We start from the raw sequence: 57,671 nt of genomic DNA, 5'->3' as shown, positions 1-57,671 counted from the left end.
ACCCTGGGTGTAAGGCCGGCGCCCGATGGCCACCAGCACGTAATCGGCTTCCAGCAGCTCGGCAGTGCCCCCCGCCGCGGGTTCAACGCTGAGTTGCACGCCATTGGCGGAGGTCGTGGCGCTGGTGACTTTCGAACTCAACTTGAAGCTGATGCCTTGTTTACTCAACGAACGTTGAAGGGTTTTGCCCGCCTCAGCGTCCACGCCGGGGCAGATCCGGTCGAGAAATTCGACGACGGTCACCTGTGCACCCAGACGTCGCCACACCGAACCCAATTCCAGGCCGATGACCCCGGCGCCAATGACCACCAGATGCTTGGGCACTTCGGATAAAGAAAGTGCACCGGTGGAATCGAGAATGCGTTGGTTGTCGATCTCTACGCCAGGCAGGGGAGTGGGTTCGGAGCCGGTGGCAATGATGATGTCCTTGGCGCTCAACTCGGTTTTGCCACCCTGGCTATCCGTTACCGTGACTTTGCCCGGGCCGTCGATGTGCCCCCAACCCTTGATCCAGTCGACCTTGTTTTTGCGAAACAAAAACTCGATGCCCTTGGTCAGCCCGGCCACGCTTTCATCCTTCTGCTTCATCATTTGCGCAAGGTTGAGCGTGGGTTTGACCTCGATTCCCAGGTTGGCGAATTCCGCGCCCATGGCGGCGTCGTACAGTTCGGACGCATGCAGCAGCGCCTTGGACGGCATGCAACCGACGTTCAGGCAGGTGCCGCCGAGGGTGGCGCGGCCTTCGACGCAAGCGGCTTTCAGGCCCAACTGGCCGGCGCGGATTGCTGCGTTGTAACCACCGGGGCCTCCGCCCAGAATCACGACGTCATAGCTGCTCATGGATTTGCTCCTGGATTGAATGGGAATCGGGCTGGATAAACGTAGTCCGTAGATAAAATTACGAGCGTAATATGTGCGCTTCCCGGTCTTTCGGTCAAGGCTTCAGCCAAGCGACAGGTGGAGCGCCTTTAGATAAAGCGATTTAATACAAAAATTTCACGACTTTCGTTATATCGTAACGAATTGCGACCTGAGCAAAGAACAACACTGGGGTGGTATGCAAGTCGATCTCGAAGTTGAGGGAGCAGCGGTAGCCGGGCTGCCGCGTTTTCAACAGGCAATCTTTCAAGGGCGACGCTTGCGGCAGTTGGCAATCGGCCTCGGCGCGCTCGCGTCGACTGGGCTGTTGCTGGCGTTTTTTGTCGGGCTGTTTGCGCCGCAATCGCTTTGGCCGGCGTTGCTGGTCAATCAGAGCGCCGCTCTGCTGGTGCTGGTCGCCGGGCTGCAATCAGCGTGGTGGGTGACGCAATGGCGCGCACGGGCGATGAATCCTGTAGCGCTGCCGGTGGAGATCGAAGTCGCTGAAGCTCCGGTGGGCTGGTATGAACAGTTGCTGGAGCGGATCAGCCAACGATGGACACGGACGTTGGTGCAGATCGGTGCGCCGACCCTGTGGCTCGGTGGCTGGGCGCTGTTGGTGCTGGTCAGCATCAATCAGGTCTGGAACCTGGCGCTACCCTCTGCCGCCCCGGATTTTTCGGCTAATGTCGGCGCTGCATTGTCGTTGCTGCTGGCGTTCGGTTTGCTGGTGCTGGAGCGGCAGCTTGCCCAGGAAAACGCGGCCCAGTGGCCTGAAGCAGGGCAGTTGGCCCAGCTGGCTCGCGTGGCAATCATCAGTCTTGTGTTGGGCGCGTTGTGTCTGTTGTTCGGCAGCGAGGTGTCAGTCTGGCCGGTGAGGCTGGCTGTGCTGATCGGGTTGCTGCCGGGGCTTGTCGCGGTGGAACTGCTGCTGCGCGCAGTGCTGTCACTGTTCAGTCCCCGGCGCGAACAACTGGAACCCGCATTGCTCGCGCGAAGCTTCGTCGCCGACATGCTGCGCTGGCCGCCACAGCCCCTGTTGGCGTTGCAGCATGAACTGCATAACCGCTTCGGCATCGATCTGCGGCAAATCTGGGCGTTCACCTACATGCGTCGCGCGCTTGTGCCGGTGCTGGCGGTGGTCGCCATCGTCGGTTGGTCGCTGACCGGCATTCACGAAATTCCCCTGCAAGGGCGGGGCATCTATGAGCGCTTCGGCAAACCGGTGGAGGTATTCGGTCCCGGTTTGCACGCGGGTTTGCCGTGGCCGCTGGGCCGGGTGTTGAGTGTCGAAAACGGCGTGGTCCATGAGTTGGCCACGAGCGTCGGTGAAGCGGCGGCGCCCATTGCGGCAGCGCCCGCTGAAGGTCCGGCGCCGACAGTTGCCAATCGCTTGTGGGATGCCAGCCATGTGAATGACAAATCCCAGGTCATCGCCAGCAGTCGTGCCGACAAGCAGAGCTTCCAGATCGTCAACATGGACGTGCGGTTCGTTTACCGCATCGGCCTGACAGATCAAGCGGCGCTCGCCGCGACCTACAACAATGCCGATGTACCGGCGCTGATCCGCAGCACCGCCAGCCGGATTCTGGTTCACGATTTCGCCTCACGAACCCTCGACGGTTTGCTCGGCGAAGACAGGGTAGGGCTCGCCGAAGAAATTGGCCGCGCGGTGCAGACGGACCTGCAAACACTCGGCAGCGGCGTTGAAATTCTCGCGACCGTGGTCGAGGCCATTCATCCACCGGCCGGCGCGGCCAACGCTTATCACGGCGTACAAGCGGCACAGATTGGTGCGCAGGCGCTGATCTCACGCGAGCGTGGCGCGGCAGCAGAGGCAACCAATCAGGCGCAATTGCAGGCCAGCATCGCTCGCGACCAGGCGACGGCCAACGCGCGTGAAATCAACGCGGCTGCGCAAGCAGCGGATCTGAAATTCAGCGCCGAGCAAAAAGCCTATGCCAGCGCCGGTCAGGCGTTCGTGCTGGAGCAGTATTTCAGCCAGCTTTCCCAGGGACTGGCCAACACCCGTTTGCTGGTGCTCGATCACCGCTTGGGCGGCAGCAACAACGCGCCGACCATCGACCTCCGTACGTTCACGCTGCCGGCTGATCCCGCGCCGGCGCGTCAAACCGCTCAGCCAGGAGCTGCCAAATGAGCCAGTCACACACTCACGATCATGCCGACCACGCCGGGCATGATCACGACCATGGCGGGCACCACCACGGGCATCACCATCATCACCACGGCGATCCACAGGAAGCCGGGCCCTTCCCGTGGCGGCGCATGGGTTGGGCGGCGTTGCTGGTGGCGTTTGCCATTGCGGCGGCGAGCCTGGTGCAAGTGCGTTCCGGCGAGGCCACGGTCATCACGCGCTTCGGCAATCCTTCGCGGGTGTTGCTGGAGCCGGGGCTGGGCTGGCGTTGGCCCGCCCCTTTTGAAGCGGCGATTCCTGTCGACTTGCGTCTGCGCACGACGTCCAGTGGTTTGCAGGATGTGGGCACGCGCGACGGTTTGCGCATCATCGTGCAGGCGTACGTGGCGTGGCAGGTTCAAGGTGATCCGGACAATGTGCAGCGCTTCATGCGTGCCGTGCAGAACCAGCCGGACGAAGCGGCGCGGCAGATTCGCACCTTCGTTGGCTCGGCGCTGGAAACTACGGCCAGCAGTTTTGACCTGGCCAATCTGGTAAACACCGATGCCAACCAAGTGCACATTGCTGACTTTGAAGCGCAACTGCGCCAGCAAATCGATCAGCAGTTGCTGACCACGTATGGTGTTCGTGTGCTGCAAGTCGGCATCGAACGTTTGACCTTGCCGTCGGTAACCCTGACCGCCACCGTCGATCGCATGCGTGCCGAGCGTGAAACAATCGCCACCGAACGCACAGCGATCGGCAAACGCGAAGCGGCGCAAATCCGCTCCGCCGCCGAGCGGGATGCGCGAATCGTGCAGGCCGATGCCACGGTTAAATCCGCCGACATTGAAGCCCAGTCCCGCGTTGAAGCCGCGCAGATTTATGGCCGAGCCTACGCCGGTTCACCACAGCTCTATAACTTGCTGCGCTCTCTCGACACCTTGGGCACCATCGTTACGGCCGGAACCAAACTGATTTTGCGCACTGACGCTGCGCCGTTTCGAGTACTGGTTGACGGTCCGCCGACGCTCGATAACAAATCCGGATCGCAACCATGAGTTTGGTTCCACGTGGAACAAATGAGTTAAGCAGCCCCTGGATTCAGGCCGGGAGATTGGCTTTTCTCGCCCTGTACGCAGTGACCGTGCTGGCTGCATTGGCCTGGGCCTTTTCCAATGTTCGGCAAATCGATCCGCAGAATCGCGCGGTGGTGTTGCACTTTGGCGCGCTGGATCGCATTCAGAATGCCGGTCTGCTGTTGGCGTGGCCGCGACCGTTCGAGCAGGTGATTCTGTTGCCAGCGGCCGATCGGGTGATTGAGCGTCGGGTCGATAATCTGCTGCGCAGCGATGTCGCGTTACAGGCCGACCGAGTCGCCACCTTCGCCACGCCGCTCAGTGATGCGCTCGCGGGATCCGGTTATTTGCTGACCGGAGACGCCGGCGTGGTGCAACTGGATGTGCGGGTCTTTTATAAAGTCACCGAACCCTATGCGTTCGTGCTTCAAGGTGAACATGTGCTGCCGGCACTCGATCGCCTTGTGACTCGCAGTGCGGTGGCGCTAACGGCCGCTCGTGATCTGGACACCATTCTGGTGGCGCGACCGGAACTGATTGGCGCGGGTAGCCAAGCGGCCGAAAGACGTGAGCGCCTGCGCGGTGATCTGGTGCAAGGCATCAATCAGCGACTCGCTGACCTCACGACCACCGGCCAGGGCCTGGGCATCGAAGTGGCGCGCGTCGATGTGCAATCGAGTCTGCCGGGGCCGGCGGTCAACGCTTTCAACGCGGTGCTGACGGCAAGTCAGCAAGCCGATAAAGCCGTGGCAAACGCACGCACCGAAGCCGAGAAACTGACGCAAACCGCCAATGAACAAGCCGACCGTACGTTGCAGGTCGCTCACGCTCAAGCGAGTGAACGGCTGGCCAAAGCTTCCGCTGACACGGCCACCGTGCTGAGTCTGGCCAAGGCACAACAGCAGGGCACCGACCCGCAAATGCTGCTGCGCCTCTACCGTGAACGCATGCCGAAAATTCTCGGTCAGGCCGGCTCGGTGACCACGGTCAATCCAAAAGACGATTCCCGCCTGATCATTCAGGGAGCTGCACAATGACCGCCCAAACCGCCGCCGCACCTAGCCTGTTGTCCTCGGCCGAACAACGCAGCGCCGCCCGCCAGTTGACCCTGGCCATGCTTGCATTGGGTTTGTTGGCGCTGGGTTTGATCTGGCGCTGGTGGTCGCCGGAGCAAACCGGTGTCAGTCAATTGCTGTTGGGTTTTGCCTCATTGCTGGTGGCCGTGCCGGTGATGCGTTCGGCCTGGTACAGCTTGCGTTATCCAAGCTTGCACGGGATCACGGACCAATTGATCGCCCTGGCCATGCTTGGCGCTTGGGCGACCGGCGATCTGCTGACCGCTGCGTTGCTGCCGATCATCATGATCTTCGGCCATGTGCTGGAAGAGCGCAGCGTGATCGGTTCACAGGAAGCGATTCACGCGCTCGGCAAACTGACGCGCAGCCATGCGCGCAAAGTTCAGGCAGACGGCTCCATCGTCGAAGTCGACAACGGCACACTCAAGGCCGGTGACCATGTGGAAGTTCGCGCCGGCGACCGAGTGCCGGCCGATGGCCGCGTGCTCTCCGGTCAGGCAAGTCTCGACACGGCTTCGATCACTGGTGAGTCGGTGCCCGTGGAGGCGGGTGTCGGCATGTCTGTGTTCGGTGGGGCGATCAACCTCGACGGCCTGCTGCGTATCGAAGTGACGCGTACGGGCAGCGAATCCACCCTCGGAAAAGTCATCGCGCTGATGCAAAGCGCCGAGCGCTCCAAACCGCCGATCACCCGACTGCTCGAACGCTACGCTGGCAGCTACATGGTGTTGGTGCTGTTGCTGGCCGCCGTCACCTGGTTCATCACCAACGATGCGCAGGCGATGCTCGCGGTGTTGGTGGCGGCCTGTCCGTGTGCGTTGGTGTTGTCGGCACCGGCCACGGCGATTGCCGGGGTGGCGGTTGCCGCTCGCCACGGGATTCTGATTCGCAGTTCGGCGTTTCTCGAAGAGCTGGCGGACCTCACGTCGCTGGTGGTCGACAAGACCGGGACGCTGACTTTCGGCACCTTGCGCCTGCAATCCATCGACAGTCCGCTGGAAGATCGCAGTCACGTATTGAAACTCGCTGCCAGCCTTGGTTCCGCCAGCAGTCACCCGGTCAGCCGCGCGCTCGCCGGGTTGGTCACTCAGGAACATTTTCTGTTGCTCTCGAACATTCACGAAAGGCAGGGGCTGGGCGTGGTAGCGATGACGGAGCAGGGCGAAGCGGCGCTCGGCCGTCCGGAGTTGTTTGCTCAATTGGGTATTCCCACGTCAGCCGTTCCTGAACACGATGGCCCGATTGCCGGTCTGGCGCTTGATGGTGAATTCCTCGCCTGGCTGTTGCTGGCCGACAGCGTCAAACCCGAAGCGCGGTTTGCCTTGAACGAGTTGCGAGAACTCGGATTGGGCCGGCAGCTATTGCTCACCGGTGATCGCCAGAGCGTCGCGAATACCTTGGCGGGGGACGTCGGGATCGTCGATGTCGAAGCCCAGGCGTTGCCCGAGGACAAACTCAATCGCGTGCTCAAGGAGATCGACAGCGGCTTCCGGCCGATGGTGGTCGGTGACGGCATCAATGATTCGCTGGCTCTGAAGGCAGGCGTAGTCGGCGTTGCCATGGGCGCGGGCGGTGCGGACATCGCGTTGGCGTCCGCCGACATCGTGCTGATCGGCAGTGATCTGCGTCGGCTCGGCACCTGTGTACGTTTGAGTCGTCAGTGCCGGAACACGTTGCAGGTCAACGTAATCATCGGTCTGGGCTGGACGCTGGCAATAGTGGCCTTCGCAGCATTCGGCTGGCTCGGCGCGGCGGGCGCGATGATCGCGGCGTTGCTGCATAACCTGAGTACGTTGCTGGTGCTGGGTAACGCGGGGCGGTTGCTGCGCTTTCAGGAGCCATTGCTCAAGCTGAAGGACGATATTTGAGGGGTTTCAACTTTTCAGAACTGTGCGCCTGATTCGCAGTCATCTAGGTTAAGGGCAATCACTTCTGTGAATTTGCGACGGGTTGGTTTGAACCCTGCGGTTTATAGAACAGGGCTATTAAATCGATAGCCTGCTTATTTTTCAGGGATGGTCTAACCTCACATCAGACGTCTGAAACAAGGGGGATATTCCATGCTCGCGCAACTTCCACCGGCCTTACAGAATCTGCAGCTACCGTTACGCCTGCGACTCTGGGACGGCCACGAGTTTAATCTGGGGCCGACGCCCAGTGTCACGATTGTGGTCAAGGACCCACAAATGGTTACCCAGTTCACTCATCCAAGCCTGGACGCGCTCGGAGCGGCGTTTGTCGAGGGCAAGCTCGAGCTCGAAGGCTCCATCAGCGACGTGATCCGCGTCTGCGATGAATGGAGCCAGGCGTTGCTGGGGGACCTGGACAGCCAGCCCGTGCGCACCGTCCACGACAAGGAAACCGACGCCAAGGCGATTTCCTATCACTACGACCTTTCCAACGCGTTTTATCAGCTGTGGCTCGACAGTGACATGGCGTATTCCTGCGCCTATTTCGAGACCGGCAGTGAAACGCTGGAACAGGCCCAGCAAGCCAAATTCCGTCATCTGTGTCGTAAGTTGCGCCTGCAACCCGGCGAATATCTGCTGGATGTCGGTTGCGGTTGGGGCGGATTGGCGCGTTATGCGGCCCGGGAGTTTGGCGCGAAAGTGTTCGGGATCACGCTCAGCAAAGAGCAACTGGCGCTGGCTCGGGAACGGGTGACCGCTGAAGGCCTGGACGATCAGGTTGAACTGCAACTGCTCGATTACCGCGATCTGCCTCAGGACGGGCGCTTCGACAAGGTGGTGAGTGTCGGCATGTTCGAACACGTCGGCCACGCGAATCTGGCCGAGTACTGCAAGACCTTGTTCGGCGCGGTGAAAGAGGGCGGTCTGGTGATGAACCACGGGATCACCGCCAAGCACACCGACGGCCGTCCGGTGGGGCGCGGTGCCGGGGATTTCATCGAGAAGTACGTGTTCCCCAATGGCGAGCTGCCGCACCTGTCGATGATTTCTGCCGAGATCAGCGAAGCAGGGCTGGAGATCGTCGATGTCGAGAGCCTGCGCCTGCATTACGCGCGCACCCTCGATCACTGGAGCGAACGTCTGGAGGACAACCTGGAAGCCGCCGGCAAGCTCGTGCCTGAGCAGGCGTTGCGCATCTGGCGGCTGTACCTGGCGGGATGTGCTTATGCGTTCGCCAAGGGCTGGATCAACCTGCACCAGATCCTCGCGGTGAAAGCGCACCCCGATGGCAGCCATGAACTGCCTTGGACCCGCGACGACATCTACAACCCTTAAAGTATCGGAGAAATAAGCCGGGCGATCCGCATGCCGACCTGTTGCAGGCGGTGGGTCTCCCGGCTTTCTTCTTTGGCGACTTCATGGGCCTGCGTGAAATCGGCGTTGAGCATCTGTTCCACTTCGCCGGCGAACACGCTGTCGACCGTCAGCAACATCACTTCGAAATTCAGCCGGAACGAACGGTTGTCCAGATTGGCGCTGCCGATGGCGCTGATTTCGCTGTCGATCAACACCACTTTCTGATGCAGGAAACCGGGTTCGTAGCGGAACACCCGCACGCCGGCGCGTACCGCTTCGAAGGCGTACAGGCTGGAGGCGGCATAGACGATTCGATGGTCGGGCCGCGACGGCAGCAGAATGCGCACATCGACACCCCGCAGCACTGCCAGCCGTAACGCCGCGAACACCGCTTCGTCAGGGATGAAATAGGGGCTGGTGATCCACACTCGTTCCGTGGCCGCGTGGATGGCTTCGACAAAGAATAGTGAACAGGTTTCGTAGGAATCGGCTGGGCCGCTGGCAAGCAATTGGCAGAGCACACCGTCTTCCGGATACACGTCCGGCAGTATCAACGGCGGCAACGACCGCGCCGCCCAGAACCAGTCTTCGGCGAAAGACTCCTGCATGCAGGCCACCACCGGCCCGCGCACGCGAACGTGGGTATCGCGCCACGGTGCCAGAGGGGGTTTCTCGCCCATGTATTCGTCGCCGACGTTGTGGCCGCCGACGAAGCCGAGCACACCGTCGACCACGACGATCTTGCGGTGGTTACGAAAGTTGACCTGGAAGCGATTGAGCCAGCCGCTACGCGTCGCGAATGCTTTGACCTCGACACCGGCATCGCGCAACGGTTGCACGTAACTGTGGGGCAGGGAGTGGCTGCCGATGCGGTCGTACAGCAGGAATACGGCGACGCCTTCCGCGGCTTTTTTCAACAGCAGGGTTTGCAGGCGCTGGCCGAGACGGTCGTCGTGGATGATAAAGAACTGGATCAGCACGGCTTCTTTGGCGTGGCTGATGGCTTCGAAAATCGCCTCGAAAGTGGCCGGGCCATTGATCAGCAGGCGGACCTCATTGTTTGCCAGGCACGGCATGCGTCCCAGCTTCGGCATTGCCCTCAATGAGGCGTAAGCGTTGGAGGCGCGTGCGGTCAGGGCTTCTTCGACCCACGGCCGCCAGTTCAGCTCGGAGATGGCCTTGCGCATTTCCTCGTTGGCCTGCCGCCGCGCCTTGATATAACCATCGAACGTACTGCGGCCGAAGACCAGGTACGGGATAAGCGTGAGGTAGGGAATGAACAGCAACGACAGGGCCCAGGCGATCGAGCCCTGGGCGGTCCGAACGGTCAATACGGCATGGATGGCGGCGATCAGCCCTAGCGAGTGCAACAGTGCGATCAGATAACCGAAAACATGCGGTCCAAAATAATCCATGGGGGCAGCCTTGCTCCTGAAGATTCAATGCTTAACAGACCATGTTCCGTGCAGAATGTCGCTATTTAATTGGCCCATGAACCGAAGCCTGTGGCCGACGTCTAACGGCCACTACTGATCAGGAGTTACACGATGAACGTTCGTCTGCTGGGTTTGGCCGTGGCTTTTGGTTTGGCTCTTCCTGTGGCCGCTCAGGCACAGATGCTGCAACCTGGCTTGTGGGAATTGACCTCGAGCAACATGAAGGTCGATGACCAGAACCTGCCGGATCTGCAATTGATCCTCGGTCAGATTCAGAGTCAGATCACCCCTGAACAGCGGGCGCAGCTGGAGAAGCAGGGCATCACGATGGGCGGCAAGGGGATTCGCGCCTGCCTGACGCCGGAGCAAGTGAAGAACGACAATATCCCGCTGACGGATCCGCAATCGGGTTGCAAACAGGAAATCACCGAGCGCACCGGCAACCAGTGGAAATTCCGCTTCAGCTGCCCGAAAGCGCAAGGGGCGGGTGTGGCAACGTTCTTGAGTGATCGCGAATTCACCACCAAGGTGAACGGCACATTCAACGCTACCGGCATTCAGCAGAAGGGTAGCCTTGATACTCGCGCGGTCTGGTTGGGGCAGGATTGCGGGACTGTTAAGCCAAGAGCCTAAAAGCTTCGCGGGCAAGCCTCGCTCCTACAGGATTACATCGTCTCTGTAGGAGCGAGGCTTGCCCGCGAAGGCGTCCATTCAGACGCCCGCAATCCCTATTGACCTCAGCCAATTACAAACCGCATCAACCGCCATCCGGCCAAAATCCTCCCCGGTGCGACTGCGCACACTGACAAACCCGCCTTCTTTTTCTTTCTCCCCGATCACCACCAGATACGGCACTTGCTGACTGTGCTCGCGAATCTTGTGGCGGACTTTCTCGTTTCGCAGATCGGCGCGAGCGCGTACACCGCTTCGGCGTAATGCTTCAGTCACCGACTGTGCGTATTCCGCCTGACGATCATCCATGCTGACGATCATCACGTGCGGCGGTGCCCGCCAGTTATCCAGCTCTTCCTGGCAAGACCAGCAGGTGCCGTAGATCCGCTGTGGTGAAGTGCCGCTGATGTGATCAAGCGCGAAGGCCTGCAACACTCGGGTAGCGGGAACATGCGGACCCGTCGACACACACTCGAAGTCCCCCAAAAGGTAAGACGACAACTGTCCTGCAGGCGCCGTTGGCCTGCGGCGGCGAATCGAATGATTGGTAGTCGCCAGAGTCTTCATGCGGGCTTCGATGGCGGCAAGGTCGACCAGGTCCAAATGACGCTCTAACTCGAACTCATGGAAGAAGCCATCACCCAACGCCGATCCCGCCTGCAAATGTGCTTTTGGATAAAGCTGCTTCACCGCCATCGCCAACACCAGCGCGCAGGACCGGCGAAGAATCTCCAGCCCGTCTGGCTCTTGCGGCGTGACGATGCTGACCCGGGCGTCCGCCTCGATCATGAATTCACAATCCACCAGAACGCCGTCAACCCGCCCCGCGACAGCCGCCTTGGCCAGCCCGGGACCGATGCTCGCGGCGAATTCATACACCGACAACGGCTGGTCGTATTCTCGCAATGAACCATCGCTCAGGCTGATGTGAATCATGTGGGTGCTCTCGAGTGCTAGCGCATAAACCGTAGAGGTAAACCCTGGCAGTTGTCATTAAGACATTTGTCGCGCCATGCGATTTGTCCGGACACCAGCGTGGTGCTGACGCTGTGGCGAAAGCGGCGTCGGGCAAAAGGCGTCCAGCCGCATTGAGACAGGATCGGCTGCTGGGAGACGGCAACGCCGTCGGGCTCGGGTTTGATCAGCACCAGGTCTGCCCAATAACCTTCGCGCAAATAGCCACGGTCGGGAAGAGCAAACAGATCAGCGACACGGTGGCTGGTCTTGGCCACGAGTACAGTGATCGGCAACACGTCGTCTGCCACCAACTCCAGCAACGCGGGGAGGGCGTGTTGCACCAGCGGCAGACCGGACGGCGCCTGACTGTAGGCACGTTGCTTTTCGGCCCAGGTGTGCGGCGCATGATCACTGCCGATGACGTCCAGTCGATCGCTCAGCAAGGCGTTGCGAAGGGCATCACGGTCAGCCTGAGTCTTGATCGCCGGGTTGCATTTGATCTGGTTGCCGAGGTCCGCGTAATCGCGATCATCGAAGAGCAAGTGGTGCAGGCAGACCTCGGCGCTGATGTGTTTCTGCGACAGCGGTTTGTCTTCGAACAATGCCAGTTCCCGTGCGGTGGTCAGGTGCAGAACGTGAAGTCGCGTGCCGTGACGCCTGGCCAGGTCCACCGCCATTGAGGACGAGCGAAAGCAGGCCTCGGCATTGCGGATGACCGGGTGTGCGGCGGCGCCAATGTGTTCGCCAAACAGTTCTCGCATGTTCGCGGCGTTGGCGTCGATGCTGGGCGTGTGTTCACAGTGGGCCAGCAGAATCGTCGGCACCTCGGCGAATAGCCGCTCGAGAACCCTTGGATCGTCCACCAGCATGTTGCCCGTGGACGCGCCCATGAACACTTTTACGCCGGCCACTTCGCAGGGATTGAGTGCGGCGACCGTGTCGAGATTGTCGTTGCTCACGCCGAAGTGAAAGCCGTAGTTGGCCACTGAATTGATTGCCGCTCGACGCTTCTTTTCGGCGAGCGTGGCGAGATTCAATGTCGCCGGATTTGTGTTGGGCATGTCCATGAAACTGGTGATGCCGCCGGCCACCGCAGCTCGGGATTCGGTGTAGAAACTGCCCTTGTCGGGCGCGCCGGGATCGCGGAAGTGCACCTGATCGTCGATCATGCCGGGCAACAGCCACTGGCCGTCAGCATCGATTTCCACGGCCGCATTTTCGCCTTCAATGCTGCGGGCGATTTTCACGATGCGGCCATGGCTGACCAGCAGATCACCGTCGAATTCACGACCTTCATTTACCAGCCGGGCGTTACGAATCAGGACGCTGCTCATGGTCAGAACTCGTTTTGCAGGGCTTTGTAGCCACGCACCAGATCGACGTTGGTGCGAGCCACGTCCTCGGAAAATTCCGAGGCGCTGACGCTGACCGGCGGGAACTGCGACAGGTCGGTGTTGGGCCCGATACGGGTGGTGGAGGGCACGTAGAAATCCGTGGGCAAGTCGCGACCGTCGACCACCGAGTTGTGCCGCACCACGCAGCCGTCACCGACTGCGCAGTTGAACAGCACGCTGTTGAAGCCGATGAACACCCGGTCGCCGACCGTGCACGGACCATGAACGATGGAACGGTGGGCGATCGAACTGAACTCGCCGATGGTCACCGCTGCGCCGGACTTGGAGTGAATCACCACGCCATCCTGGATGTTCGAATTAGCGCCGATGGTGATTGGCTCCATCGCGCCGGAAGCATCCACTTCATCGGCGCGGATCACGGCGTAGGGGCCGACGAAAACGTTCTCGCCGATCACCACTTTCCCGCAGATGATCGCGGTTTTATCCACGTACGCAGACTCGGCAATCAGCGGCAAATCGCCTGAAGGGTTCTTGCGGATCATGGTTTGCTCAGCGCCTCGTACAGGGTGTTGAGGTTGTGTTCGAACAGACCGGTGAAGGTGCTGGCCGGACCGCTTGCGGCGAGCGCATCCGAGTACAAGGTGCCGCCAACGTGCGCGCCGCTTTCATCGGCGATCTGCTTGAGCAGACGGGCGTCCTTGATGTTTTCCATGAACACCGCCTTGACCTTGGCCTGGCGAATCTGGGTAATCAGCGCAGCGACTTCGGCGGCCGACGGCTCGCGCTCGGTGGACAGACCTTGTGGCGCCATGAAGTCGATGCCATAGGCCTGACCGAGATAACCGAAGGCATCATGGGACGTCACGATCTTGCGGTTGCCCGGCGGCAGCGAACCGAGCCTGGCTTTGGCTTCAGCGAGCAGCGCGTAGATCTGTTTCAGGTAGGCCTGGCTGTTGCGTTCGTAGTCGGTTTTGTTCGCCGGGTCGGCGGCAATCAGCGCCTTGGTGATGTTGCCGATGTACAGCTCGGTGTTTGCCAGATTGTGCCAGGCGTGAGGGTCGGGAACGGTCTCGCCGTCTTCATCCAGCGAGCGGGGGATGACGCCGCGACTCGCGCTGATGACCGTAGCTTTGGTCTCGGTGCTGGTCACCAGGCGGTCCAGCCATGGCTCGAAACCCAGGCCGTTTTTGATGATCAGTCTGGCTTTGAGCAAGGCCTTGGCGTCGTCCGGTGTCGGCTCGTACGTGTGGGCATCGGCGTCGGGGCCGACCATGTTGGTGATCTGGATGTGCTCGCCGCCGACTTGATGGGTCATGTCGGCGAGGATGCTGAAGCTGGTGACCACCTGCAGTTTTTCTGCCGCGGACAGCGACATCGACAGCATCAAACTGAACAGCACGAGTAAAGCGCGCATCGGGCAACACCTCATTGGGATGTGAGCAAAGGCGGGCGGCGCAGCAAACCGTGCACCGGTCCGAACACCACGGACAGCAGATAGAGACCGCCAGCAACCAGCACGATGGCCGGGCCGCTGGGCAGTGAGTAGTAGAACGACAGCAATAATCCCAGCCACACCGAGAGGCAGCCGAGCACGGCGGCGATGCCCATCAACACGGGCAAGCGACGGCTCCAGAAGCGCGATGCGGCGGCGGGCAACATCATCAGGCCGACGACCATCAGCGCACCGATGGCTTGGAAACCGATCACCAGATTCAGCACCACCAGCATCAGAAACACGCCGTGGGCCAAGGGGCCAAGTCGGCTGACGGTTTGCAGAAAGAGGGGGTCGAGGGTGTCCAGGAGCAGCGGCTTGTAGATGAGCGCCATGGCGATAAGGCTGAATCCAGAAACCCACAGCATGCCGGTCAACGTGGGGCCGTCGACCGCTAGCGCCGAGCCAAAAAGCAGGTGCAGTAAGTCCAGGCGCTTGCCGGCGATGCCGAGGATCAGCACACCGCTGGCGAGAGAGATGGGGTAGATCGCGGCGAGGCTCGCGTCTTCTCGCAGGCCGGTGCGGCGGGTGATCCACGCGGCGAGCCCGGCCATGCTCAGGCCTGCGCCGAGGCCGCCGAATGTCAACGCAGGCAGACTCAATCCTGCGAACCAGAAGCCAAGCGCGGCGCCGGGAAGGATACCGTGAGCGACCGCGTCGCCGATCAGGCTCATGCGCCGCAGGATCAGAAACACCCCGAGTGGTGCCGTGCTGCATGCCAACACCAATCCACCGAGCAGTGCCCGACGCATGAACACGAACTCGTTGAAGGGTTGCCAAAGGTGAGTGGCAGCGAGCATCAGGCGACCTGCGTTTGCGGTTGTTGGCGAATCAGATTGGTGCTTGGGCCGAGGACGCAGCCGCTGCTTTTGATCAACAGCGTTTGAGGAATGTGTTGGCGAACGGCGGCCAGGTCGTGACACACGACCACCAGGGTTCGGCCTTCGGCGTGCCAGGCGTGGAGGTGTTTCCACAGCAGTGACTGACCGAGTTCATCGAGGGCGGCGTGAGGTTCGTCTAGTAACAGCAGGGGCGCTTCAGCGAGGCTTAAACGAGCGAGCAGGGCGCGCTGCAATTCACCGCCGGAGAGGGCCATCAACGGGCGCTGTTCCAGACCGGTCAGGCACCATTTTTCCAGCGCGGCTTTGAGACGATGGCTTCGGACTTCGGGTGATTGTTTGCTGCCCCAGAAACCGGCGGCCACCAACTCTTGCAGACTGATCGGGAATTGCCGGTCGAGGTGTTGTTGCTGAGGAAGAAACGAGAGTGAACCTTTGCGTGGAACCTCAAGGATCACTTTACCGGCCAGCGGTTTTTGCAGGCCGGCGATGACTTTAAGCAGGCTGCTTTTTCCCGAACCGTTGGCACCAATTACGGCGGTCAGACTGCCCTTGGGTAATTCGAAATCCACCGGCGGCGTGAGCGGTTGTCCGGGTGCTCCCCAGCGCAAAGCCTCGCAGCGAATCATGCGGCCTCCCAGTTCCATCGACTTTCGGCGACGGCGTCGTGGGCGTGCAGGCTTTCTGCGTGGACGACTTTCAGGTGAAAGGCATTGATGCCGGGAGAGCGTTTCAACGCCAGATTCAAGCGTCGAGCGGCGTCTTCGCAGAACATCAGGTTCTGCCCATTGGCCAGGGCGAAGGCCTGTTCGTCGGCGCGCTTTACGGCGGTTTGTACGGCGGTGCCGAGGGCTGCTTCGGCATCGTTGATCAGCGCAATCAGTGGCAGGTCATCCAGATAGTCATCGAGACGCAGCTTTAATCGCGCGTTGCTGCGCTGACTATGAGGCGTCGCAACGATGCCTTTTGTGGAGCCAAGCCATGCCAACACATCAGCGTGCTGCAGTGACCTGTTGGCGAAGTCATCGACAAATTGCTGTTGAATCAACTGCCGTGACAGTGCGGCTGAACAGGGGCAGGTTGAGGAATAAGGAATGTCGATTTTTAGTTCCACGTGGAACATCGCGTTTTTCAAACGCGCTTCGATGCTAACAGGATAGGTTTTCCAGCCAGACAGTGGACTGATGAGTGCCGGCCGTTTGAGCAGTAAGTCAGCGTGAATGATCAGGTAAGCGCTGTGGGACAGACCTTCGTGCGTATCAAGAAATCGCTGCAAGACTCGCCGTAACAGAGCTGGCGTCAGGTTTTCCTGCTCGAGCATTTCCAGCGTCAGGTATAGCCGCGACATATGAATACCCCGCGCGTCTCCATCGTCGAGGCTTACGCCCGCGTCGGCCTTCGCACTCAATCGTTGGCCATCGAACAAAACTGGAAGAGCAATGCCGCACATGCCCACCCATTCAAGTGGCAGGGCTTGGCGTGAGGCCTGCGCGGCGATATCCGGCAGAGTCAGCGCATTCATGAGCAGGTCCATCGTGGAAGTTGGACCTGCATGTTATGTTATTACATTAAAATCGACTACGCCTTTTTCATGAACGGATTTTTACCCTGCGCAGATATCAGCATCCGGTGATCCTGCTGCAGGTGAATGTGGCACGGCTGCCTCCTGAGCTGGAAAAGCGATTGAGGGTGGTCCAGCCAATCCGACGGTTATAGCCGACCCAGGCTTCACCGTCGGAAGCGATACCGGTGAAAAACGTCAGCTGCCCGTAGCGACTGTTGGTCTGCGCCCAATAGCGCTTACCCGCCCGTTCGAAGCCCCGCAGATAGATCGTGTTGCCGACGGTGTTGACGCTGTAGGCATTGCCGTCGGCGTCCATGCAGGCCAACAGGTTGGCGCTTCGCGTGCAGGTGGCCAAGCTCGGGATCTGCGCCCAGGCGTTTACGGCGAGCAGCAGCGAAACGCTCATCAGCGCTGATTTCAGGGCAGTGCGCATGGGATTTTCACGGACCGAATGGGCATCAGCATCGTGCTCTTTATCATCACGGGCAAGAGGATTGTGGTTTGATTGCATTGTTATACTATAACATGAAATTAAGCCCGACACTGTGACCGGGCATCCCCGTGAGGAATTCCTGATGCCACATCGTCTCCCCGTGACCGTCCTGTCGGGCTTTCTCGGCGCCGGCAAAAGCACGCTGCTCAACTATGTGTTGCGTAACCGCGAAAACCTGCGAGTCGCGGTGATCGTCAACGATATGAGCGAGATCAACATCGATGGCAGCGAAGTTCAGCGTGACGTCACACTGAACCGAGCCGAAGAAAAACTCGTGGAAATGAGCAACGGCTGCATCTGCTGCACCCTGCGCGAAGACCTGCTCGAAGAAGTCAGCAAACTCGCCAGGGACGGTCGCTTCGATTACTTGCTGATCGAATCCACCGGCATCTCCGAACCATTGCCCGTGGCGGAAACCTTTACCTTCCGGGATGAGGAAGGGCAAAGCCTGGCCGACATCGCGCGGCTCGATACCATGGTCACCGTGGTCGACGGCATGAATTTCCTGCTCGACTATCAGGCCGCCGAAAGCCTCGCTTCTCGTGGCGAAACCCTCGGTGAGGAAGACGAACGTTCGATCACTGATTTGTTGATCGAGCAGATCGAATTCGCTGACGTGATCCTGATCAGCAAGATCGACTTGATCAGCAGCCGCGAGCGACAGGAGCTGATCGCGATCCTTGAACGATTGAACTCGCAAGCCGACATCATCCCGATGGTCATGGGTGAAATCCCCCTGCAGAAAATCCTCAATACCGGTCGTTTCGACTTCGAAAAAGCGGCGCAGGCACCAGGTTGGTTGCAGGAACTGCGCGGCGAACACGTACCGGAAACCGAGGAGTACGGCATCGCTTCCACGGCCTATCGAGCACGCAGACCCTTCCACCCGCAGCGCTTTTTCAGCTTCATCGACCGGCCTTGGGTGAACGGCAAACTGCTGCGCTCCAAAGGGTTTTTCTGGCTGGCGAGCAAGCCGATGGATGCGGGCAGTTGGTCTCAGGCGGGTGGTTTGATGCGCCATGGTTTTGCCGGTCGCTGGTGGCGTTTCGTGCCGAAAACCCAATGGCCGCAGGACGAAGAAAGCACCGCCGCGATCATGCAAAACTGGACCGCCACCACCGGTGATTGCCGCCAGGAACTGGTGTTCATCGGGCAGAACATCGACTTCACCCAACTCACCGCAGCGCTGGACGATTGCCTGCTGACTGATGATGAAATGGCATCTGGCGTCGAGGGTTGGCGATTGCTGCCTGACCCGTTCGGCCCCTGGCATGAAGAGGAAGCGGCGTGATGTTGGCACCGACTTTGAAGCTTCGGCCAGTCATTTCCCAGGTTCAGGACGAGACGCCGCAAGCGCTTACCCGGATTCTCGATGACGGCGTGAACCTCGCCATCTGGCAGCGCCAACTCCCGGCCCACATTGTTGATTTTGGCCGCCTGCTGCTGTCCTTGAACGAGCCTTTGGCTGAGTCGATATCGCTGGAAATCGCTAACGAAGACACCGAACCCAACCTCCGCGGACTGGCCTCGGGTTTCAGCGATCTAGAGGGCTATGAAGGTTTCATCGCCGATGTTTCCTGGCTGGTCAGCGCCTTCGCCTGCCTGCTGGGTGCCAAGCGCATTGGCTTGCGTTTGCGGGTTCTGGATAAAGCCATGTGCCCGCGCTTTCACGTCGATCATGTACCGGTGCGCTTGATTACTACGTATGCCGGTGTTGGCAGTCAGTGGCTCAAAGAAGGGGGGATGGATCGCCGCCAGTTGAGCCAACCCGAGGCGGAACCCACGGAGAGTTCGCTGATCCAGCAAATCGACAGCGGCGCCGTCGCCTTGCTCAAGGGCGAGAAATGGCACGGCAACGAAGGTTTTGGCCTGATTCACCGCTCGCCGCCGCTCGGGCCGGGCGAGCGCCGTTTGATCCTGACCCTCGATTGGCTGGGTTAGCGGATCAAGGCTTGAGCCAGTTGCCCTGGCTCTGGCCTTCGCAAAACGGCTTCAGGTACGCCGCGTCGGTGGCCACGCCGTAATAGTGAATATCCTGCCGGTAAGGCATATTGGCGACTTGAGCGTTGCTGCACACGCCGAATGCGCCACCGGGGCATTGGTCGACGTATTGCACGTCGACTTTCTGGCCAGGAAGGTTCGGCTGACAGAAGCCATCGGCGAAGAGTTTTTCCGGGATGTTTCGGTTCTGCTGACAGACTTTCACGTCCAGTCGCTCAGCCGTGCTATGTACCACACACGCCTGGGCCAGCGCTTCGCCGCAAACCAACGCCAAGAGCAACGTCAAGCCAATCAACCGCATCCTTTACCTCCTCAGAAAACACCGACCATGTTGCAGAACATTCCCACTCACGTCATTGCTGGCCCATTGGGCGCAGGCAAGACCAGTTTGATCAAGCACCTGCTGGCCCAGCGGCCGGCGAATGAGCGTTGGGCGGTGCTGATCAACGAGTTCGGCCAGATCGGTATCGACGCGGCGCTGCTGACCCGAGACGCCGATGGTATCGCACTGGGTGAGGTGGCCGGGGGCTGCTTGTGTTGTGTCAATGGTGCGCCGTTTCAGATCGGCCTCGGGCGTTTGCTGCGCAAGGCACGGCCGGATCGGTTGTTTATCGAGCCGTCAGGGCTCGGCCATCCCGCGCAGTTGCTCAAGCAGCTGAATGAAGCGCCTTGGGTCGGCGTACTGGCGGTTCAGCCCTGCGTGTTGGTGCTGGATGCCCAGGCGCTCGCCGCTGGCAAATCGCTGCCGGCAACCCAGCAAGAGGCGTTGAACAGCGCAGGTTTGTTGCTGTTGAACAAGTCTGAAAATCTCGAGGCGGGTGATCGGCAGCGAGTCGTCGCGCAGTTGCCATCACGTCCTTTGTACTGGACGCAGCAAGCCATTCTTCCGTTGAAAGAGTTACCTGGTCTTGAGGTGCAGGCTGTGGCGGGTGTGGATAACTTCATTGCACCCAAAGGAGCGGCGCAGTTGCCAGCCGTCTGGACCGATCCCGCGTTGCCGATTTGCCTGAGCCAGGAACAGGACGACGGCTGGAGCATCGGCTGGCGCTGGCATCCGAGCCAGATGTTCGATTCAGCGCGTGTTGGCCGGTGGCTTGAACGCCTTGCCTGGCGGCGAGCGAAGCTGGTTATTCACAGCGTCGAGGGTTGGGTTTCGGCGAATGCACTGGATAACTCGGCATTGGAGTGGCAGCCCAGCGAATGGCGCCGCGATTCGCGGATCGAGCTGATTTTTACTGAGCCGCAGGATATTGAGTCGCTGCAAAGAGGTTTGGCCGACTGTCGGACGAACTAAAGCTCAAAAGATCGCAGCCTGCGATCTTTTGATTTATGGGCGCCATTTGGTGTGTTCTTGCCGCCACTGACTAAGCTCAATCACTTCTGCCCGTGGCTTGGTCACGTCGACCACCGGAGGCGTGTCATCGAAGGGCATCGGGTAGGGGGCCAGTTCGATCTGCGCGCTGTGGGCGCCGAACTGGGTGATGGTGCCGTTGTGGCGGGTTTCGCCGGTCACCGTGAATTCGAAGTTATACACACGGGCCAGACGTCGCCGACCATTGGCATCCTTGAGGAATGCAATTTTTTTCAACGCCACGTTGCCGTCCAGCAACTCGACCCCGAGCTTGCCGCAATGCTGCTTGACCCGTTCCAGCGCGCGCTCGCGCAAGCCATGGTTGTGCCACAGCCACGCGCCAGCGGTGGCGAGCAGCATCAGCACGAAGATATTTCCGAGGGTCAGCATCAACAGGGTGCTCCAACAAGATAGTGCCAGCTTAACTGTGTCGCCGGTCTGTCGTACAGGCTGCGTTTAGTCGCATACTGCGCGGCTCGAATTTCAATCGTTTTACGGAACTCACCGCATGAAACGTACGCCCCATCTGCTCGCCATTCAGTCCCACGTGGTGTTCGGCCACGCTGGCAACAGCGCCGCGGTTTTCCCGATGCAGCGGGTCGGGGTGAACGTCTGGCCGCTCAATACCGTGCAGTTCTCCAACCACACCCAATACGGGCAGTGGACGGGCGAGGTGCTGTCGCCACACCAGATTCCCGAACTGGTCGAAGGCATTGCAGCGATTGGCGAGTTGGGTAATTGCGATGCCATTTTGTCCGGTTACCTCGGCAGTGCAGCCCAGGGCCGGGCGATTCTGACGGGTGTGGCGCAGATCAAGGCGATGAATCCAAAGGCGCTGTACCTGTGCGACCCGGTGATGGGCCATCCGGAAAAGGGTTGCAGCGTGCCGGCGGAAGTCAGCGATTTCCTGCTGGAAGAAGCGGCTGCCGTGGCGGATTTCATGTGCCCGAACCAGTTGGAACTGGACAGCTTCTCAGGGCGCAAGCCGCAGTCGCTGTTCGATTGTCTGGCCATGGCGCGAGCATTGCTGGCGCGGGGCCCGAAAGCGGTGCTGGTCAAGCACCTGGCCTATCCCGGCAAGCCGGAGGATGTGTTTGAGATGTTGCTGGTGACGAGTGAAGGCAGCTGGCACCTGCGACGTCCAATGCTGGCGTTTCCGCGTCAGCCAGTGGGCGTTGGCGACCTGACCTCCGGGCTGTTTCTGGCGCGTGTACTGCTGGGTGACAGCCTGGTGGCGGCATTCGAATTCGCGGCGTCGGCAGTGCACGAGGTGCTGCTGGAAACCCAGGCGTGCGCCAGCTATGAGCTGGAGTTGGTGCGGGCACAGGACCGGATTGCGCATCCGCGGGTGCGGTTTGAGGCGACGGCGATCAGTCTTTGAGTTCGGCGTTGAATCCATTCGCGAGCAAGCCCGCTCCCACACTGGATCTCTCGTGAACAAATTTTGTGTACGACGGAGATCAAATGTGGGAGCGGGCTTGCTCGCGAAAGCTATCTAAAGACCACCATAAAACTGTCTGGCCAGCTCAGGCGTCGCCCTTGATCTCCTGATAACGCTTTTCCAGTTCCTGCCGAATCTGACGACGCTGCTGGGCCTGCATGAAGCGGCGTTTGTCCTCACTGTTCTGCGGTTGCAAAGGCGGGACGGCAGCCGGTTTGCGATCGTCGTCTACCGCCACCATGGTGAAGAAACAGCTGTTGGTGTGACGCACCGAGCGCTCGCGGATGTTTTCGGTCACCACCTTGATGCCCACCTCCATGGAGGTGTTGCCGGTGTAATTGACCGACGCCAGAAAGGTCACCAGTTCGCCGACATGAATCGGCTCGCGAAAAATCACCTGATCCACCGACAGGGTCACCACGTAGCGGCCGGCATATCGGCTTGCGCAGGCATAGGCGACTTCGTCGAGATACTTGAGCAATGTGCCGCCGTGGACATTGCCAGAGAAGTTGGCCATGTCGGGGGTCATCAATACCGTCATCGACAGCTGGGCGTTTCCGGGTTCCATAGCGTTCTCACGGTTCAAGGCAGGTTTCGGAGGAGTGCACCTCTGCGGGTGCCTGATCGGTTTTTTTCAAACCACAGTTATCGGGACGCCGGGTGGGTGGTCGCCGTCACGCCGGATCGATCTGTTTCCATATATTGCACCGCCTTTCTGCTGGAAGTCGCGGTGTTACCCTTCAAAAGCCCACCACTAAGGGCAATTCCTACGCGGAAAGCGGAATTTTCACTCTGCTCGCTCAGACCTTTCCCGCGTCTGGCGCGTGAGCAATGTCACCCAAGGAGCCCACACCATGCATGCCATCAGTTTTATTCAGGATCTGGCAGTGATCATGTTGGTCGCAGGTGTGGTGACGGTGCTGTTTCATCGCTTCAAACAACCCGTGGTCCTTGGCTATATCGTCGCCGGTTTCATCATCGGTCCGCACACGCCGCCGTTCGGCCTTATCCACGACGAAGAAACGATCAAGACCCTTGCCGAGCTCGGGGTGATTTTCCTGATGTTCTGCCTGGGCCTGGAGTTCAGCCTGCGCAAACTGTTCAAGGTCGGCGCCACAGCGTTTATTGCGGCGTTCCTGGAAATCGTGCTGATGATCTGGATCGGCTACGAAATCGGTAGCTGGTTCGGCTGGAACACCATGGACTCGCTGTTCCTCGGCGCGATCCTCGCAATCTCCTCGACCACCATCATCGTCAAGGCACTCAACGACCTGAAGATGAAGAACGAGCGCTTTGCGCAGCTGATCTTCGGTGTGCTGATCGTCGAGGACATCCTCGGCATCGGCATCATCGCCTTGCTATCGAGCATCGCGGTCAGCGGCACGGTCAGTTCCGGCGAAGTGTTTTCCACGGTCGGCAAGCTGTCGTTGTTCATGATCGTCGCGCTGGTCATCGGAATTTTGCTGGTGCCGCGGCTGCTGGCCTACGTGGCCAAATTCGAAAGCAACGAAATGCTGTTGATCACTGTGCTGGGCCTGTGTTTCGGCTTCTGTCTGTTGGTGGTCAAGCTCGAATACAGCATGGTGCTTGGCGCGTTCCTGATCGGCGCGATCATGGCGGAATCCCGGCAGTTGCTGAAGATTGAACGCTTGATCGAGCCGGTTCGTGATCTGTTCAGCGCGATCTTCTTCGTTGCCATCGGGCTGATGCTCGATCCGATGATTTTGCTGCAGTATGCGTGGCCGATCGCGGTAATAACCGTGGCGGTCGTACTCGGCAAGATATTGTCCTGCGGTCTCGGCGCCTTTATCGCCGGCAATGACGGACGCACCTCCCTGCGCGTGGGGATGGGGCTTTCGCAGATTGGCGAATTCTCTTTCATCATCGCGGCGTTGGGCATGACCCTGCAGGTCACCAGCAATTTCCTCTATCCGGTCGCCGTGGCGGTGTCGGTGATTACCACGCTGCTGACGCCCTATCTGATCCGCGCTGCTGACCCGCTGTCGATCAAACTGGCTGCCGTGATGCCGCAGAGGGTGGGGCGCGTGCTGGGGATGTATGGCGAGTGGCTGCGCAGCATCCAGCCTCAGGGCGAAGGCGCGCTACTGGCGTCGATGATCCGGCGGATTCTGTTGCAGGTGGGAGTCAATCTGGCGCTGGTGATTGCGATCTTCTTCTCGGGGGCTTACTTCGCCGAGCGGATGTCCGCTTACCTGCAAGACTGGATCAGCGACCCGAGTTGGCAGAAAGCGTTGATCTGGGGCGGGGCGTTGCTGTTGTCGCTGCCGTTCCTGATCGCGGCCTATCGCAAGCTCAAGGCGCTGTCGATGCTGTTGGCGGAGATGGGCGTGAAACCGGAGGTGGCCGGCCGCCACACGCAGCGAGTACGCCGGGTGATCGCCGAAGTGATCCCGATCCTTTCGCTGCTGGTGATCTTCCTGCTGTTGGCAGCCTTGTCGGCCAGTATTCTGCCGACCAACAAGTTGCTGGTGCTGATTGTCGTGGTCGCGGCCGCCGTGGCAGCGCTGCTCTGGCGCTGGTTCATCCGCGTGCACACGCGGATGCAGGTGGCCTTGCTGGAAACCCTGGACAACCACAAGGAATCGTCCGGGCATTGACCACGCGGCGCGTCAGACGGCTCAGCTTTCCAGCCAGACGTCCCGTGCCCAGTGCCATACCGATTCCCAGGTTTCTTCGGCGATCAGTTCTTCCTCGGCCTGCCACAGCACCACGGTGCCGTCTTCTTCGACCAGGTAGTAATCGTCACCGTCCTGGCAGATCGGGATCATGCTGCGATCAACGCCGGCATCCCAGGCGTTGGCGGCAACGTCCGGCAGGTAGGTGTGGGATTGCGGATCGGTGACAGTTACTGGCTCCAGGCTGCCGTAGACCACGTCGCTGACGGTCAGCAAAAATTCTCTGAAGACAAACGGGATGTCGATGAACAGTTGTTCTTCGATTTCGACCAGCAGGTCTTCGTCGGGCAACTCCAAGGGGACCGGTACCGGTTCGTTGGCTTCACGCAGTTGTTCGATGATTTCTTCCACGTCCGGGATCCTCTTGCTTGATGGCGCGGTTTAGTTGGGGCGGTTTATACAGTAGCTCGCTATAGATGCAACCGCGAAATAGAAAACCCCGGCCGAGGCCGGGGTTTTGTTGCGACACATTTAACGCGGGTCGGTTCAACCGTTCTGGCGGATACCAGCGACCAGCCAAGGCTGGTTTTCGCCCTGCGGACGTTCCATGTTCCAGCTTTCGCTGAACACTTCGCCCTGGTCGAAACGCGAAGTCTTCGACACGCCGCTGAAGGTCAGGGTGGCGATGGTCTTGTCGGCACGATCATCGACGCCGTCCAGTTGAACATTGAGGTTATCAATGTAGGTGGACTGGAAACCTTCGCCCAGGTCGGCACGTTCGCGCTTGAGGAACTCGAGCAGTTGCGGGGTCACGAACTCGGAGATCTTGTCCATTTCGTTGGCGTCCCAGTGTTGCTGCAGGGACTGGAAGTGGTTGCGGGCCGCTTCAATGAAGTTCTTTTCATTGAACCAGGCTGGCGCATTGATCACCGGACGAGCGGCAACCGGTGCGGCCGAACCGCCGAAGATCGAACCCATGGCTGCAGGCTTCTGCTCGAACACTTCACGCTGCATCGGCGCGCCGGCGGGTGCCAGGTGCTCCTGCTGCTTGCGACGACGAGCGGCGATGAAACGGAAGACCAGGAAGGCGATGACCGCCATGATCAGGATGTCGAAGATCTGCATGCCCTGGAAGCCGCCGCCCATGAACATGGAGGCCAACAAGCCACCGGCAGCGATGCCGGCCAGAGGGCCGAGCCAGCGCGAAGCACCGCCGGCCTTGGCGGCAGCGCCAGCGGCACCGGCCGCGCCCGCAGTGGCAGCAGCGCCACCTGCAGCAGAAGAAGGAGCCATTTGGCTGGTCTGGTGAGTCGGCGCAGCGCCGGAGCTCTTGCCGCCACCAAAGCGCTTGGCGTTGGCGTCGAGGCTCATCGTCAGGCCGATGCACAACGCCATGGCGATGCTAAGAAAACGTTTCATAAAGGGAATTCCCATTTGTGGAAGGCACGCGCGCCATGTTGCACAGCTGAAGTGTTACTGGCTAGCGGCAGAGTGTTTCGGGCTTTTGCCTGACAGGTTGCGTTCAGCTTCAGTCAGCGCAATAAGGCCTGTTAAGTTTGGTCTGTAGGACGAGTGGATAAGTTCGGTAGGAAAGATATTCATCGACAGCGCGCAGTCAAACTGTGGGAGCGGGCTTGCTCGCGAATGCGGTGCGTCAGTCCAAGTGATATCGACTGATCCACCGCATTCGCGAGCAAGCCCCACATTGGACCTCTGTGGCCCTTAGATCGCTTCCAGCTTCGCGTAGCCGAGCATCAGCCACTTGCTGCCTTCGCTGAAGTTCACCTGCACCCGAGCCTGAGCCCCGGCGCCTTCGAAGTTCAAGATCACGCCGTCGCCAAACACCGAATGCCGTACGGCCTGGCCGAGGCTGAATCCGGTGTCCGGAATCTCGCTGCCGCCAAACAGACTGCTGGAACTCTGCTGCTGACCACCACCGAACGGACGGCTGACGCTGTTGGACAGCCGCACTTCCTGGATCAGGCCTTTCGGCACTTCACGGACGAAACGCGACACCTTGTTGTAGGTTTCGCTGCCATACAGACGTCGGGTTTCCGCGTAAGTCATCACCAGGTTCTGCATGGCGCGGGTGATGCCGACATAAGCCAGACGCCGTTCTTCCTCAAGACGTCCCGGCTCTTCCAGGCTCATCTTGTGCGGGAACAGACCTTCTTCCATGCCCACCAGGAACACATAAGGGAATTCCAGGCCTTTGGCGCTGTGCAAGGTCATCAACTGAATGCTGTCTTCGTGCTCGTCGGCCTGAGTATCGCCTGCTTCCAGCGATGCATGACCGAGGAACGCCGCCAGTGGCGTCAGGTCTTCATCCTCTTCCGAGTTTTCGAAGTTGCGTGCGGCGCTGACCAGTTCCTCAAGGTTTTCTACCCGTGCCTGGCCTTTCTCGCCTTTTTCCGCTTCGTGATAGGCAATCAGTCCGGACTGCTCAATGACGGTCTGGGTCATCAGGTGCAGGGGCATTTCCATGCACTTGGCGGCGAGGTTCTCGATCAGCTCGATAAACGCGCCAAGCGCACCGGCGGCACGACCGGTCAGCCCTTTGTTCGCGACCAGCAGGCGCATCGCTTCCCACATCGACACATCGCTGTGGCGCGCATGGTCGCGAATCGCTTCGACGGTTTTCTCGCCTATGCCACGGGCCGGAACGTTGATCACCCGCTCCAGCGCTGCATCGTTGCCACGGCCTTCCAGCAAACGCAGGTAGGCCATGGCGTTCTTGATTTCAGCCCGCTCGAAGAAGCGCTGACCGCCATAGATGCGGTACGGAATGCGCTCGCGCAGCAAGGCTTCTTCCAAAACGCGCGATTGGGCGTTCGAACGGTACAAAATCGCGATATCGCTGCGAGCCAGGCCGGTTTTCAGCGCGCTTTCGATGGTTTCCACCACATAGCGTGCTTCGTCGTGTTCGTTGAACGCCGCGTACAGATTGATCGCTTCGCCTTCGCCGCCATCGGTCCACAGCTCTTTGCCCATGCGCCCGGTGTTGTTGGCGATCAGGGCGTTGGCGGCCTTGAGGATCCCGGCAGTGGAGCGGTAGTTCTGCTCCAGGCGGATGGTCTCGGCGTCCGGGAAGTCGTCGGAGTACTGATAGATGTTCTCGATTTTCGCGCCGCGCCAGCCGTAGATCGACTGATCGTCGTCGCCGACCACCATCAGGCTGTCGCCACCCTTGGCCAGCAAGCGCAACCAGGCGTACTGCACGGCGTTGGTGTCCTGGAACTCGTCCACCAGAATGTGCCGGAAGCGCTTCTGATAGTGCGCCAGCAGGCCTGGGTGATCGCGCCACAGATCGAGGGCACGCAGCAGCAGTTCGGAGAAGTCGATGACGCCAGCGCGCAGGCACGCGGCCTCATAGGCTTCATAAATGCTGCGCATGGTCGCCAGGAACAGATCGCCGCTGGCTTGAATGTGTTGCGGGCGCAGACCTTCGTCTTTCTGCCCGTTGATGAACCACTGGGCCTGACGGGCCGGCCAGCGTTGCTCGTCGAGGCCCAGTTCGCGGATCACGCGTTTAACCAACCGTTGCTGGTCGTCGCTGTCGAGAATCTGGAAGGTCTGGCTCAGGCCGGCTTCCTGCCAGTGCGCCCGCAGCAAGCGGTGCGCCAGGCCGTGGAAGGTGCCGACCCACATGCCGGCCGGGTTGATACCCATCAGCTGCTCGATGCGATGACGCATCTCGGCAGCAGCCTTGTTGGTGAACGTCACCGACAGGATCGAGTGGGGCGAGGCGCTTTCGACCTGGATCAACCAGGCGATACGGTGCACCAGCACTCGGGTTTTACCGGAACCAGCACCGGCCAGGACCAACTGACGACCCACGGAGGCAGCTACGGCCTGGCGTTGGGCATCGTTGAGGGAGTTCAGCAGAAGGGAGAGATCATCGCGCATCGGGGCATTCTAGGGGGCCGAGACACACCGGGCAAACCCCGCTTTGCTTTAGCCGATGAAAGATAAGCTCAGGACGACCGGTCGGTCACTGGCTGCAAGCGTTGACGGGGCTCGCTTCCAGCGTTTTCAGGGGGTAAAAGGGCTTCGGGCTTTTGTAGAAATTATGATCTGGAGCAGTTTGGTAAGGGCATTGGCTTGTGTATGCTCCGTCCACGTTTCGGGCTCATGCTCATCATTATAAGAACAAGAACATTGCCTATGACCCTCAGCTCCGACCTGTCGGGCCCTACTGTGGAGCCCCGGGTTATCCGCAAACAGTACGCCATGGAAATGGCGGTCGAGCGCACGCGTCTGCTTTATCAGGGCTCGCTGCTGCCGACGCTGTTCATGCTGATCAATGGCCTGGTGTGCGCGGGATTGCTCTGGAGTCCGCAGCGCTACTTCCTGGTCAGCGTCTGGCTGATATGGCTGCTGTCGCTGGTGGCATTGCGGGTGATCCAGGTCGCGGCATTCGATTCGGCCATTCCCCATCGCCAGGCGCATCCGGTCTGGCGTCGCATGTTTTTGCTCGGCTCAGCCATGACCGGTTTGACGCTGGCCGGCGCCGGCATCGCCCTGGTGCCCGCCGACAATTTCATCCAGCAAGCCTGGGTGTTCGGCCTGATTGGCGCGGCAGCCCTCTCGGCTAGTGTGGCCTACGCGGTCAGTCTGCCGGCGTTTCTATCCTTTACCTTGCCCTGTCTGTTGCCCGCCATCGCCTATTTATTCTGGGGCGGCGACCCGCAGGAGCAGGGCTGGGGCTGGTTCGGGCTGATCTTGCTGGGGGCGTTGAGCGTGGTCGCCTGGCAGGTCAATCGGCTGATTGATCGCGGGTTGCTGCGACGTTTCCAGAATCAGGCCCTGATCGAACACCTGCAGCAGGCCCAAAGCCGTAGCGACCAGCTGAACCACGAACTGGCCAAGGAGATCGACCAGCGCCGCCGTGCTGAAGACGAGTTGCGCGAAATTCAGATCGGCCTTGAAAGTCGCGTCGCCCAGCGCAGCCTGGAGCTGGACGCGGCCAACCAGGCCCTGAGCAAAAGCGAGGCGCGCCTGGCGCTGGCCTTGAAGGCCAGTGAGCTGGGGCTTTGGGACTGGAACCTGCAAACCGACGAAGTCCATCACACCCATATTCAGGAATTGTTCGGCCTGGAGCCGGAATTCGTCACGGCCATGCTGCGTCACCTCAAGCCGCGCCTGCATCCCGACGATTTGCCATCGCTGAAACGCGCGCTGGTCGAGCATTTGAAGGGCCGCAGCGAGGACTATCAGATTGAATACCGCGTGCGCCATGGCGATGGTCATTGGGTCTGGATCGAGGACCGCGGACGAGCGGTTGAGCGCAGCGAAAGCGGCCGGGTGATCCGCATGGTCGGCACTCGGCGCGACATCAGTGCCAGCAAGAGCCTGGAAGCGCAGCAGCAACTGGCGGCGACGGTGTTCGAGGCGGCCAGCGAAGGCATCATGATTTTCGATCCGAATTACGCCCTCATCGCAGTCAACCAGGCGTTCAGCCGCTTAACGGGCTATGACATCGACGACATGCTCGGACGCAATGTGGTGGAGTTGCCGTGCAGTCGCGACGCCCGCCGCCACTACGGGTCGATTCACCAGGCCCTGGAGCAACACGGCAGTTGGCAGGGCGAACTGGTGGAAACCCGCAAAAACGGCGAACTGTATCCGCAATGGCTGCAATTGAACGCCGTGCGCGATACGCGGGGGAACGTCAGCCATATCGTCGGCTTCTTCGCCGATCTATCGGCGCGGCGCGAATCCGAAGAACGCATGCGCTACCTGACTCACTACGATGAACTGACCGGCCTGGCCAACCGTTCGTTGTTCCGCGAGCGCTTGCGCGAGGCCCATCAGCGCGTGCGTCAGGGCGGACGCAGTCTGGCGTTGCTGCACATCAACCTGGACCGCTTCAAGTTGCTCAACGACAGCCTTGGCCATGAAATCGCCGACCAGCTGTTGCAGAAGATGGCCCGGCGGCTGGTCAATGCACTGCCGGAAGCGGACACCATTGCGCGATTGTCCGGCGATGAGTTCGCGGTGTTGTTCGATGCTTACGGCAGCCTCTCAAGTCTGGCGCGAGTGGCGACGCGCCTGTCGACCAAATTGCGTGTGCCGGTGAACGTCGAAGGACATGAGTTGGTGGTCAGCGCGTCCATGGGTATCAGCATGTTGCCGGACAACGCGCGGGAAATTTCTGCGCTGGTGAGTCAGTCGAACATGGCCATGCAACATGCCAAGCACCTGGGCGGCAACAACTTCCAGTTCTACACCGACAGCCTGCAAGCCAGCACGCTCGAGCGCCTGCAGCTGGAAAATCAGTTGCGTAAAGCCATCGAAGAGAAGCAGTTGAAGGTGTTTTACCAACCCAAACTCTGCCTCGCCACGGGCCGGCTGAATGCCGCGGAGGCCTTGGTGCGCTGGGAACACCCGACCATGGGCAACGTGTCGCCGTCGGACTTCATCGGGCTGGCCGAGGAAACCGGACTGATCGGCCCGATCGGCGAGTTCGTGTTGCGCCAGGCATGCTGGCAGGCCTGTGAATGGCAGCGTCAGGGGCTGGAACCGATTCGGGTGTCGGTCAATTTGTCGGTGCATCAGTTACGGCAGGGCAAGCTGGTCAGCCTGGTGCGTCAGGTGTTGGAGGAAACCGGCCTGGCGCCGCACTACCTCGAACTGGAACTCACGGAAAGCCAGTTGCTGGACAGCGTTGAGCACATCATCGCGACGTTTCAGCAGTTGCGTGATCTTGGGGTGAAACTGGCCATCGACGATTTCGGCACCGGGTATTCGTCCCTGAGTTACCTCAAGCGTATTCCGGTGGATTACGTGAAGATCGATCAGGCGTTTATCCGCGGTCTGGGGGAGGGCAGTGTGGATGCGGCGATTACCCGGGCGATCATTGCGATGGCTCACGGGTTGTCGTTGAAGGTGGTCGCGGAAGGGGTGGAGCGGCCGGAGCAGCTCGAGTTTTTGCAGGCTGAGCGCTGTGATGAAGTGCAGGGATATCTGATCAGTCGCCCGATAGAAGCGGGTGGGTTGGCGGACCTGCTGCGCGCGCAATCCGACCACTGAGAATGCGTCGCTCAATCAGGCCTTCCCGCTACGCAAAGTGGCGGGAAGGCATTTATGGACTTAGTTTGTAATCAGAACTTCATCGATGTGGTGAATTTTTTCACCTTTATAGAAGATGCTCACGCCTGAAACATAAGAGTCACCCAGGACTTTATATTCGACAACTTTGTCTGTTTCAACTTGCAACGAAACTTCGTTGGAGTTTTCAAGAACCAACTCAAGTCGCAGATCAAAGGATTTATCCTGCAGCTCAGTCATCACCAGTTTAGGGATAATGCCTGTGTGTGCAACGGTTACGGTGCCAAAGGTGCGGAAAGAAGCTGCGCCAGGCATGCGGTCGATTTGTGCGGTCCAGTCTTTGGTTTTAATGGTCATAGTGTGTAACTCCTGTAATTAAGTTTGATTGCGTCCTGCACAATCAAAGTAACTAACCGAAGTTGTTTTTAAAAGAAGTTTGTTGGTTGTATTTGTAAGTTTGAGTGTTTGATTTTTTGTTGTTCTAACAATTAAGTTCGAGAACTTCGAGTGGGGTCGACCAAGGGGCGTTGTCAGCTTTACGAGCGTTGAAGCTCTGACAATGAGTGCTACATGGACCGCGCACGCCTGAAAACGAGGGATTCGGTTACGCATTGAGCAGGCAAAAAGCCAATTCATGTAGTATAACTACAAGCGCGCTACATCCCCGGCACCTGCCAATAACGAAGAGTCCAGCCCCTTGAATCTGCTGCAACACATCGCCCAGTCACGCCACCTGTTACGCAAGTCGGAGCTGAAGGTCGCCGACCACGTGCTGCTTGATCCAGCGGCGGTGATGCACAGTTCCATGGCCGACCTGGCCCACAGCGTGGGCATCAGCGAGCCGACCATCGTGCGGTTCTGTCGTGCCATTGGTTGTTCCGGGTTCCAGGATCTGAAATTGAAGCTGGCGCAGAGCCTCGCGGCGGGTGCGAGCTTCGGCCAGTTTGCGATCCATGAAGACGATTCGGTCGCCGACTACAGCCTGAAAATTTTCGACACCACCCTGCACACTCTGATGGAGGTTCGCGAGAAGCTCGATCCGGTGGAGTTGCAGCGCGCGGTGTCGCTGATGTCCCAGGCTCAGCGTGTCGAGTTTTATGGCTTTGGCGCCTCGGGTGCCGTGGCGGCGGATGCCCAGCACAAATTCTTCCGCTTGCTGCTGACGGCCGCGGCGTATTCTGACCCGCACATGCAGGCGATGTCGGCGGTCACGTTGAAGCCGACCGACGTGGCGATCTGCATTTCCCAGTCCGGCCGTTCCAAAGACCTGTTGATCACGGCCAACCTGGTGCGCGAAAGCGGTGCCTCGCTGATTACTTTGTGCCCGAGCCAGACGCCGTTGGCTGAGCTGTCGACCGTCAATCTCGCGATCGATGTGCACGAAGACACTGAAATCTATACGCCGCTGACCTCGCGCATCGCCCACCTGGTGGTGATCGACGTGTTGGCGATGGGCGTGGCCATGGCGCGCGGGCCGAGCCTGGTCAATCACCTCAAGAGCGTCAAACGCAGCCTTCGCAGCTTGCGGCTGTCGCCCAAGTCGGTGAAAGCCCTCGACGATTGATTCGTCGTTTGGCTTGAGAAAGCCTTCGCGGGCAAGCCTCGCTCCTACAGGTTAAGCGGTTCTTGCAGGAGCGAGGCTTGCCCGCGAAGGCGTCCTCAAATACGACAACTTTCATCTGTCTGTAACCCGCAAGCCGCCAAACCGTCATCCCCCGCGCCCATCCTGTAACTCCCGTAATCGCCTTGGGAGACTCGAAATGGCCCAGCCCTACGAAGAACGCAACAGCGCCGTCAAAACCCGTCGTCAGCAAGAAGACCAGCGCCGCATGGAATTTCGCCGCGCCATCGAAGATCGCTGCGAACGCCGCCAGTTGCTGGCCGAGATCGGCGATTTTCCCGATCTGGAACTCAATTACTGGCAGGCAGCGCCCGCAACTTCCCGTCGAAACGCTCAACCAGGGCGCTGATCTGCACCCGTTCGCTGCGGATAAACGCAAGGAATGCGTGGGCCACCGGCGACAGCCGTTTGGCCTTGGCCTGCACCAGGCACCAGCTGCGAAACAGCGGCAGTTCCTCGACCGGTAATTCGATCAAGCCGCCGGTCGCCAATTCAAGGTTCAGGGCGTGGCGCGTCAACAGCGCGACGCCCAGACCCGCCAGCACACATTCACGTTGAGCCTCGGCTGATGCGACCTCCTGGGTCTGGTTGAAGTGCACGCGTTTTTCCTTGAAATACTCTTCACACGCCAGTCGCGTTCCCGAGCCGGGTTCGCGCAGCAACAGGGTGTAAGGCTCAAGGTCCTGCAGGCGCAGCGGCCCCATGTGGCACAGCGGATGATCCGGTGGCGCCACGGCAACGATCGGGTTGTTGAGGAACGGCAGAAACTCCAGCCCCATGTCCTGCGGCACCATGGACATGATCACCAGGTCGTCGCGATTGTCGGAGAGGCGCCGAATCACTTGTCCGCGGTTGACCACCGTCAGTTGCAGGTTCACTTCCGGATGCTGGCGTTTGAACGCGGCAAACAGGTGCGGCACGAAATACTTGGCGCTGGACTCCACCGCCAGTTTCAACTGGCCCTGCAGTGATCCCTGCATGTCCGACAGCTGCATGTCGAGGTTTTCCAGGCGCCCGAAAATGTCCCGGCTGGCACGCTGAAGCGCTTCCGCAGCTTCCGTCATGTAGAGTTTTTTGCCGACGTAATCGAACAGCGGCTGACCAATCAGCTCCTCAAGTTGACGAATCTGCAGGCTCACGGCAGGTTGTGTGAGCGACATTTCGTCCGCCGCGCGGCTGTAGGATCGCAAATCACAGACCTCATTGAAGATCTGCAATTGACGCAATGTCATACGCATCAATGACTTACGCATTATGTGAAAGCTCCCGCCGCAGGCTGATGCCTCAACTATAAGTCTTTACTTATGCCTGACCCAATAATTAATCATTTTTGTTAATCCCTTACGGGGGCTAGTGTGGGGTCGCGACTGAATTGAAACATTTGGTCACGCGTCGACCTGGTCTAGCAGGTCGTGGGTACCACCGGCTCAAGGGAAACTCCAAGTGATAACAAAGATCCTGATCGCCAACCGTGGTGAGATTGCCGTACGAATCGTGCGTGCCTGCGCCGAGATGGGCATTCGCTCGGTCGCGATCTACTCCGACGCCGACCGCCATGCCTTGCATGTGAAGCGCGCGGACGAAGCCCACAGCATCGGTGCCGAGCCTTTGGCCGGTTATCTGAATGCGCGCAAACTGGTGAATCTGGCCGTGGAAACCGGTTGTGATGCGTTGCATCCCGGCTACGGTTTCCTCTCGGAAAACGCTGAACTGGCAGATATCTGTGCAGAGCGCGGCATCAAGTTCATCGGTCCATCGGCTGAAGTGATTCGCCGCATGGGCGACAAGACTGAAGCCCGCCGCAGCATGATCAAGGCTGGCGTACCCGTCACTCCGGGGACCGAAGGCAACGTTGCGGATATCGCGGAAGCGTTGATCGAAGGCGACCGCATCGGTTATCCGGTGATGCTCAAGGCGACTTCCGGTGGCGGTGGCCGTGGTATCCGCCGCTGCGACAGCCGGGAAGAACTCGAACAGGCATTCCCCCGCGTGATCTCCGAAGCCACCAAGGCGTTCGGTTCGGCGGAAGTGTTCCTGGAAAAATGCATCGTCAATCCGAAGCACATCGAAGCGCAGATCCTCGGCGACAGCTTCGGCAACGTGGTGCACCTGTTCGAGCGTGACTGCTCGATCCAGCGCCGCAACCAGAAACTCATCGAGATCGCCCCGAGCCCACAGTTGACCCCGGAACAGCGCGCCTACATCGGCGATCTGTCTGTGCGTGCGGCCAAGGCGGTAGGTTACGAGAACGCCGGCACCGTGGAGTTCCTGCTCGCCGAGGGCGAGGTGTACTTCATGGAGATGAACACCCGGGTGCAGGTGGAACACACCATCACCGAAGAAATCACCGGCATCGACATTGTGCGTGAGCAGATCCGCATCGCGTCCGGCCTGCCGCTTTCGGTGAAACAGGAAGACATTCAGCACCGTGGTTTCGCACTGCAGTTCCGGATCAACGCCGAAGACCCGAAAAACAACTTCCTGCCGAGCTTCGGCAAGATCACCCGTTACTACGCGCCCGGCGGCCCCGGCGTGCGTACCGACACAGCGATCTATACCGGCTACACCATTCCGCCGTTCTACGATTCCATGTGTCTGAAACTGGTGGTCTGGGCGCTGACCTGGGAAGAGGCGATGGACCGTGGCTTGCGCGCCCTCGACGACATGCGTCTGCAAGGGGTCAAGACCACCGCCGCGTACTACCAGGAAATTCTGCGCAACCCGGAATTCCGTAGCGGCCAGTTCAATACCAGCTTCGTTGAAAGCCACCCTGAACTGACCAACTACTCGATCAAGCGCAAACCCGAAGAGCTGGCCCTGGCCATCGCCGCCGCCATCGCCGCCCACGCAGGCCTGTGAGGAATAGAACAATGAGCAAGAAAATCCACGTTACCGACACAATCCTGCGCGACGCCCACCAATCGCTGCTCGCCACCCGCATGCGCACCGAAGACATGCTGCCGATCTGCGACAAGCTCGACAAAGTCGGCTACTGGTCGCTGGAATGCTGGGGCGGCGCAACGTTCGACGCCTGCGTACGCTTTCTGAAAGAAGACCCGTGGGAGCGTCTGCGCCAACTGCGCGCGGCGTTGCCTAACACGCGTCTGCAAATGCTCTTGCGTGGCCAGAACCTGCTGGGCTACCGCCACTACAGCGACGACGTGGTGAAGGCCTTCGTCGCCAAGGCCGCGGTCAACGGCATCGACGTGTTCCGTATCTTCGATGCGATGAACGACGTGCGGAACTTGCGTACGGCCATTGAAGCGGTAAAGGCCGCCGGCAAACACGCTCAAGGCACCATCGCGTACACCACCAGCCCGGTGCACACCATCGACGCGTTCGTGGCCCAGGCCAAGCAAATGGAAGCGATGGGTTGCGACTCGGTCGCGATCAAGGACATGGCTGGCTTGCTGACTCCGTATGCCACTGGCGAACTGGTCAAGGCGTTGAAGTCCGAACAGTCGCTGCCGGTCTTCATCCATTCCCACGACACGGCGGGCCTGGCTACGATGTGCCAACTCAAGGCCATCGAAAACGGCGCCGACCATATCGATACTGCGATTTCCAGCTTCGCCTCGGGCACCAGCCACCCTGGCACCGAGTCGATGGTCGCCGCCCTTAAAGGCAGCGAGTTCGACACTGGCCTGAACCTGGAATTGCTGCAAGAGATCGGTCTGTACTTCTACGCCGTGCGCAAAAAATACCACCAGTTCGAAAGCGAGTTCACCGCCGTCGACACCCGCGTTCAAGTCAACCAGGTGCCGGGCGGGATGATTTCCAACCTGGCCAACCAGCTGAAAGAGCAGGGCGCGCTGAACCGCATGGGCGAAGTGCTCGCGGAAATCCCGCGCGTTCGCGAAGACCTCGGCTTCCCGCCGCTGGTGACCCCGACCTCGCAGATCGTCGGCACCCAGGCGTTCTTCAACGTGCTGGCCGGCGAGCGCTACAAGACCATCACCAACGAAGTGAAGCTTTACCTGCAAGGCGGCTACGGCAAAGCGCCGGGCACCGTTAACGAAAAACTGCGTCGCCAGGCGATCGGCAGCGAAGAAGTGATCGACGTCCGCCCGGCCGATTTGCTCAAGCCGGAAATGACCAAGTTGCGTGCCGAAATCGGCGCCGTGGCCAAGTCTGAAGAAGACGTGCTGACCTACGCCATGTTCCCGGACATCGGTCGCAAATTCCTCGAAGAACGCGCAGCCGGCACGCTCATTCCGGAAGTGCTGTTGCCGATTCCCGAGGCGGGCGGCGTGGCCTCTGCCGGCGGTGAAGGCGTGCCAACCGAATTCGTCATCGACGTTCACGGTGAAACCTACCGCGTCGACATCACCGGTGTCGGCGTCAAGGCTGAGGGCAAGCGTCACTTCTACCTGTCCATCGACGGCATGCCGGAAGAAGTGGTGTTCGAACCGCTCAACGAATTCGTCAGCGGCGGCAGTAGCAAGCGCAAGCAAGCCACTGCACCGGGCCACGTCAGCACCACCATGCCGGGCAACATCGTCGACGTGTTGGTCAAGGAAGGCGACACCGTCAAAGCCGGCCAGGCCGTACTGATCACCGAAGCGATGAAGATGGAAACCGAAGTCCAGGCAGCCATCGCCGGCAAGGTCACCGCCATCCACGTCGCCAAGGGCGACCGGGTGAATCCGGGCGAAATCCTAATCGAGATCGAAGGCTGAGTTAACAGCCTCGATACAACGCTTTAAACCTCGGGGGGGCATGTGCTCCCCTTTTTTTTTTCGCCCGGAGTTTTTGCGGTTAGAAGGTCATTCGCCACTGGCCGGTGATGCCATGGTTTCGGCTGTCGGTACCCATTTCACCGGTGACTCCAACGCCCAATGTCTGCCGCTTCGATAGAGACAGATCGAGTCCCGCGTCCAGCGTCACACTGTTACGATCCAGCGCGGCACCTTCAACGGTGTACCGGGTGTCCTCGGTTGCCAGTTTCTGGCGAGAGTAGCTGTTGAGCTCACCATAAGTGTGTTTCCAGCCAGCACTGAAACGCGGGGTCAATTGCATGCCGTTATCCAGAGTGTTGAGCTTGGCCACACGCAGACCGAATGTGCTGTAGATGTTGTTCCGCGTTTGTCCTTGGACTTGCAGCGAAGCATCCCCGCCTTTTTCCGTGTAGCTGCCACGCTGGTAGCGTTGATAGCCGAGGCTGGCGAACGGTTCGATGCTGTAGACGTCACGGCCAAGGTTGTAACCCGCTTCTGCGAAGACTTGCTGCGTATTGGCGTCGTACCGCCCTTTGGGGCGATCGCTGAAACCGTTGAAGGCTATCTGACGTTTGGTGCTGCCATCGTGGCTGCTGTGTGTTGCGCCCAAGCGAAGTGACATCGGGCCGTTTTGACGCAGGGCATAGGCGCCCAGGTGCCAACTGTCGAGAGCACCGTCAAGTAGCCTGCCATCCATACTCGTCTGGGATTTACCACCCATTACACCCAGGCGCCATTCTTCGTCAATTCCCCAGTCAGCGCCCATCAACAGGCCAGTGGTGGAATGCTGCAGTGCGTCAAAGTCGCGATCCAGTTTTCCGCCGTGCCCCAGTGCTTGCAACCAGACTCTGCCGTTGTCTTCGTTGCCCGCCGCCAGGCGAGGAACGTTGTTTCGCCTGCCTGATTTGCCGTAGGCGCTATCCAGCTGACGCATGGCGGAAAGCATGCTGGCGCTGACTGGGGCATCGCTGTTAAGGGTTACTTTGGCGAGATTGGCGGTGCTGTAGCCGGTTAATTGTTCGATGGCGATTTCGGCTGTTTCAAGGTCGGAACCGAGCAGAGCATCGATCGCAGCATTTCCAGTAGTGAAGGGTGTTTGTGCCGTGGTGCTGGCCGCGGTTCTTTCAATACTTCGACCGAGTTCACGTCCGTTTTCGTCGAGCGCTACGTCCTGAACGGATACACCGTTGCGAGCGTAGGTCAGGCCGACCGTCTTTTCGTCGTACTGCAAGGTAGGGGTCATGAATGTGAGGTTGTTTTCGATTTGGCCGAAGCGGCCTTCGACTGTGCCGGCCTCAATGACGGTGTACTGGCTGGTTTGTGGGAAATCCCCAACCGCAACGACTTTCAGCGTTGCATCACCAAGGTTGGCAGTGCCATCGACCTTGATCGTTTCGCCACGGCCATCGGCGTTTACTTCATAGGACAGAACGGCTGTGTTGGACAGGGTCATATTTCCCGCAATGACAGGAGCGCCGTGCAGGCGATTTACAGCCAGTTCACCGCGTACGTTCAGCGCACCCACGCGACCGCTTCCGCTGAAGGTGCCAGGTTCTTCTACCTCGACCCATTCGCCGATCGAGCCGCTGTTGACCAAGGTACCTTGTGTAATTGCGCTGCCCTTTATATGTCCGGTGTTGATGAGCGTTGCACCGGGACGCACCAGCGCGCCGATGTCGAAGTCCCCCGGCCCAGCGACAGTCCAGTCACCCTGTTTGACGTCCAGCGCCTTGAAGTTCCGGGTTTCAGCCACAGAGCCGCCTTTAGCTGCATTCAGTTGCAGGACGTTTTCGCCCGTGCCTCCATCCACTGGCTTCTTGAAAACCCCTTTAGTCAGTACCGAGACTAAATCATTGCGCTCGTCCAGGTTCAGGTCGTTCCACTCAGATGCCTTCTTGATTGAAGACGGATGAGTGTCGGTGGCGCTAATGAAAGCGTCGAGGGTGCTAATCAGTTCTTCCGGCGTAGCGACCGGTGCTGCAGATGTAGCGGCAGTGCTGTCGTCGGCAATCGAAAACTCAGCGCAACCCAAGGCGAGCGCTATGGCCAAGGCGAGATGTTTTGGTCGGTATTTGTGTTGAACGGGCATTGATTTTGGCCTCTGTTGACAGGAGACCAAACTCTAAAAGGGAGGGTACAGGCGCCGATGTCGGCTGCTTCCGGCAGTGATGCAGGCGGCGTCGGATGGTTGCACGGAAAAAGAACAGCTGAATGGATGAGGCTGTATTTATCGGTTTTGCTGAGGCGCTTTTTCTTACAGAAATTCGCAGTGAATGTCAGAGAGCTCATGTAGGAGCCGGCTTGCCGGCGATGGCGTCCTTGAATCGCCATCGCCATCGCCAGCAAGCCGGCTCCTACAAGGGTTGCGTGTGTTCGAAAGCTGCAATCTTTCCCTAGTTTCGACTCAAATACGCCTTCCCATAATGCCGCTCCATCCTCGCCTGAATCAGCTCCAGCCCAATCGACATCACCCAGTAAATCACCGCCGCGGTCGTCAGCATTTCGATATAGCGATAGCTCGACCGTCCATACGACTGCGCCAGAAACATCACTTCCCACACCCCCATCACCGAGATCAGTGACGAATCCTTGAGCATCGAGATGAATTGATTGGTGGTCGGCGGGATGATGGTGCGCATGGCTTGCGGCAAGGTGACGCGCCAGAAGATCACGGTTTCGCGCATGCCCAGGGCCATCGAGGCTTCGCGTTGGCCGTGGGGGACGCCGAGGATGCCGGCGCGGAAGATCTCGCTCAGGTACGCGCCGTAGTTTAGCGACAGGGCGATGATGCCGGCGACAATGGCGCCGGGCACGATGCCGAGTTGCGGCAGACCAAGGTAGATCAGCAGGATCTGGATCAGCAGCGGTGTGCCGCGAAAGAACGAGGCGTAGAAACTCGCAATGCCGAAGGCTACGGCGCTTTTCGACAGCCGCGCGATGGCGGTGATGAAACCGAGCAGCGACGACGCGACGATGGAGCACAGGCACAAAAACAGCGTCAGCGCTGCGCCTTGCACGAAGCCGTTCGGCGCGAGGTGCAGGCCGATCAGGTTGGGCAGTTTGTCGAGGATGATCGAGAACTTCAGGTCGAAGCTCAGGAAGAAACTGGCGAACAACACCAGCATTGCGGCCCAAGTCAGGTACAGCCGCGTGCGAAAACCGAAGATCCGTTGCAGCCGGGACTCAGCCACCGGTTGTGGCGGCTGAGGAAGGTTTGGGAAAGAGGTCATTGGCTGATGTCGGCGCCGATCCATTTTTGCGAGAGCTTGCTCAGGGTGCCGTCCTGTTTCAATTGCGCGAAGACGTCACGCACCTTGGCGTCCCATTGGGCATCGCCTTTTTCGATGGCCACCGAGTTTGGTTCCGAGTACAGCGCTTCGCCGGCGAGCTTGAAGCGTTTGTCTTCGGTCAGGCGCGGCTGCGCGGTGACGAGGTTGGTGAGGACCGCATCCAGTCGCACGCCCGCGCCCAAGCCCAGGTCCTGAAACGCCACGTTGTCGGTGTCGTACGGGGCGATCTGCACGTTTTCAAACGGGTACTGCAAGGGCGTGTCTTCGGCGCCTTCGATCACCAGGTTCTTGTTCAGGTAGCTTTCGTAGCTGGAAGCACTGGTAAGTCCGACTTTCTTGCCGCTCAGGTCCTTGGCGCTGTGGATGCTGTTGTCCTTGGCGTTGACCACGATCACCGCTGGTGAGGCGTAGTACTCGACCGGGAAGTCGAAGACTTCGGCGCGGGCCTTGCTCGGGGTCATGGAGCAAATGCAGATGTCGTAGCGCCCGCTCCAGTGGCCGGCGGCGATCACATCCCAGGACGGGGTTTCGAGGCGCAGTTTGACGCCGAGTTTGTCCGCCACGGCTTTGGCGACATCAACGTCGAAACCGTCGAGCTGGTTCTGATCATTGAGGAACGAGAAGGGTGGATAGCTTTCCATCAACACGCCCACCAGTTCTTTCTTTTGCTCGATGCGGTCCAGCGTGGCACCAGCAAAAGCCTGGGTGGAGGCAGCCAGAATCGTCAGGCCCAAGGCCAGTAGCGGCTGAATTTTCACGGTTCGGTCCCTGATAAAAAAATGGTTGTTATTAACCGGATGGTGCGTATTAAATAGTTATAAGAACGACCACGGTAGTGAGTTATTTTCATAAGCATATGAGTGAAAAGCATATGGGCGCAGGAAGCACAGTGATTCTGGATGGCGGCATGGGTCGTGAATTGCAACGCCGCGGTGCACCGTTCAGGCAGCCCGAATGGTCGGCGTTAGCCTTGATCGAAGCGCCGCGGGCCGTGGAGGCGGTGCACGCGGCTTATATCGAAAGCGGTGCAAATGTGATCACCAGCAACAGCTATGCGCTGGTGCCCTTCCACATTGGCGAGGAGCGCTTTGCTGCTGAAGGCCAGGCCCTCGCGGCGTTGGCCGGGGAGTTGGCGCGGCGTGCAGTCGAGGCTGCGGGCAAACCGGTACGCGTGGCGGGTTCATTGCCGCCATTGTTCGGTTCCTATCGTCCGGATTTGTTCGACGCGACCCGGGTGACCGAACTGCTGACGCCGCTGGTCGATGGCCTGGCGCCTCATATCGACCTGTGGCTGGCGGAAACCCAAAGCTCGATCGTTGAGGCGCGAGCGATTCACGCCGGTCTGCCGAAGGACGGCAAACCGTTCTGGCTGTCATTCACCTTGAAGGATGAAGACACGGACGAAGTGCCACGTTTACGCTCCGGTGAACCTGTGGCTGAAGCCGCAGCGGTCGCTGCTGAACTGGGCGTCGAGACGTTGCTGTTCAACTGCAGTCAGCCGGAAGTAATCGGTGCGGCGATTGATGCGGCGCGGGAAACCTTCGAGCGTTTGCGGGTGAAGATTCACATCGGCGCCTACGCCAATGCGTTCCCGCCGCAACCGAAAGAGGCGACGGCCAATGATGGTCTGTGCCCGTTGCGCGAAGACCTTGATCCGCCGGGTTATCTGCATTGGGCGGCTGATTGGCAGAAGCGTGGAGCGAGCCATTTGGGTGGCTGCTGCGGGATCGGGCCGGAGCATATTGCGGTGCTGGCGCAGAAGTTGGCGTGAAGCCAATCGCGAGCAGGCTCGCTCCCACAGGGTTTTTGGGTCGGCCACAATATTTGTGATCAGCCCGATCCAATGTGGGAGCGGGCTTGCCCGCGATGGCGTCCGAAAGAGCGCCGCTAATTTACCCGCGACACTCCGCCAACGTTTTCACCTGCCCCGATCCCGCCTGATTCTCATCGCTTAACCAGCGCTCAAATCCCGCGCCAACCACCGGCCATTCCGAATCCAGAATCGAATACCAGGCGGTATCCCGGTTCTGACCTTTAACCACCATGTGCTGGCGGAACACCCCTTCAAAACTGAACCCCAGCCGCTCCGCTGCGTACTTGGAGCGGGCGTTGCCGTTGTTGCATTTCCACTCCAGGCGTCGGTAACCCAGTGCAAACGACTCCTTGGCCAGCAGATAAACCGCTTCGGTACTTTTCGGCGAGCGCTGCATCGGTGCGCCGAAGGTGACATGGCCGATTTCGATGCGGCCCTGGGACGGAACGATCGACATCAGACTGAGGATGCCTTGCACGTCGCCGCTGGCCCGGTCGATCACACTGAAGAAATACGGATCGCTGTTGGCCGCGTGGTTGTTCAGCCAGTCGTTGAATGCGCTGCGTTCCGGGAATGGACCGTAAGGCAAGTAATCCCAAAGCTTCGGGTCGGAGCCGGGGCCTTGCAGGGCTTTCCACAAGCCATCGGCGTGGCGCGCCGGGTCGAGTTTTTCCAGGCGGATGAAGCGTCCTTCAATGGTTTGAACGGACGGTGCCGGGACGCCTTTCCAGTCGGCGAGTGAAGTCGACATGTTGCTCTCCTTGAACCTTAAATGGCTTTGCGAAACTGGATGAAACCGGGACGTTCGGCGATGCGCTCGTAGAGCTGGATCGCGGTGGCGTTGGTTTCGTGGGTCAACCAATGGACCTTGCAGCATCCGTCGGCCTTGGCGGTGGTGTAGACGAATTCGATCAGCTTGCGGCCAACACCGGTGCCGCGAGTTTCCGGCACCACCAGCAGGTCTTGAAGGTAGCAGGAATTTTCGATGCTCCAGTTCGAGCGATGGTAGATGAAGTTCACCATGCCGACCGCTTTGCCATCGATCCACGCCAAGGACGAATGGGTCAATTCGGTCGGGTCGAGCATGCGTTGCCAGGTGCTGTCAGTCACGGCGTCGGGTAATTCAGTGTTGTAGAAGCGCAGGTGGGCTTGCCACAACGGCAGCCAGGCGGCGTGATCGTCGGCGGTGACCTGGCGGATTTCAATCTGACTCATGTTCGTTCCTTAACGCATCAAATGGGCGAGGGCCTGATCGTGCGTATCGGGGCTGGCGGCAAGCCCCTCGCGCACGCCGGCGATGTCTGCGGCGCTGCGGTTCTGGCTGAGCTTCCGTTTGCCTTCCAGGCGCTGGATCGGCAAGGCAAACCCGACGATGGCCTTGAGCATTCCGTCGATGTAGTCGGCGGGCGCGTCGGCGACTTTCCACGGTTGGGCGCGACCGGCTTCGTGACGGTCGGTCAATGCGCTGACCAGGTTGAGCAGGCGATCGGCGTCGGTGAATATTTCAGCCGTACCGTAAGCGTGGACGGCGACGTAGTTCCAGGTGGGCACCACTTTGCCGTGATCGGCTTTGCTCGGATAAAACCCCGGGCTGACGTAAGCGTCGGCACCGGCAAAGATCACCAGGGCTTCGGCGCCACTCTGCAGTTCTTTCCACTGCGGATTGGCTCGGGCGAAGTGGCCGTAGAGGGTTCCATTCGCGCCTTGTTCAGGGCGCAACAGCAGTGGCAGATGACTGGCTTGCAGACCTTGCTCGCCGTGAGTCACGACCATGGCGAGGCGGGTGCCGAGTATCTGCTGCTGCAATTCATCCAAATCTTTGATGGCAAAACCGCTGGGGTTGTACATGGAAAAACTCCTTGGCGAATGCCTCCATCCTAGGCAGGCTATTGGTCTGTTGTAAGAGCCATTCCTGGCCAATTTCATAGGTCCATTGCCATGACGGATGCGCCGCTTTCCTTGTCGTTCAACCCCGCGGGTATCGAACTCGACCGCCGTCAGGGCCTGAGTCGCCAGCTCTATCAGGCCTTGCGAATGCGTGTGCTCGACGGGCGACTGGCCAGTGGCACACGCTTGCCGGCCAGTCGGGATCTGGCGGCAGCGCTGGCCATTTCCCGCAACAGCGTAGTGCGGGCCTACGATCAGCTCTATGCCGAAGGGTTTATCGAAGGGCGTGTCGGTGACGGAACCTATGTCGCGCAATTACCGCAAAACGCGCTCCCGGCAAAAAAACTATCCACAAAAGTATCCACAGGGTTGTCAACAGGGTTACCCACAGCCTTATCCACAAATTGGCTCGATTTACCTGTGATTCCATCCAGTAAAGTTATCCACAGCGGGGCGCTGAGTCGCGTTGAACACAACCATCTGGCCCTCCCGCCAAGTGGTCCGCCGTGCGCATTTCGGGTGGGTGTGCCGGCGTTCGATCTGTTTCCTTTCGAGGTCTGGGCCAAGCTGAACGCGGCTTTCTGGCGTAAACCGGATTTACAGCAGCTGTGTTACGGCGATCCGGCGGGGGATGCGCGCTTGCGCGGAATGATTGCTGCTTATTTGCGCAGTTCCAGAGGCATGCAGTGCACGGCTGAGCAAATAGTGATCACCAGTGGCGCGCAGCAGGGAATCAGCCTTTGTGCACAGCTGCTGGTGGAGCCCGGCGACGTCGTGGCGATCGAGAATCCCGGGTATCGGGCGGCGGGCCATGCGTTCGCGGTGGCGGGTGCGCAATTGCATGGGGTGGCGGTGGACAGCGAGGGTATCGATTGTGCCGAACTGGCTGCGCTCGACCATTGTCGTCTGGCCTATGTCACGCCCTCGCATCAGTACCCGACCGGGGTGGTGATGAGCCTGGCGCGACGCCTTGAATTACTGGCCTGGGCGGAGCGTACCCAAGGCTGGATCGTCGAGGACGACTACGATGGCGAATACCGTTACAGCGGAGCGCCACTGGCACCGTTGGCGGCGCTCGACCGGCAGGGCCGGGTTTTGTACGTCGGGACCTTTGGCAAAGTCGCCTTCCCGGCGCTAAGACTGGGTTATCTGGTACTGCCGCCCGGTTTGGTTCAGGCCTTCTCGCAACGCCGTGCGGTTGATGTTCGACATTCCGAAGTGAGCACCCAGGCGGTGATGGCCGAGTTCATGGCCGCCGGGCATTTCCAGCGGCATATTCGTCGCATGCGCAGGGCAGCCCTGAGCCGGCGCAACACGTTGCTGGCAGGCTGGCCGCAAAACATTCCCGGCATCGGCAGCCTGCCGAGTGTCGCGGCAGGGCTGCACATGACCGTGGCAGTCGACTCGCAGGCTCGCGAGCTAGAGCTTGTCGAAAAAGCAGCCGGTGTCGACGTCGAGATCAACGCCCTGAGCAGCTACTGGTTGCCGGATTCGCAAACACCACCGGACCAGCGCGCCGGGCTGGTCCTGGGATTCGCAGCGGTGCCCGAGGCGGCCATCAGCGCAGCGCTCGCGCGCCTGGAAAAGGCCTGGCGCTGATCGCTCGTCTCGCCTTTCAAACGGTGTGTGGCTTACGTTTTGGAGGCGCTGGGTTTTGCCTTTGGCAGGAACAGCGCTTTGGCCAGTTGGGGGCTGATTTCGCTGCGATAGATCGCAATCAATTCGTTGTTGGTGGGGGCTGTTCGCCAATCATACGCACCGCCCAGTGTGCGTTGCGCGACGGTTTTCAAGTGAGCCGCGGTGTACCCTTCGGCAGCGGTGTCGGGTTTGGGGTAATGAAAGTGGGCGTACCAAAGTACGGCGCTGACATCGTTCCCGGCGCCACGCTCGCGAATCTCATACTCCTCGAGATAGCCTTTGTGGCGTCCTTTGAGCCGGTTTCGACCTGGCGTCCTGACGATGTCCACCAGACCTTTGCCGTGTAGCCATTCAATGCGGGCCGCAGTGGGGAGTTGCCGCTTGATCATGTCGATCCGGGTCACGCGGCCCTTTTCGTAAAGACGGGTCGCTTCTTCGTTGAGCTTCCTGGCGAGGCCGGTGCCTGAACCCGGCCCGCTGTCGGTGAGGTTTTTATCGGTCAGGGCCTTTTCGATGGCATCGGCGGCGGCCTCCAGGTGGCGGGCGTGTTGATGAAACGCTTCCTCGATTTCCACGGGGATACGCCCGGTCTTTTGTGCATCTGCCTCGGTGCGGTGGGCAAATGCCGCCGTTCGATCCAGCAGCGACTGACCCGCCTGGATGCTCGCAGCCAGATCCGGGCGTGGGGTTGTCGGCACTTTTCCCGTAGGCGGTACATGTTCCAACCACACACCTGGCGTTTTCTCGTGAAAGGTCGCGATGACTTTGTCGGTGAGCGGCGAAGTGACGTCGATCAGGTCGGTGTCATCGGCGGCTGCGCGCTCGCGGAGCTTGCCGACCACCGTGCCCTTGAAGCGAGTCTTGATCAGGCGTTTGGTCGGCGGAGCCGGGCGGGAAGGCCCTGGTATCGGCTCCAGCAATTTGCGCTCGTGCAACAGGCCCACCAGTTGGTTCACGCCCTGCTCTTTGAACGTTGCGATCCGCTGGCGCATAAGGTCCAGTGGCGTCTGTAGCAACTGTTGCGGGAATTCTTCGGGCAGATCGAGAATCCGTAGGTCCAGGGTTGCAAACTGCTCCACCAGATCGTTGAGACCGTCGATTCGATCAAACAGCGGCAGGTGGGTATCGTCGGCAGTAAGGTCCAGCGAGGACTGGATGGTGAGGCCGGCATCTTCGACGATCTGTTGCATGGCCTGGCGCGCCAGCGGTGTGGCGACTGTACCGCTGTCGTTGAGGCATAGCTCCTGGGCAAGGCTTATCTGGAAGAGCTTCAGGTCGTGCAGGCTGAATGTCGGCAGCACTGCCTGGTACTCACGGGCCGTTTCTGCCCCTTCTTTGCCCAGGCGCAGCAGTTCCTCGATGCGCGCGTGGGCGAACTCGATCTTGTCGATAAAGCCCTGGGTCATGTCACTGGTGAGTTGATGCGTCTGGCGCGCTGACACAGTGTTCGAAGGCGTCCCGCCGTCCAGAAGATCCAGCGATTCGCGCATGCGCTCACCGAACACACTATTTTGCCGCTGGAACCAATTCCGGGTAAGTGACAGTTGATAATCCAGGCAACTGACCATGACCGGGCGGTAGTTGGGGATCGACTCAAGGCTGTTGTACGTCTTGAGCTGCTCGATGTAGGCGCCATATTCCGTCAGCTGTGAATCCAATGCATCGATCAAGGGCTGGCGATCGGTATCAGCGGTGGCTTCCGCTGCTTCGAGTTCATTTTTCAAACCCAGCTTGCGGGCATCGAACGCGGTCAGTTGGCGTTTCAGATTCTCCTTGTGCTGTCGGTTTTTGCGCTCGATTTCCTTTCGGCCCTTGCCCCCGCCACGCAACCTCAGGCGCGTGTCGATGAACCATTCGCCCTTCTCGGAATGAATCAACAGCGGGCCGGTTGTTGCCGGCGTTTGCCGTGAGTCGATGATCTGCACGTCATCATTGTCATCGAGCATGACTTCGAACCAGCGCTGACCGACCTTGGCATACCACTGCTGGTTGAGGGGGCTCAGGAACCGGTGACGACCGGGTTCGGTCGACGGCTCTTTCAGCGCCTCAGGTTTTGCAATCGCCAATCCGTCCAGCAGAGTGGCCAAAGGATTCGGCGTCAGCAGGCCTTGGAGGTGTACGGATGTTTCATGGTTGGCAGGTAAATAATCGGCGGCGAAATCGGGCAATTGCGTCACGGTGATTTTTGGCGCCGGCAGCGGCTTCGTTGCGGGTGTCGGATTTTTTCCTTCCGCGCGTGGCGCGGGTTTGTTGCGGGTGGCCGCGTGATGGGCGAGCACCATGCCCAGTGACAGAAACAGATCGGTCAGTGCGGTCCATGCCTGATCGCTGTCGCCCGCTTCGCTGGCTTCATTGGCTTCGTGCAGGTCGTCCATGATTTGCCAGATCCAGGCAGCCGCTGCACCCGTGCGGCCAAAGAAGGGCAGTGCAACATTGAATAGCATCCACGCGCCCTGTTTGAGCGTGGCCCAGCGACGTTCCGCATTGGAGACCGATTGCCTGTCGGCCAGGGTGACCAGGGCGTTGGCATTGGCAGTGAACAGTGCCTGCACCGAAGGCTCGACGACAGGCGTCGTGCTTAAGGTCAGCGTTCCCATCAGGCCCAGTGCCGATGTCGGGTCGGTCAGCCATTGCGACAGCGTCCAGGCCGAGGGCAACTGGCCGGGGAACACATACTGCGAGTAATTGAAGTACACGTCATCGGGTAGCCAGGCCAATACCGACTGGCGAAGCGCCTTGTTGTGTTTGATCGCGTACAGCAAGTTCGCCTCGCCGGGATACTGGATGAGTGGAGGATCGAGCAGCGGTCGAAACAGCAGACAGGGACCCTGGTCGGCCAGTCGCGGCCCGATCACGAACATGTTGGCGACGACATCGGCCTTGCTGTCCGTGCGCCCTCCCGGAATGAACGCCAGCGGGCGAATGACGATTTCCATTCCATCGACAAAACGATCGGCCGGCTTTTCCTGCAGGGCCGCGACGACGAAACGATAACCCTGTTCGTCGATGCAGGCCTCGCCGCGAACCTTGAGTTGCAGTGCCTGTAGCGGCAGTTGCAGGCGCAGGTGGCTGACATAGAGGTTCTGTCGCCGCGAGCTTTCATCGGTGTCGCCGAGGAGTTTGCTTTTGATCAGGTCGGGGTAGGTTTTCCCGATGTTCACCTGTGTGACCAGCTCTTCCAGATAGGCCGGTGTCATCCACGCGGGTGCGGCGTCGCCGTTTTTGTATTGCACCGCCTTGTTACCCAGCGGCATGCCAAGCAGGTTTTGCAGCGCCAGGTCGACCAGTGACAGCGTGAGGGTCTGTGACTTGCCGGGCACAATGACCGCCCCGAGGACGACGAGGCTGGTGATGCTGACTTCGATGTCTTCCAGTTTCAGGCTCATTGCGGTTGACTGATCCTGGATCTTTTTGTCTTTGATCATCTGATCGATCAGCGCCTGTAACGCAAAGTCAGGAAGAGCGGAAATACCCTCGTCGAAGGATTTTCCGGCGTTCTGCTCCCGTAGCAACGCCAGGTCCATCAGGTGTCGGCTGTAGCGTGTGAGGTCCGAGGGTTGAGCGTTTGTCAGCCAGTCGGGCAACAGTTGCCGGATTTTGTTGAAACGCGACGATGAATCTTCGTGGAAATCCGTGAAGTGTTTCGCCGCGGCACCGACCTGCGAGGCAAGGGTGGGCGCCAACGGGGCAGGCGATTTTCCAAGTGCGCCGATGGCATCGATTTCCAGCGCGATCAGGGCACAGGCCTGGTGATCGAAAAAATGGCCGGAGGGCTCATACAGGCGCCATTGCAGCGTGCGATCGCTTCCGGATGCAGCAACACGCGCGGACAGCGTTTTACCCAATTCCGCCAGTGAGTCGTAATGCTTGAAGCCTTCCGCAATCGAATGGGTAACGACCAGCGTGCGTTCACCCAGAGTGCCAACCACGACAGCAATGTCCAGCAGTCTCAAGTGTCGTGGGGATTGATTGTCGAGGTCGTCGAGATCGATCAGGCAAGCCCTGGTTGCGTACTTGTCATCTGACTGTCGTTCGGCCTTTTGCGGGTGATCATGGAAGGCGCGGACCATGGCCCGCTGGTCTTCGTCCCAGTCAGCCTTTTCGTCGACGTTCCAGAGTTCGCGCAGTGCAGCGGAGAGTTGATGCCAGCGAGGCGTCGATCCGGCGGTTTTCTGGTTCCAGTAATCCAGTTGTTGTTCCTGATAAGCGACGAACAACTGTCCGGCCAGCTTGTTGAGCAGGCACCCGAAGGCATTGATCTTTACCGGCAGTTGAACGGCCGGCTCGACGACAGGTTGCCGGGTCAGAAAATGTTCCCCGTCGATGTAGGTCACGGTCGTGCCTGCCAAACCAAGTCGCACCAACACATCGGTCAGGGATTCAAACCGGTTTTTGCCCGACCTGATCTCTTCGCCGGCGATGGTCCAGACGGGCGTCACTACCATGGTCAGATTCGGGTCGATGTGCAGCTGTGGATACAGGGTGGCGAGGGCGATTCGCAATGAAGTCGAAGCCACTTCCCTGATCGAAGGGCCAGTCACCAGTTGGGTCAATACATCTTCAGAGATTTCGGAGGGAGTGTCGGACATGGCCGTTTCCTGTTGCCGGTGAAGCACTGACAGAGCAGCGCGTTGTCCGGGCAAGGTAGAGGGCCGTCAGGGATGTAAGGTGGTAGATAGTTATCGCAGGCAAAAAAAGACCCGCCATCGCGCGGGTCTTTGATCTTGCGTGGGATCAGGTCCCGGACTTGATCTTGGTCCAGGCCCGCGTGCGTGCGCGTTCGGCATCACGCGGCAGCGGTTGCAGGGTGTAAAGCGTGCCCATTGCCGCTTCGGTCGGGTACAGGTTCGGGTTGTTGCGGATCGCCGGGTCGACCATTTCCGTGGCGTCCTTGTTCGGATTCGGGTAACCGACAAAATCACTGACCGGTGCGATCACCTGCGGTTGCAGCAAATAGTTGATGAAGGTGTAGGCGTCTTCCGTGTTCTTCGCGCCTTTCGGAATCGCGAGCATGTCGAACCAGATCGGCGCGCCTTCTTTCGGCAGGCGCATGTCGACGATCACGCCGTTCTTGGCTTCCTTGGCGCGGTTGGCGGCCTGGGAGAAGCTGCCGGAATAACCGACCGCGACGCAGATGTCACCATTGGCGATGTCGGCCATGTACTTGGAGGAGTGGAAGTAAGTGACGTACGGCCGGATTTTCATCAACAGCGCTTCCGCCTTTTCGTAGTCCGCCGGCTTCTTGCTGTTGGGGTCCAGGCCGAGGTGTTGCAGGGCCAGCGGCAGGATCTCCGACGGCGAGTCGAGCAGGGCGACGCCGCACTGCTTGAGCTTGCTGATGTTCTCTTCCTTGAAGATCAGGTCCCAACTGTCGACCGGCGCCTTGTCGCCCAGCGCCGCTTTGACCTTGTCCGGGTTGAAGCCGATCAGGATGGTGCCGTACATGTACGGCACGGCGAATTTGTTGCCCGGGTCGTTGGCCTCGATCAGCTTCATCAACTTGGGATCGAGGTGGTTCCAGTTCGGCAGCTTGCTGCGGTCCAGCGGTTGGAAAACGCCTGCCTCGATCTGCTTGGCGAGGAACACGTTGGACGGCACCACCACGTCGTAGCCGGAGTTGCCGGTCAGCAACTTGGCTTCCAGCGCTTCGTTGGTGTCGAAGATGTCATAGACCAGTTTGGTCTGGGTGTTCTGCGCCTTGAAGTCTTCCAGCGCTTTGGGGGTGATGTAGTCGAACCAGTTGTAGACGCGCAACGTTCGCTCTTCGGCGTGAGCGGCCCCGCTGAGCGCGGTGGCGCACAGGGCGGGAACGATAAGACGCTTGAGTCTGTTCATTATTGTTGTTTCCTCATTGAGCGCTTTCAAAACCTTCAAGAACGTTCACGGCGTTGATGCCGATTTCTTCGACCGCGTAACCGCCTTCCATCACGAACAGCGTCGGCACGCCGAGCTTCGCAATGCGCTCGCCCATCGCCAGGTAATCCGGGCTGTCGAGTTTGAATTGGGAGATCGGATCGTCCTTGAACGTATCGACGCCCAGGGACACGACAACGATGTCGGCGCCGTATTTCTCGATCTCTTTGCAGGCCTGTTCCAGCGCCGCACTCCAGCTGTCCCAACCGCTACCGGCCGGCAAAGGGTAGTTGAAGTTGAAGCCTTCGCCCGCGCCTTCGCCCAGCTCGTCTTCATAACCGAGGAAGAACGGGAACTCGGCTTCCGGATGGCCATGGATCGAGGTGAAGAGCACGTCGCTGCGTTCGTAGAAAATCGATTGGGTGCCGTTGCCGTGGTGGTAATCGACGTCGAGGATCGCGACTTTCCTGTGGCCTTGATCGAGGAAGGCCTGAGCGGCGATGGCGGCGTTGTTGAGGTAGCAATAACCACCCATCAAATCGCTGGCGGCGTGGTGTCCCGGTGGGCGGCACAACGCGAAGGCACTGCGTGCGCCGCGCTGGATTTCGGCCTGGGCGGTGAGCGCCACTTGGGCTGCGCTGTACGCCGCTTGCCAGGTGCCAGCGGTAATCGGGGCGCCGCCGTCGAAGCTGTAATAGCCGAGCTGGCCGTGCAGGCTGGTGGGCTTGATGGCGCGCAAGGTGCGGGCCGGCCAGGTGTAGGGCAGCAAGTCGCCGTCGGTGTTGAACTCGGTCCAACGGGACCAGGCACCTTTGAAGAAGTCGAGGTAGTCGCGGCTGTGGATACGCGCGATCGGGTCGAGGCCGAAATCCTTCGGCGCTTCAACGGGGCCGAGGTTCTGGTTTTGTACCCGCGCCAAGACGTGGTCGGCACGCGAAGGCATTTCAAAGCAGGGCTTGAGTTGCCCGTCTATCAATTCACAACGGCCGTGGTGCAGGTGGTGATCGTCCGAGTAGATGGTCAGCATTTCTTGTTCTCCGCAGGCTGATTCGGTTGGCTACAGTCTTGCGGCGGACGGCGATTCGGAGAACGGCAGGAAAGGCCAAAAGGGGATTTATATGGCCAAAAAAACTGACCGAAATTCGCCCCTTGATGGCGCGGCTATGCCCTCACTCGGGGCGTCTGACTCTGTAGGAGCGAGGCTTGCCCGCGAAGCTGTTGGTGTATTCAAGCGCGCCTTCGCGGGCAAGCCTCGCTCCTGCAGGGAGAGTGATCAAGGTCTGAATTGGCTCGGCGCCACACCACTCCAGCGCACAAACGCATGGCGAAAACTTGCGGTTTCGCTGAACCCCAGCGCTTCGGCGATCCGGTAGATCGGCATCTGGTCTTCGCAGAGCATGTGCTTGGCCTGCTCGAAACGCAGCTCATCCAGCAACTCCTGATAGCTACACCCCAGGTCCTTGAGGTGCCGGCGCAGGGTCCGCGCCGAGCAATTCATCTGCTCGGCCAACCCTTCGAGCCCTGGCGCCGCATTCAATTGCGCGCTGAGCAGTTGGCGAATCCGCCCCAGCCAGGCCTGGCGCCCGGTGAACTCGATATTCTGCTTGCGGCAGCGTTCGGCCATGGCCTGATGGGTAATGACATCCGCGAGGGGCAAGGGCTGGTCGAGCCAGCGTTTGTCGAAGGCAAAGGCGTTGTCCCGAGCGTCGAAGTGCAACGGGCAGTTGAAATGCTCGGCGTAAGTTGTCTCGTAGTCGGGGGCGGCATGTTCGAAGCGAGCCGCCAGCAGCGGCAGCGGGTGACCGAGCAGGTCGTCGCAGATGACTTTCAACGACACCAGGCAGAATTCGGCGTTGAACACCGCCATCGCCGGGCTCTCCCGGTAATCGGCCGCGACGAACCACACGCGTTCGCCGTCCTCTTCCAGGCTCAGTTCGAAAAGTGTTCCCAACAGCGCCGGATAGCGCATCGCCAGACGCAAAGCGTCACCGAAGGTGGCACTGGTGAGCAGGGCATAACCGAGCATGCCATAGCAGGAAACGTGCATGCGCCGGCCCAGTTCCAGGCCGATGTCACGCTTGAGCGCAACCGCGTTGGCGCAGACCTGCATCTCCTGGTTGGTGGTGATGCGCGTGTCGGCACGGTTCAGATCCGCCGCGCTGATACCGCTTCCGGCCAGCAGCGCTTCGCTCGACAGGCCTTCGGCCTTGAAGGCGTTGAGCACCAGAGAAACGGCGTTGAGGGTGGTGAGGTGGGAGTGGAGCATGGGGACTTCCAGCCTTGTGAATGGCTGGAAAGCAGCAAGTTACATGCCGCGCAGAAACCCTGTAGGAGCGAGGCTTGCCCGCGAAGCTTCTGGCGTCTTCAAGGACGCCTTCGCGGGCAAGCCTCGCTCCTACAGGAATAGTGTGGTGTCAGCTAAGTTCACCGGCGAGGTCGAGCTCTACAAGGCGCCGTACTTCAGCAGTATCCAGCCCCGCCCCCAGCAACCCATGCAACTTGCCGAACGCCGCCTCACGGGTCATGCCGCCGCCGGAAAGTACGCCGACGCCACGTAAACGACTGCCCGCCTCGTAGACATCCAGCTCAACACCACCTTCATGGCATTGCGTCACCGCAACCACCACCACACCGTTGTCCCGCGCGCGACCGAGGCTGGCGAGAAACTCAGGGTTGTCGCTCGGCCCGGTGCCGCTGCCGTAGCACTCCAGCACCAGCCCCTGAATACCGCTGTCGAGCAGGCCATCAAGGATTTCGGCGCCGATGCCTGGAAACAGCGGCAACACCGCAACCTTTGCCAATTGCTTTGGCTGGTTGTAGTTCAGTTGCGCAGGGATCGAGGGTGCTTTCACACCACCGCCCTGACGCTCCAGGCGCTTGAACGGATGACGACCGAAACTGCGCACCTTCGCGCAACGGGTCGGGTCCAGCAGTTCGCCGTGGAAGTACAGATGCACGCCCGGTGCCAGGCCTTGGCCGAGGGCAACCAGTGCGCCGCCGAGGTTTTCCCAGGCATCGCTGTCGGTCACGCCGGCCGGCAGCATCGAACCGGTAAAGCACACGCGGGCCTGCAGGCCGAGCAGTTGAAAACTCATGGCCGCCGCGCTGTAAGCCAGCGTGTCGGTGCCGTGCAGAATCAGCACACTGTCGCAACCCTGTACGTCGACAGCATCGACCACCGCTTCACGCAGTTGCTGCCAGTACGCCGGGGACATGTTGGCGCTGTCGATCAGCGGCGACATCTCGCGAAAGCGCCACTGTGGCACCACCAGCTCGGGCTGGCTGTGCAGGTATTCGCGCATCCGCGCTTCGAAACCGGATGCGGGTGCCAGGCCATGTTCGCTGGCTTGCATGCCGATGGTGCCGCCGGTGTAGAGCACCATGACGTGCTGGGCGGCAGGGTAGGTCGAGGAATTCATGGAGGTGCTCCGAGAACGATGAGTTCCTGTGGGAGCGGGCTTGCTCGCGAAAGCGGTGTGTCAATCGACATCAATGCTGAATGACACACCGCTTTCGCGAGCAAGCCCGCTCCCACAGGGATTTGCGCACTTTAACCGATCAGCGTTGCGCTGCGGGTACGACTTGCGGCTCGGCTTCGGCCTTTGGAGTGGCGGCTGGCGGATTGGCTGGCCAGGCGTTCAGATCCAGGTCCAGATCCGGAAACTTGCTCGAATCGAACACCGGCGTCTTGATCCCGGCAGCGCGCTGGTCATCGTAGTCACGCAGGATGCGCATGCCGACCTTGAACAGCAGGAACAGCGCGATCAGGTTCACGAACGCGAGCAGGGTCATGGTGATGTCGGCAAACGCGAACACCGTGCCGAGGTTCTCGATCGCACCCCAGAAAATCAACACCAGTACCAGCGCGCGGTAGCCGATCAGCGCCTTGCGGTTTTCACCGATCAGGAAGCGCAGGTTGCTCTCGCCCAGGTAGTAGTTGTAGAGAATCGAGGTGAACACGAACAACGCCAGGGCCACGGAAATGAACATCCGGCCCCAGTCGCCCACGACAGCGGCGAGCGAGTTCTGGGTCAGGGCAATGCCGTCGCCTTCGAAGCCTGGGGTGTAGAAACCCGAGAGCAGGATCAGCAAGGCGGTGCAGGTGCAGATCACGAAGGTATCGAGGAATACGCTGAACGCTTGAACCACACCTTGTGCCACCGGGTGCTCGACCGACGCCACGGCCGCCACGTTTGGCGCACTGCCCAGGCCCGCTTCGTTGGCGAACACGCCACGCTTCACGCCCATGACGATGGCGCTGCCGATCAGGCCACCGAAGGCCTGGTCGAGACCGAAGGCGCTTTTGACGATCGTCATCAACATGCCCGGAACGTGGTCGAATTGCAGCACGATCACGTAGATGGTCACGCCGATGTACACCAGGGTTTTCACCGGCACCAGCAGGTCAGCGACCTTGGCGATGCGCTTGATCCCGCCGATGAACACCAGGCCCAGCAACACCGCCAAGGCCAGGCCTGTGTAGGTGGTGTCGAGGCCGAACGCGTTGTTCAGCGAGTGGGTCACGGCGTGGGATTGCAGGCCGTTGAAGGCGAACCCGAAGGTCACCAGCAACAGGAACGCCATGATCATGCCCAACCAGCGTTTCTGCAGGCCGTGCTGGATGTAGTAGGACGGGCCGCCACGGTAAGTGCCGTCGGCGTCAGCGCGTTTGTAGAGCTGGCCGAGGGAGCATTCGAAGAAGCTGCTGGACATGCCGACCAGCGCGGTCACCCACATCCAGAACACCGCACCTGGCCCACCGAGGGTCACGGCAATGCCGACACCGGCGATGTTGCCCGCACCGACGCGGCCGGCGAGGCTGAGCATCAGGGCCTGGAATGAGCTGAGTTGCCCGGCGCTGCTTTTGAGGCTGTCGCGGAACACCGCGAACATGTGGAAGAAGTGGCGCAATTGAACGAAACGCGAGCGGATCGTGAAGTAGCTACCGAGCCCGACAATGAGCACGATCAGTACTTTCCCTGAGAGGAAGTCGTTAATGACTTCGAGCATGGATTATTCCTCGCTGTTTTTTGTGTAGGCAAATGCTGGGCGGTCGGAAACATCGCGTTACACCGGTTTGCGCACGGCAAAACAGGCGAGGCGAAGGTTCGTCCCGATTTCATATTGCGGGTTTGTTATTAGTTCGGGTTT

General features: G+C 59.9%; 48 protein-coding genes (1 of these 48 only partly in view). 18 read left to right on the top strand and 30 right to left on the bottom strand.

Features of this window, described 5'->3' with window-relative positions:
• A protein-coding gene (gene lpdA, locus J2Y86_RS17805; protein WP_253434115.1) for a dihydrolipoyl dehydrogenase crosses the window boundary here: on the bottom strand, positions 1–840 show its 5' portion. 561 nt of this gene lie to the left of the window's left edge; 840 of the gene's 1,401 nt are visible here — the first part of the coding sequence; the start codon lies at positions 838–840; the stop codon falls past the left edge of the window.
• Between the two features lie 217 nt (positions 841–1,057).
• On the opposite strand from lpdA, the gene hflK (J2Y86_RS17800) reads away from it, so the two are divergent.
• The 5 genes from hflK (J2Y86_RS17800) to cfaB all read left to right on the top strand — a co-directional run bounded on the left by hflK (J2Y86_RS17800) (position 1,058) and on the right by cfaB (position 8,392).
• Positions 1,058–3,016 carry a protease modulator HflK gene (gene hflK / locus J2Y86_RS17800; protein ID WP_253434112.1) on the top strand — a complete coding sequence of 653 codons (1,959 nt, stop codon included), beginning with the start codon at positions 1,058–1,060 and terminating at the stop codon, positions 3,014–3,016.
• Positions 3,013–4,053, top strand: a complete 1,041-nt coding sequence (gene hflC / locus J2Y86_RS17795; RefSeq protein ID WP_253434109.1) for a protease modulator HflC — start codon at positions 3,013–3,015, stop codon at positions 4,051–4,053. Before hflK (J2Y86_RS17800) ends, hflC begins: the two co-directional genes overlap by 4 nt.
• Positions 4,050–5,108, top strand: a complete 1,059-nt coding sequence (gene hflK / locus J2Y86_RS17790; RefSeq protein ID WP_253434106.1) for a protease modulator HflK — start codon at positions 4,050–4,052, stop codon at positions 5,106–5,108. Before hflC ends, hflK (J2Y86_RS17790) begins: the two co-directional genes overlap by 4 nt.
• Positions 5,105–7,015, top strand: a complete 1,911-nt coding sequence (locus J2Y86_RS17785; protein WP_253434103.1) for a cation-translocating P-type ATPase — start codon at positions 5,105–5,107, stop codon at positions 7,013–7,015. The genes hflK (J2Y86_RS17790) and J2Y86_RS17785 overlap by 4 nt, the downstream gene beginning before the upstream one ends.
• Positions 7,016–7,207: 192 nt before the next feature.
• On the top strand, positions 7,208–8,392 hold the full coding sequence (gene cfaB / locus J2Y86_RS17780) for a C17 cyclopropane fatty acid synthase CfaB (RefSeq protein ID WP_253434100.1): 1,185 nt from the start codon (positions 7,208–7,210) through the stop codon (positions 8,390–8,392).
• Here the strand turns inward: cfaB and cls are convergent.
• The gene (cls, locus tag J2Y86_RS17775) at positions 8,389–9,828 is read right to left on the bottom strand and encodes a cardiolipin synthase (protein WP_253434097.1); all 1,440 of its coding nucleotides are present in this window, start codon (positions 9,826–9,828) and stop codon (positions 8,389–8,391) included. The two genes, cfaB and cls, sit on opposite strands and share 4 nt — an antisense overlap.
• Positions 9,829–9,960: 132 nt before the next feature.
• Here cls and J2Y86_RS17770 point away from each other — a divergent pair, with 132 nt between their 5' ends.
• Positions 9,961–10,482 (top strand): DUF3617 domain-containing protein, encoded by a 522-nt coding sequence (locus tag J2Y86_RS17770; RefSeq protein WP_253434093.1) that lies wholly within the window; start codon positions 9,961–9,963, stop codon positions 10,480–10,482.
• Positions 10,483–10,560: 78 nt separating this feature from the next.
• On the opposite strand, the gene J2Y86_RS17765 is transcribed toward J2Y86_RS17770, so the two are convergent.
• The 8 genes from J2Y86_RS17765 to J2Y86_RS17730 form a co-directional block, all read right to left on the bottom strand.
• Positions 10,561–11,457 carry a His/Gly/Thr/Pro-type tRNA ligase C-terminal domain-containing protein gene (locus J2Y86_RS17765; RefSeq protein ID WP_253434090.1) on the bottom strand — a complete coding sequence of 299 codons (897 nt, stop codon included), beginning with the start codon at positions 11,455–11,457 and terminating at the stop codon, positions 10,561–10,563.
• A gap of 17 nt (positions 11,458–11,474) precedes the next feature.
• The gene (locus tag J2Y86_RS17760; protein ID WP_253434087.1) at positions 11,475–12,812 is read right to left on the bottom strand and encodes a dihydroorotase; all 1,338 of its coding nucleotides are present in this window, start codon (positions 12,810–12,812) and stop codon (positions 11,475–11,477) included.
• Between the two features lie 2 nt (positions 12,813–12,814).
• On the bottom strand, positions 12,815–13,375 hold the full coding sequence (locus J2Y86_RS17755) for a DapH/DapD/GlmU-related protein (RefSeq protein WP_253434084.1): 561 nt from the start codon (positions 13,373–13,375) through the stop codon (positions 12,815–12,817).
• On the bottom strand, positions 13,372–14,247 hold the full coding sequence (locus tag J2Y86_RS17750; protein WP_253434080.1) for a metal ABC transporter substrate-binding protein: 876 nt from the start codon (positions 14,245–14,247) through the stop codon (positions 13,372–13,374). The genes J2Y86_RS17755 and J2Y86_RS17750 overlap by 4 nt, the downstream gene beginning before the upstream one ends.
• 11 nt (positions 14,248–14,258) lie before the next feature.
• On the bottom strand, positions 14,259–15,125 hold the full coding sequence (locus J2Y86_RS17745) for a metal ABC transporter permease (protein WP_253434077.1): 867 nt from the start codon (positions 15,123–15,125) through the stop codon (positions 14,259–14,261).
• Positions 15,125–15,793, bottom strand: coding sequence for a metal ABC transporter ATP-binding protein (locus J2Y86_RS17740; RefSeq protein WP_253434074.1), 669 nt, complete (start codon positions 15,791–15,793; stop codon positions 15,125–15,127). Before J2Y86_RS17740 ends, J2Y86_RS17745 begins: the two co-directional genes overlap by 1 nt.
• Positions 15,790–16,686, bottom strand: a complete 897-nt coding sequence (gene folE2 / locus J2Y86_RS17735) for a GTP cyclohydrolase FolE2 (RefSeq protein WP_253434070.1) — start codon at positions 16,684–16,686, stop codon at positions 15,790–15,792. The genes J2Y86_RS17740 and folE2 overlap by 4 nt, the downstream gene beginning before the upstream one ends.
• Before the next feature lie 97 nt (positions 16,687–16,783).
• Positions 16,784–17,161, bottom strand: coding sequence for a glutamine synthetase (locus J2Y86_RS17730; protein WP_253434067.1), 378 nt, complete (start codon positions 17,159–17,161; stop codon positions 16,784–16,786).
• Positions 17,162–17,303: 142 nt separating this feature from the next.
• Here J2Y86_RS17730 and zigA point away from each other — a divergent pair, with 142 nt between their 5' ends.
• Together zigA and J2Y86_RS17720 are read left to right on the top strand one after the other, a co-directional pair.
• Positions 17,304–18,512, top strand: a complete 1,209-nt coding sequence (gene zigA, locus J2Y86_RS17725; RefSeq protein WP_253434064.1) for a zinc metallochaperone GTPase ZigA — start codon at positions 17,304–17,306, stop codon at positions 18,510–18,512.
• Positions 18,512–19,162, top strand: coding sequence for a DUF1826 domain-containing protein (locus J2Y86_RS17720; protein ID WP_253434061.1), 651 nt, complete (start codon positions 18,512–18,514; stop codon positions 19,160–19,162). The genes zigA and J2Y86_RS17720 overlap by 1 nt, the downstream gene beginning before the upstream one ends.
• Before the next feature lie 4 nt (positions 19,163–19,166).
• On the opposite strand, the gene J2Y86_RS17715 is transcribed toward J2Y86_RS17720, so the two are convergent.
• Positions 19,167–19,523: an NADH:ubiquinone oxidoreductase gene (locus J2Y86_RS17715; RefSeq protein ID WP_253434042.1), complete on the bottom strand. Its 357-nt coding sequence runs from the start codon at positions 19,521–19,523 to the stop codon at positions 19,167–19,169.
• A 27-nt stretch (positions 19,524–19,550) separates the two neighbouring features.
• Here J2Y86_RS17715 and J2Y86_RS17710 point away from each other — a divergent pair, with 27 nt between their 5' ends.
• Positions 19,551–20,516, top strand: a complete 966-nt coding sequence (locus J2Y86_RS17710; RefSeq protein WP_253434039.1) for a CobW family GTP-binding protein — start codon at positions 19,551–19,553, stop codon at positions 20,514–20,516.
• Positions 20,517–20,549: 33 nt separating this feature from the next.
• On the opposite strand, the gene J2Y86_RS17705 is transcribed toward J2Y86_RS17710, so the two are convergent.
• A complete protein-coding gene (locus J2Y86_RS17705; protein ID WP_253434035.1) occupies positions 20,550–20,963 on the bottom strand; it encodes a DUF3301 domain-containing protein in 414 nt (137 codons plus the stop codon).
• Between the two features lie 118 nt (positions 20,964–21,081).
• On the opposite strand from J2Y86_RS17705, the gene pdxY reads away from it, so the two are divergent.
• A complete protein-coding gene (pdxY, locus tag J2Y86_RS17700; RefSeq protein ID WP_253434032.1) occupies positions 21,082–21,954 on the top strand; it encodes a pyridoxal kinase PdxY in 873 nt (290 codons plus the stop codon).
• Between the two features lie 145 nt (positions 21,955–22,099).
• Here pdxY and J2Y86_RS17695 read toward each other — a convergent pair whose 3' ends face one another.
• Positions 22,100–22,582, bottom strand: coding sequence for an acyl-CoA thioesterase (locus J2Y86_RS17695; RefSeq protein ID WP_010465381.1), 483 nt, complete (start codon positions 22,580–22,582; stop codon positions 22,100–22,102).
• 286 nt (positions 22,583–22,868) lie between these two features.
• On the opposite strand from J2Y86_RS17695, the gene J2Y86_RS17690 reads away from it, so the two are divergent.
• Positions 22,869–24,632 (top strand): cation:proton antiporter, encoded by a 1,764-nt coding sequence (locus J2Y86_RS17690; RefSeq protein ID WP_253434028.1) that lies wholly within the window; start codon positions 22,869–22,871, stop codon positions 24,630–24,632.
• Between the two features lie 21 nt (positions 24,633–24,653).
• Here the strand turns inward: J2Y86_RS17690 and J2Y86_RS17685 are convergent, their stop codons facing one another.
• The 3 genes from J2Y86_RS17685 to uvrD form a co-directional block, all read right to left on the bottom strand.
• Entirely contained in the window at positions 24,654–25,061 is a 408-nt protein-coding gene (locus J2Y86_RS17685) for an SMI1/KNR4 family protein (RefSeq protein WP_077430996.1), read from the bottom strand.
• Between the two features lie 135 nt (positions 25,062–25,196).
• Entirely contained in the window at positions 25,197–26,069 is an 873-nt protein-coding gene (locus J2Y86_RS17680; RefSeq protein WP_253434024.1) for a Tim44 domain-containing protein, read from the bottom strand.
• A gap of 303 nt (positions 26,070–26,372) precedes the next feature.
• On the bottom strand, positions 26,373–28,556 hold the full coding sequence (gene uvrD / locus J2Y86_RS17675) for a DNA helicase II (RefSeq protein ID WP_253434021.1): 2,184 nt from the start codon (positions 28,554–28,556) through the stop codon (positions 26,373–26,375).
• A gap of 258 nt (positions 28,557–28,814) precedes the next feature.
• Here uvrD and J2Y86_RS17670 point away from each other — a divergent pair, with 258 nt between their 5' ends.
• Positions 28,815–31,682: an EAL domain-containing protein gene (locus tag J2Y86_RS17670; RefSeq protein ID WP_253434018.1), complete on the top strand. Its 2,868-nt coding sequence runs from the start codon at positions 28,815–28,817 to the stop codon at positions 31,680–31,682.
• A 60-nt stretch (positions 31,683–31,742) separates the two neighbouring features.
• Here the strand turns inward: J2Y86_RS17670 and J2Y86_RS17665 are convergent, their stop codons facing one another.
• Positions 31,743–32,057: a hypothetical protein gene (locus J2Y86_RS17665; protein ID WP_253434014.1), complete on the bottom strand. Its 315-nt coding sequence runs from the start codon at positions 32,055–32,057 to the stop codon at positions 31,743–31,745.
• A gap of 340 nt (positions 32,058–32,397) precedes the next feature.
• On the opposite strand from J2Y86_RS17665, the gene hexR reads away from it, so the two are divergent.
• Positions 32,398–33,264, top strand: coding sequence for a transcriptional regulator HexR (hexR, locus tag J2Y86_RS17660; RefSeq protein ID WP_008027445.1), 867 nt, complete (start codon positions 32,398–32,400; stop codon positions 33,262–33,264).
• Positions 33,265–33,460: 196 nt separating this feature from the next.
• Positions 33,461–33,670 carry a PA3496 family putative envelope integrity protein gene (locus tag J2Y86_RS17655; RefSeq protein WP_017341588.1) on the top strand — a complete coding sequence of 70 codons (210 nt, stop codon included), beginning with the start codon at positions 33,461–33,463 and terminating at the stop codon, positions 33,668–33,670.
• Here the strand turns inward: J2Y86_RS17655 and J2Y86_RS17650 are convergent.
• Complete coding sequence (locus J2Y86_RS17650) at positions 33,612–34,574, bottom strand: LysR family transcriptional regulator (RefSeq protein ID WP_017341587.1); 963 nt, start codon at positions 34,572–34,574, stop codon at positions 33,612–33,614. The two genes, J2Y86_RS17655 and J2Y86_RS17650, sit on opposite strands and share 59 nt — an antisense overlap.
• A 190-nt stretch (positions 34,575–34,764) precedes the next feature.
• On the opposite strand from J2Y86_RS17650, the gene J2Y86_RS17645 reads away from it, so the two are divergent.
• Both J2Y86_RS17645 and oadA read left to right on the top strand, forming a co-directional pair.
• Complete coding sequence (locus J2Y86_RS17645) at positions 34,765–36,180, top strand: acetyl-CoA carboxylase biotin carboxylase subunit (RefSeq protein WP_150634578.1); 1,416 nt, start codon at positions 34,765–34,767, stop codon at positions 36,178–36,180.
• 11 nt (positions 36,181–36,191) lie between these two features.
• Entirely contained in the window at positions 36,192–38,000 is a 1,809-nt protein-coding gene (gene oadA / locus J2Y86_RS17640) for a sodium-extruding oxaloacetate decarboxylase subunit alpha (protein WP_253434010.1), read from the top strand.
• A gap of 79 nt (positions 38,001–38,079) precedes the next feature.
• Here oadA and J2Y86_RS17635 read toward each other — a convergent pair whose 3' ends face one another.
• The 3 genes from J2Y86_RS17635 to J2Y86_RS17625 all read right to left on the bottom strand — a co-directional run bounded on the left by J2Y86_RS17635 (position 38,080) and on the right by J2Y86_RS17625 (position 42,087).
• Positions 38,080–40,128, bottom strand: a complete 2,049-nt coding sequence (locus tag J2Y86_RS17635; protein ID WP_253434007.1) for an autotransporter outer membrane beta-barrel domain-containing protein — start codon at positions 40,126–40,128, stop codon at positions 38,080–38,082.
• A gap of 304 nt (positions 40,129–40,432) precedes the next feature.
• Positions 40,433–41,269, bottom strand: coding sequence for an amino acid ABC transporter permease (locus J2Y86_RS17630; protein WP_253434004.1), 837 nt, complete (start codon positions 41,267–41,269; stop codon positions 40,433–40,435).
• Complete coding sequence (locus J2Y86_RS17625) at positions 41,266–42,087, bottom strand: ABC transporter substrate-binding protein (protein ID WP_253433999.1); 822 nt, start codon at positions 42,085–42,087, stop codon at positions 41,266–41,268. Before J2Y86_RS17625 ends, J2Y86_RS17630 begins: the two co-directional genes overlap by 4 nt.
• 113 nt (positions 42,088–42,200) lie before the next feature.
• Between J2Y86_RS17625 and J2Y86_RS17620 the strand changes: the two genes are divergently transcribed.
• Entirely contained in the window at positions 42,201–43,100 is a 900-nt protein-coding gene (locus J2Y86_RS17620) for a homocysteine S-methyltransferase family protein (protein ID WP_253433996.1), read from the top strand.
• Positions 43,101–43,221: 121 nt separating this feature from the next.
• Here the strand turns inward: J2Y86_RS17620 and J2Y86_RS17615 are convergent, their stop codons facing one another.
• Genes J2Y86_RS17615 through J2Y86_RS17605 form a run of 3 tightly spaced genes read right to left on the bottom strand, consistent with a single transcriptional unit; the run spans position 43,222 to position 44,990 of the window.
• On the bottom strand, positions 43,222–43,893 hold the full coding sequence (locus tag J2Y86_RS17615; RefSeq protein WP_253433980.1) for a GNAT family N-acetyltransferase: 672 nt from the start codon (positions 43,891–43,893) through the stop codon (positions 43,222–43,224).
• Positions 43,894–43,910: 17 nt separating this feature from the next.
• Entirely contained in the window at positions 43,911–44,357 is a 447-nt protein-coding gene (locus J2Y86_RS17610) for a GNAT family N-acetyltransferase (protein ID WP_253433977.1), read from the bottom strand.
• A 9-nt stretch (positions 44,358–44,366) separates the two neighbouring features.
• Positions 44,367–44,990 (bottom strand): FMN-binding negative transcriptional regulator, encoded by a 624-nt coding sequence (locus J2Y86_RS17605; RefSeq protein ID WP_253433974.1) that lies wholly within the window; start codon positions 44,988–44,990, stop codon positions 44,367–44,369.
• 90 nt (positions 44,991–45,080) lie between these two features.
• Between J2Y86_RS17605 and J2Y86_RS17600 the strand changes: the two genes are divergently transcribed.
• Entirely contained in the window at positions 45,081–46,628 is a 1,548-nt protein-coding gene (locus tag J2Y86_RS17600) for a PLP-dependent aminotransferase family protein (protein ID WP_253433971.1), read from the top strand.
• A gap of 32 nt (positions 46,629–46,660) precedes the next feature.
• Here the strand turns inward: J2Y86_RS17600 and J2Y86_RS17595 are convergent, their stop codons facing one another.
• The 6 genes from J2Y86_RS17595 to J2Y86_RS17565 all read right to left on the bottom strand — a co-directional run bounded on the left by J2Y86_RS17595 (position 46,661) and on the right by J2Y86_RS17565 (position 57,530).
• Positions 46,661–51,256, bottom strand: coding sequence for a dermonecrotic toxin domain-containing protein (locus tag J2Y86_RS17595; protein ID WP_253433967.1), 4,596 nt, complete (start codon positions 51,254–51,256; stop codon positions 46,661–46,663).
• 145 nt (positions 51,257–51,401) lie between these two features.
• Positions 51,402–52,502, bottom strand: a complete 1,101-nt coding sequence (locus J2Y86_RS17590) for a polyamine ABC transporter substrate-binding protein (protein ID WP_253433964.1) — start codon at positions 52,500–52,502, stop codon at positions 51,402–51,404.
• Between the two features lie 13 nt (positions 52,503–52,515).
• Complete coding sequence (locus tag J2Y86_RS17585; RefSeq protein ID WP_253433962.1) at positions 52,516–53,547, bottom strand: histone deacetylase family protein; 1,032 nt, start codon at positions 53,545–53,547, stop codon at positions 52,516–52,518.
• 246 nt (positions 53,548–53,793) lie between these two features.
• A complete protein-coding gene (locus tag J2Y86_RS17580) occupies positions 53,794–54,786 on the bottom strand; it encodes an AraC family transcriptional regulator (RefSeq protein WP_253433959.1) in 993 nt (330 codons plus the stop codon).
• A gap of 148 nt (positions 54,787–54,934) precedes the next feature.
• The gene (locus J2Y86_RS17575; protein ID WP_253433956.1) at positions 54,935–55,939 is read right to left on the bottom strand and encodes an asparaginase; all 1,005 of its coding nucleotides are present in this window, start codon (positions 55,937–55,939) and stop codon (positions 54,935–54,937) included.
• 139 nt (positions 55,940–56,078) lie between these two features.
• The gene (locus tag J2Y86_RS17565) at positions 56,079–57,530 is read right to left on the bottom strand and encodes an alanine/glycine:cation symporter family protein (protein WP_253433953.1); all 1,452 of its coding nucleotides are present in this window, start codon (positions 57,528–57,530) and stop codon (positions 56,079–56,081) included.
• Positions 57,531–57,671 lie beyond the last annotated feature (141 nt).

It is taken from the genome of Pseudomonas migulae (genome assembly GCF_024169315.1).
Lineage (GTDB): Bacteria > Pseudomonadota > Gammaproteobacteria > Pseudomonadales > Pseudomonadaceae > Aquipseudomonas > Aquipseudomonas migulae_B.
This window is presented reverse-complemented; position numbering and strand designations above follow the sequence as displayed.

Coding starts and splice junctions, on each gene's coding strand:
- hflK (WP_253434112.1), top strand. CDS start 1,058: ATGCAAGTCGATCTCGAAGTTGAGGGAGCAGCGGTAGCCGGGCTGCCG.
- hflC (WP_253434109.1), top strand. CDS start 3,013: ATGAGCCAGTCACACACTCACGATCATGCCGACCACGCCGGGCATGAT.
- hflK (WP_253434106.1), top strand. CDS start 4,050: ATGAGTTTGGTTCCACGTGGAACAAATGAGTTAAGCAGCCCCTGGATT.
- J2Y86_RS17785 (WP_253434103.1), top strand. CDS start 5,105: ATGACCGCCCAAACCGCCGCCGCACCTAGCCTGTTGTCCTCGGCCGAA.
- cfaB (WP_253434100.1), top strand. CDS start 7,208: ATGCTCGCGCAACTTCCACCGGCCTTACAGAATCTGCAGCTACCGTTA.
- cls (WP_253434097.1), bottom strand. CDS start 9,828: ATGGATTATTTTGGACCGCATGTTTTCGGTTATCTGATCGCACTGTTG.
- J2Y86_RS17770 (WP_253434093.1), top strand. CDS start 9,961: ATGAACGTTCGTCTGCTGGGTTTGGCCGTGGCTTTTGGTTTGGCTCTT.
- J2Y86_RS17765 (WP_253434090.1), bottom strand. CDS start 11,457: ATGATTCACATCAGCCTGAGCGATGGTTCATTGCGAGAATACGACCAG.
- J2Y86_RS17760 (WP_253434087.1), bottom strand. CDS start 12,812: ATGAGCAGCGTCCTGATTCGTAACGCCCGGCTGGTAAATGAAGGTCGT.
- J2Y86_RS17755 (WP_253434084.1), bottom strand. CDS start 13,375: ATGATCCGCAAGAACCCTTCAGGCGATTTGCCGCTGATTGCCGAGTCT.
- J2Y86_RS17750 (WP_253434080.1), bottom strand. CDS start 14,247: ATGCGCGCTTTACTCGTGCTGTTCAGTTTGATGCTGTCGATGTCGCTG.
- J2Y86_RS17745 (WP_253434077.1), bottom strand. CDS start 15,125: ATGCTCGCTGCCACTCACCTTTGGCAACCCTTCAACGAGTTCGTGTTC.
- J2Y86_RS17740 (WP_253434074.1), bottom strand. CDS start 15,793: ATGATTCGCTGCGAGGCTTTGCGCTGGGGAGCACCCGGACAACCGCTC.
- folE2 (WP_253434070.1), bottom strand. CDS start 16,686: ATGAATGCGCTGACTCTGCCGGATATCGCCGCGCAGGCCTCACGCCAA.
- J2Y86_RS17730 (WP_253434067.1), bottom strand. CDS start 17,161: ATGCGCACTGCCCTGAAATCAGCGCTGATGAGCGTTTCGCTGCTGCTC.
- zigA (WP_253434064.1), top strand. CDS start 17,304: ATGCCACATCGTCTCCCCGTGACCGTCCTGTCGGGCTTTCTCGGCGCC.
- J2Y86_RS17720 (WP_253434061.1), top strand. CDS start 18,512: ATGTTGGCACCGACTTTGAAGCTTCGGCCAGTCATTTCCCAGGTTCAG.
- J2Y86_RS17715 (WP_253434042.1), bottom strand. CDS start 19,523: ATGCGGTTGATTGGCTTGACGTTGCTCTTGGCGTTGGTTTGCGGCGAA.
- J2Y86_RS17710 (WP_253434039.1), top strand. CDS start 19,551: ATGTTGCAGAACATTCCCACTCACGTCATTGCTGGCCCATTGGGCGCA.
- J2Y86_RS17705 (WP_253434035.1), bottom strand. CDS start 20,963: ATGCTGACCCTCGGAAATATCTTCGTGCTGATGCTGCTCGCCACCGCT.
- pdxY (WP_253434032.1), top strand. CDS start 21,082: ATGAAACGTACGCCCCATCTGCTCGCCATTCAGTCCCACGTGGTGTTC.
- J2Y86_RS17695 (WP_010465381.1), bottom strand. CDS start 22,582: ATGGAACCCGGAAACGCCCAGCTGTCGATGACGGTATTGATGACCCCC.
- J2Y86_RS17690 (WP_253434028.1), top strand. CDS start 22,869: ATGCATGCCATCAGTTTTATTCAGGATCTGGCAGTGATCATGTTGGTC.
- J2Y86_RS17680 (WP_253434024.1), bottom strand. CDS start 26,069: ATGAAACGTTTTCTTAGCATCGCCATGGCGTTGTGCATCGGCCTGACG.
- uvrD (WP_253434021.1), bottom strand. CDS start 28,556: ATGCGCGATGATCTCTCCCTTCTGCTGAACTCCCTCAACGATGCCCAA.
- J2Y86_RS17670 (WP_253434018.1), top strand. CDS start 28,815: ATGACCCTCAGCTCCGACCTGTCGGGCCCTACTGTGGAGCCCCGGGTT.
- J2Y86_RS17665 (WP_253434014.1), bottom strand. CDS start 32,057: ATGACCATTAAAACCAAAGACTGGACCGCACAAATCGACCGCATGCCT.
- J2Y86_RS17655 (WP_017341588.1), top strand. CDS start 33,461: ATGGCCCAGCCCTACGAAGAACGCAACAGCGCCGTCAAAACCCGTCGT.
- J2Y86_RS17650 (WP_017341587.1), bottom strand. CDS start 34,574: ATGCGTAAGTCATTGATGCGTATGACATTGCGTCAATTGCAGATCTTC.
- oadA (WP_253434010.1), top strand. CDS start 36,192: ATGAGCAAGAAAATCCACGTTACCGACACAATCCTGCGCGACGCCCAC.
- J2Y86_RS17635 (WP_253434007.1), bottom strand. CDS start 40,128: ATGCCCGTTCAACACAAATACCGACCAAAACATCTCGCCTTGGCCATA.
- J2Y86_RS17630 (WP_253434004.1), bottom strand. CDS start 41,269: ATGACCTCTTTCCCAAACCTTCCTCAGCCGCCACAACCGGTGGCTGAG.
- J2Y86_RS17620 (WP_253433996.1), top strand. CDS start 42,201: ATGGGCGCAGGAAGCACAGTGATTCTGGATGGCGGCATGGGTCGTGAA.
- J2Y86_RS17615 (WP_253433980.1), bottom strand. CDS start 43,893: ATGTCGACTTCACTCGCCGACTGGAAAGGCGTCCCGGCACCGTCCGTT.
- J2Y86_RS17610 (WP_253433977.1), bottom strand. CDS start 44,357: ATGAGTCAGATTGAAATCCGCCAGGTCACCGCCGACGATCACGCCGCC.
- J2Y86_RS17605 (WP_253433974.1), bottom strand. CDS start 44,990: ATGTACAACCCCAGCGGTTTTGCCATCAAAGATTTGGATGAATTGCAG.
- J2Y86_RS17600 (WP_253433971.1), top strand. CDS start 45,081: ATGACGGATGCGCCGCTTTCCTTGTCGTTCAACCCCGCGGGTATCGAA.
- J2Y86_RS17595 (WP_253433967.1), bottom strand. CDS start 51,256: ATGTCCGACACTCCCTCCGAAATCTCTGAAGATGTATTGACCCAACTG.
- J2Y86_RS17590 (WP_253433964.1), bottom strand. CDS start 52,502: ATGAACAGACTCAAGCGTCTTATCGTTCCCGCCCTGTGCGCCACCGCG.
- J2Y86_RS17585 (WP_253433962.1), bottom strand. CDS start 53,547: ATGCTGACCATCTACTCGGACGATCACCACCTGCACCACGGCCGTTGT.
- J2Y86_RS17580 (WP_253433959.1), bottom strand. CDS start 54,786: ATGCTCCACTCCCACCTCACCACCCTCAACGCCGTTTCTCTGGTGCTC.
- J2Y86_RS17575 (WP_253433956.1), bottom strand. CDS start 55,939: ATGAATTCCTCGACCTACCCTGCCGCCCAGCACGTCATGGTGCTCTAC.
- J2Y86_RS17565 (WP_253433953.1), bottom strand. CDS start 57,530: ATGCTCGAAGTCATTAACGACTTCCTCTCAGGGAAAGTACTGATCGTG.